61 protein-coding genes and 2 pseudogenes (1 of these 63 cut by a window edge) are annotated in these 55,695 nt (G+C 59.0%); 43 read left to right on the top strand and 20 right to left on the bottom strand.

The genetic code is table 11. The annotated features are described in order from the left end of the window. Nucleotides 1-161 precede the first annotated feature (161 nt). Nucleotides 162-326 carry a hypothetical protein gene (locus QQL28_RS35275; protein WP_284273146.1) on the top strand — a complete coding sequence of 55 codons (165 nt, stop codon included), beginning with the start codon at nt 162-164 and terminating at the stop codon, nt 324-326. Nucleotides 327-477: 151 nt separating this feature from the next. Continuing rightward, a complete protein-coding gene (locus QQL28_RS35270) occupies nt 478-918 on the top strand; it encodes a hypothetical protein (protein ID WP_284273143.1) in 441 nt (146 codons plus the stop codon). A gap of 54 nt (nt 919-972) precedes the next feature. Here QQL28_RS35270 and QQL28_RS35265 read toward each other — a convergent pair whose 3' ends face one another. After that, nucleotides 973-1,719, bottom strand: a complete 747-nt coding sequence (locus QQL28_RS35265; RefSeq protein WP_284273141.1) for a class I SAM-dependent methyltransferase — start codon at nt 1,717-1,719, stop codon at nt 973-975. 447 nt (nt 1,720-2,166) lie between these two features. Here QQL28_RS35265 and QQL28_RS35260 point away from each other — a divergent pair, with 447 nt between their 5' ends. Further along, on the top strand, nt 2,167-2,373 hold the full coding sequence (locus QQL28_RS35260; protein WP_284273169.1) for a cold-shock protein: 207 nt from the start codon (nt 2,167-2,169) through the stop codon (nt 2,371-2,373). 43 nt (nt 2,374-2,416) lie between these two features. Here QQL28_RS35260 and QQL28_RS35255 read toward each other — a convergent pair whose 3' ends face one another. Further along, the gene (locus tag QQL28_RS35255) at nt 2,417-2,746 is read right to left on the bottom strand and encodes a hypothetical protein (RefSeq protein ID WP_284273139.1); all 330 of its coding nucleotides are present in this window, start codon (nt 2,744-2,746) and stop codon (nt 2,417-2,419) included. A 703-nt stretch (nt 2,747-3,449) separates the two neighbouring features. Between QQL28_RS35255 and QQL28_RS35250 the strand changes: the two genes are divergently transcribed. Then, on the top strand, nt 3,450-3,776 hold the full coding sequence (locus QQL28_RS35250; protein ID WP_284273137.1) for a DUF736 domain-containing protein: 327 nt from the start codon (nt 3,450-3,452) through the stop codon (nt 3,774-3,776). Between the two features lie 108 nt (nt 3,777-3,884). On the opposite strand, the gene QQL28_RS35245 is transcribed toward QQL28_RS35250, so the two are convergent. Together QQL28_RS35245 and QQL28_RS35240 are read right to left on the bottom strand one after the other, a co-directional pair. Then, nucleotides 3,885-4,301 carry a hypothetical protein gene (locus QQL28_RS35245; RefSeq protein WP_284273135.1) on the bottom strand — a complete coding sequence of 139 codons (417 nt, stop codon included), beginning with the start codon at nt 4,299-4,301 and terminating at the stop codon, nt 3,885-3,887. A gap of 162 nt (nt 4,302-4,463) precedes the next feature. Continuing rightward, entirely contained in the window at nt 4,464-4,697 is a 234-nt protein-coding gene (locus QQL28_RS35240; RefSeq protein WP_284273133.1) for a helix-turn-helix domain-containing protein, read from the bottom strand. Between the two features lie 231 nt (nt 4,698-4,928). Between QQL28_RS35240 and QQL28_RS35235 the strand changes: the two genes are divergently transcribed. The 14 genes from QQL28_RS35235 (at nt 4,929) to QQL28_RS35170 (ending at nt 15,466) form a co-directional block, all read left to right on the top strand. Further along, nucleotides 4,929-5,192 carry a DUF2285 domain-containing protein gene (locus QQL28_RS35235; protein ID WP_284273131.1) on the top strand — a complete coding sequence of 88 codons (264 nt, stop codon included), beginning with the start codon at nt 4,929-4,931 and terminating at the stop codon, nt 5,190-5,192. Nucleotides 5,193-5,311: 119 nt separating this feature from the next. Continuing rightward, a complete protein-coding gene (locus QQL28_RS35230; RefSeq protein ID WP_271553998.1) occupies nt 5,312-5,521 on the top strand; it encodes a transcriptional regulator domain-containing protein in 210 nt (69 codons plus the stop codon). A 61-nt stretch (nt 5,522-5,582) separates the two neighbouring features. Next, nucleotides 5,583-6,098: a DUF2285 domain-containing protein gene (locus QQL28_RS35225; protein WP_284273127.1), complete on the top strand. Its 516-nt coding sequence runs from the start codon at nt 5,583-5,585 to the stop codon at nt 6,096-6,098. Nucleotides 6,099-6,306: 208 nt separating this feature from the next. After that, nucleotides 6,307-6,558, top strand: coding sequence for a helix-turn-helix transcriptional regulator (locus QQL28_RS35220; protein WP_284273125.1), 252 nt, complete (start codon nt 6,307-6,309; stop codon nt 6,556-6,558). 13 nt (nt 6,559-6,571) lie between these two features. Next, nucleotides 6,572-7,660: a replication initiator protein A gene (locus QQL28_RS35215; RefSeq protein WP_284273123.1), complete on the top strand. Its 1,089-nt coding sequence runs from the start codon at nt 6,572-6,574 to the stop codon at nt 7,658-7,660. Then, nucleotides 7,657-8,292 (top strand): ParA family partition ATPase, encoded by a 636-nt coding sequence (gene parA / locus QQL28_RS35210; RefSeq protein ID WP_284273121.1) that lies wholly within the window; start codon nt 7,657-7,659, stop codon nt 8,290-8,292. Before QQL28_RS35215 ends, parA begins: the two co-directional genes overlap by 4 nt. Then, on the top strand, nt 8,289-8,543 hold the full coding sequence (locus QQL28_RS35205) for a ribbon-helix-helix protein (RefSeq protein ID WP_284273119.1): 255 nt from the start codon (nt 8,289-8,291) through the stop codon (nt 8,541-8,543). Before parA ends, QQL28_RS35205 begins: the two co-directional genes overlap by 4 nt. Continuing rightward, nucleotides 8,540-9,058, top strand: coding sequence for a DUF2840 domain-containing protein (locus QQL28_RS35200; RefSeq protein ID WP_284273116.1), 519 nt, complete (start codon nt 8,540-8,542; stop codon nt 9,056-9,058). Before QQL28_RS35205 ends, QQL28_RS35200 begins: the two co-directional genes overlap by 4 nt. After that, on the top strand, nt 9,055-9,600 hold the full coding sequence (locus QQL28_RS35195; RefSeq protein WP_284273115.1) for a S26 family signal peptidase: 546 nt from the start codon (nt 9,055-9,057) through the stop codon (nt 9,598-9,600). The genes QQL28_RS35200 and QQL28_RS35195 overlap by 4 nt, the downstream gene beginning before the upstream one ends. A gap of 36 nt (nt 9,601-9,636) precedes the next feature. After that, entirely contained in the window at nt 9,637-9,972 is a 336-nt protein-coding gene (locus QQL28_RS35190) for a DUF736 domain-containing protein (protein ID WP_284273114.1), read from the top strand. Between the two features lie 187 nt (nt 9,973-10,159). Next, a complete protein-coding gene (locus QQL28_RS35185; RefSeq protein ID WP_284273113.1) occupies nt 10,160-10,897 on the top strand; it encodes a lytic transglycosylase domain-containing protein in 738 nt (245 codons plus the stop codon). Nucleotides 10,898-11,257: 360 nt separating this feature from the next. Further along, the gene (locus tag QQL28_RS35180) at nt 11,258-12,997 is read left to right on the top strand and encodes a relaxase/mobilization nuclease domain-containing protein (RefSeq protein ID WP_284273111.1); all 1,740 of its coding nucleotides are present in this window, start codon (nt 11,258-11,260) and stop codon (nt 12,995-12,997) included. A 41-nt stretch (nt 12,998-13,038) separates the two neighbouring features. Beyond that, nucleotides 13,039-15,021, top strand: coding sequence for a conjugal transfer protein TraG (locus QQL28_RS35175; RefSeq protein ID WP_284273109.1), 1,983 nt, complete (start codon nt 13,039-13,041; stop codon nt 15,019-15,021). A gap of 7 nt (nt 15,022-15,028) precedes the next feature. Further along, nucleotides 15,029-15,466: a CopG family transcriptional regulator gene (locus QQL28_RS35170; RefSeq protein WP_284273108.1), complete on the top strand. Its 438-nt coding sequence runs from the start codon at nt 15,029-15,031 to the stop codon at nt 15,464-15,466. A 104-nt stretch (nt 15,467-15,570) separates the two neighbouring features. Here QQL28_RS35170 and QQL28_RS35165 read toward each other — a convergent pair whose 3' ends face one another. Both QQL28_RS35165 and QQL28_RS35160 read right to left on the bottom strand, forming a co-directional pair. After that, the gene (locus tag QQL28_RS35165; protein WP_284273107.1) at nt 15,571-16,272 is read right to left on the bottom strand and encodes an SGNH/GDSL hydrolase family protein; all 702 of its coding nucleotides are present in this window, start codon (nt 16,270-16,272) and stop codon (nt 15,571-15,573) included. Between the two features lie 30 nt (nt 16,273-16,302). After that, entirely contained in the window at nt 16,303-17,217 is a 915-nt protein-coding gene (locus QQL28_RS35160; protein ID WP_284273106.1) for a S1/P1 nuclease, read from the bottom strand. Nucleotides 17,218-17,346: 129 nt separating this feature from the next. On the opposite strand from QQL28_RS35160, the gene QQL28_RS35155 reads away from it, so the two are divergent. The 6 genes from QQL28_RS35155 to QQL28_RS35130 all read left to right on the top strand — a co-directional run bounded on the left by QQL28_RS35155 (nt 17,347) and on the right by QQL28_RS35130 (nt 20,935). Next, on the top strand, nt 17,347-17,838 hold the full coding sequence (locus QQL28_RS35155; RefSeq protein ID WP_284273104.1) for a hypothetical protein: 492 nt from the start codon (nt 17,347-17,349) through the stop codon (nt 17,836-17,838). Then, nucleotides 17,835-18,233 (top strand): LOG family protein, encoded by a 399-nt coding sequence (locus tag QQL28_RS35150; protein ID WP_284273102.1) that lies wholly within the window; start codon nt 17,835-17,837, stop codon nt 18,231-18,233. The genes QQL28_RS35155 and QQL28_RS35150 overlap by 4 nt, the downstream gene beginning before the upstream one ends. After that, nucleotides 18,230-18,418 (top strand): hypothetical protein, encoded by a 189-nt coding sequence (locus QQL28_RS35145; protein ID WP_284273100.1) that lies wholly within the window; start codon nt 18,230-18,232, stop codon nt 18,416-18,418. The genes QQL28_RS35150 and QQL28_RS35145 overlap by 4 nt, the downstream gene beginning before the upstream one ends. A gap of 221 nt (nt 18,419-18,639) precedes the next feature. Continuing rightward, nucleotides 18,640-19,398, top strand: a complete 759-nt coding sequence (locus tag QQL28_RS35140) for a DUF1353 domain-containing protein (protein WP_284273098.1) — start codon at nt 18,640-18,642, stop codon at nt 19,396-19,398. Continuing rightward, nucleotides 19,395-20,255: a hypothetical protein gene (locus QQL28_RS35135; RefSeq protein WP_284273096.1), complete on the top strand. Its 861-nt coding sequence runs from the start codon at nt 19,395-19,397 to the stop codon at nt 20,253-20,255. The genes QQL28_RS35140 and QQL28_RS35135 overlap by 4 nt, the downstream gene beginning before the upstream one ends. Before the next feature lie 515 nt (nt 20,256-20,770). Continuing rightward, nucleotides 20,771-20,935: a hypothetical protein gene (locus QQL28_RS35130; protein ID WP_284273095.1), complete on the top strand. Its 165-nt coding sequence runs from the start codon at nt 20,771-20,773 to the stop codon at nt 20,933-20,935. A 432-nt stretch (nt 20,936-21,367) separates the two neighbouring features. Here the strand turns inward: QQL28_RS35130 and QQL28_RS35125 are convergent, their stop codons facing one another. Beyond that, nucleotides 21,368-22,324, bottom strand: a complete 957-nt coding sequence (locus QQL28_RS35125; protein WP_284273094.1) for a sugar-binding transcriptional regulator — start codon at nt 22,322-22,324, stop codon at nt 21,368-21,370. A gap of 104 nt (nt 22,325-22,428) precedes the next feature. Here QQL28_RS35125 and QQL28_RS35120 point away from each other — a divergent pair. The 5 genes and pseudogenes from QQL28_RS35120 (at nt 22,429) to QQL28_RS35095 (ending at nt 28,257) form a co-directional block, all read left to right on the top strand. Then, nucleotides 22,429-23,663 (top strand): annotated as a pseudogene (locus QQL28_RS35120) (ABC transporter substrate-binding protein). 217 nt (nt 23,664-23,880) lie between these two features. Next, nucleotides 23,881-25,209: an amidase gene (locus QQL28_RS35110; RefSeq protein ID WP_284273091.1), complete on the top strand. Its 1,329-nt coding sequence runs from the start codon at nt 23,881-23,883 to the stop codon at nt 25,207-25,209. Nucleotides 25,210-25,217: 8 nt separating this feature from the next. Continuing rightward, nucleotides 25,218-26,495 (top strand): phosphonoacetate hydrolase, encoded by a 1,278-nt coding sequence (gene phnA, locus QQL28_RS35105; protein WP_284273089.1) that lies wholly within the window; start codon nt 25,218-25,220, stop codon nt 26,493-26,495. A 3-nt stretch (nt 26,496-26,498) separates the two neighbouring features. After that, nucleotides 26,499-27,791: an alkaline phosphatase family protein gene (locus QQL28_RS35100; RefSeq protein WP_284273087.1), complete on the top strand. Its 1,293-nt coding sequence runs from the start codon at nt 26,499-26,501 to the stop codon at nt 27,789-27,791. Nucleotides 27,792-27,852: 61 nt separating this feature from the next. After that, nucleotides 27,853-28,257, top strand: a complete 405-nt coding sequence (locus tag QQL28_RS35095; protein WP_284273085.1) for an ATP-binding cassette domain-containing protein — start codon at nt 27,853-27,855, stop codon at nt 28,255-28,257. Between the two features lie 414 nt (nt 28,258-28,671). Here QQL28_RS35095 and QQL28_RS35090 read toward each other — a convergent pair whose 3' ends face one another. The 5 genes from QQL28_RS35090 to phnF (QQL28_RS35070) all read right to left on the bottom strand — a co-directional run bounded on the left by QQL28_RS35090 (nt 28,672) and on the right by phnF (QQL28_RS35070) (nt 33,080). Further along, complete coding sequence (locus tag QQL28_RS35090) at nt 28,672-29,286, bottom strand: CDP-alcohol phosphatidyltransferase family protein (protein ID WP_284273083.1); 615 nt, start codon at nt 29,284-29,286, stop codon at nt 28,672-28,674. Beyond that, nucleotides 29,267-29,938: a glycosyltransferase family protein gene (locus tag QQL28_RS35085; protein WP_284273081.1), complete on the bottom strand. Its 672-nt coding sequence runs from the start codon at nt 29,936-29,938 to the stop codon at nt 29,267-29,269. Before QQL28_RS35085 ends, QQL28_RS35090 begins: the two co-directional genes overlap by 20 nt. A gap of 845 nt (nt 29,939-30,783) precedes the next feature. Further along, nucleotides 30,784-31,188 carry a transposase gene (locus tag QQL28_RS35080; protein ID WP_284273079.1) on the bottom strand — a complete coding sequence of 135 codons (405 nt, stop codon included), beginning with the start codon at nt 31,186-31,188 and terminating at the stop codon, nt 30,784-30,786. A 28-nt stretch (nt 31,189-31,216) separates the two neighbouring features. Beyond that, the gene (locus tag QQL28_RS35075) at nt 31,217-32,026 is read right to left on the bottom strand and encodes a helix-turn-helix domain-containing protein (protein ID WP_284273077.1); all 810 of its coding nucleotides are present in this window, start codon (nt 32,024-32,026) and stop codon (nt 31,217-31,219) included. A gap of 256 nt (nt 32,027-32,282) precedes the next feature. Then, a complete protein-coding gene (gene phnF / locus QQL28_RS35070) occupies nt 32,283-33,080 on the bottom strand; it encodes a phosphonate metabolism transcriptional regulator PhnF (protein ID WP_284273076.1) in 798 nt (265 codons plus the stop codon). Nucleotides 33,081-33,249: 169 nt separating this feature from the next. Here phnF (QQL28_RS35070) and QQL28_RS35065 point away from each other — a divergent pair, with 169 nt between their 5' ends. The 13 genes from QQL28_RS35065 (at nt 33,250) to QQL28_RS35010 (ending at nt 46,045) form a co-directional block, all read left to right on the top strand. Next, nucleotides 33,250-34,752, top strand: coding sequence for an ABC transporter substrate-binding protein (locus QQL28_RS35065; RefSeq protein ID WP_284273075.1), 1,503 nt, complete (start codon nt 33,250-33,252; stop codon nt 34,750-34,752). Between the two features lie 2 nt (nt 34,753-34,754). Further along, nucleotides 34,755-35,702 carry an ABC transporter permease gene (locus QQL28_RS35060; RefSeq protein ID WP_284273073.1) on the top strand — a complete coding sequence of 316 codons (948 nt, stop codon included), beginning with the start codon at nt 34,755-34,757 and terminating at the stop codon, nt 35,700-35,702. A 2-nt stretch (nt 35,703-35,704) separates the two neighbouring features. Then, a complete protein-coding gene (locus tag QQL28_RS35055) occupies nt 35,705-36,616 on the top strand; it encodes an ABC transporter permease (protein ID WP_284273071.1) in 912 nt (303 codons plus the stop codon). Nucleotides 36,617-36,654: 38 nt separating this feature from the next. After that, entirely contained in the window at nt 36,655-38,373 is a 1,719-nt protein-coding gene (locus tag QQL28_RS35050) for an ABC transporter ATP-binding protein (RefSeq protein WP_284273069.1), read from the top strand. A 113-nt stretch (nt 38,374-38,486) separates the two neighbouring features. Beyond that, complete coding sequence (gene phnG / locus QQL28_RS35045; protein ID WP_431309697.1) at nt 38,487-38,909, top strand: phosphonate C-P lyase system protein PhnG; 423 nt, start codon at nt 38,487-38,489, stop codon at nt 38,907-38,909. Continuing rightward, nucleotides 38,906-39,526 (top strand): phosphonate C-P lyase system protein PhnH, encoded by a 621-nt coding sequence (phnH, locus tag QQL28_RS35040; RefSeq protein WP_284273065.1) that lies wholly within the window; start codon nt 38,906-38,908, stop codon nt 39,524-39,526. The genes phnG and phnH overlap by 4 nt, the downstream gene beginning before the upstream one ends. Next, a complete protein-coding gene (locus tag QQL28_RS35035) occupies nt 39,527-40,624 on the top strand; it encodes a carbon-phosphorus lyase complex subunit (protein ID WP_284273063.1) in 1,098 nt (365 codons plus the stop codon). Beyond that, a complete protein-coding gene (locus QQL28_RS35030) occupies nt 40,621-41,517 on the top strand; it encodes an alpha-D-ribose 1-methylphosphonate 5-phosphate C-P-lyase PhnJ (RefSeq protein ID WP_284273062.1) in 897 nt (298 codons plus the stop codon). The genes QQL28_RS35035 and QQL28_RS35030 overlap by 4 nt, the downstream gene beginning before the upstream one ends. Beyond that, nucleotides 41,514-42,311 carry a phosphonate C-P lyase system protein PhnK gene (gene phnK, locus QQL28_RS35025; RefSeq protein ID WP_284273060.1) on the top strand — a complete coding sequence of 266 codons (798 nt, stop codon included), beginning with the start codon at nt 41,514-41,516 and terminating at the stop codon, nt 42,309-42,311. The genes QQL28_RS35030 and phnK overlap by 4 nt, the downstream gene beginning before the upstream one ends. 20 nt (nt 42,312-42,331) lie before the next feature. Next, a complete protein-coding gene (gene phnL, locus QQL28_RS35020; RefSeq protein WP_284273057.1) occupies nt 42,332-43,084 on the top strand; it encodes a phosphonate C-P lyase system protein PhnL in 753 nt (250 codons plus the stop codon). Beyond that, a complete protein-coding gene (locus QQL28_RS46310; protein ID WP_431309696.1) occupies nt 43,081-43,440 on the top strand; it encodes a DUF1045 domain-containing protein in 360 nt (119 codons plus the stop codon). Before phnL ends, QQL28_RS46310 begins: the two co-directional genes overlap by 4 nt. Before the next feature lie 98 nt (nt 43,441-43,538). Further along, a complete protein-coding gene (locus QQL28_RS35015) occupies nt 43,539-44,768 on the top strand; it encodes an alkaline phosphatase family protein (protein ID WP_284273055.1) in 1,230 nt (409 codons plus the stop codon). A 113-nt stretch (nt 44,769-44,881) separates the two neighbouring features. Beyond that, entirely contained in the window at nt 44,882-46,045 is a 1,164-nt protein-coding gene (locus QQL28_RS35010; protein ID WP_284273053.1) for an alpha-D-ribose 1-methylphosphonate 5-triphosphate diphosphatase, read from the top strand. A 647-nt stretch (nt 46,046-46,692) separates the two neighbouring features. Here QQL28_RS35010 and QQL28_RS35005 read toward each other — a convergent pair. Further along, the gene (locus tag QQL28_RS35005) at nt 46,693-48,201 is read right to left on the bottom strand and encodes a porin (RefSeq protein ID WP_284273051.1); all 1,509 of its coding nucleotides are present in this window, start codon (nt 48,199-48,201) and stop codon (nt 46,693-46,695) included. Between the two features lie 707 nt (nt 48,202-48,908). Between QQL28_RS35005 and QQL28_RS35000 the strand changes: the two are divergent. Next, nucleotides 48,909-49,183: pseudogene (locus QQL28_RS35000) on the top strand (transposase); the annotation flags it as partial. Nucleotides 49,184-49,240: 57 nt separating this feature from the next. Here QQL28_RS35000 and phnF (QQL28_RS46305) read toward each other — a convergent pair. From phnF (QQL28_RS46305) to QQL28_RS34970, 7 genes are all read right to left on the bottom strand, one after another. Next, nucleotides 49,241-50,047 carry a phosphonate metabolism transcriptional regulator PhnF gene (gene phnF, locus QQL28_RS46305; RefSeq protein WP_431309695.1) on the bottom strand — a complete coding sequence of 269 codons (807 nt, stop codon included), beginning with the start codon at nt 50,045-50,047 and terminating at the stop codon, nt 49,241-49,243. A gap of 51 nt (nt 50,048-50,098) precedes the next feature. Continuing rightward, nucleotides 50,099-51,322, bottom strand: a complete 1,224-nt coding sequence (locus QQL28_RS34995) for an MFS transporter (RefSeq protein ID WP_284273047.1) — start codon at nt 51,320-51,322, stop codon at nt 50,099-50,101. 148 nt (nt 51,323-51,470) lie between these two features. Beyond that, entirely contained in the window at nt 51,471-52,253 is a 783-nt protein-coding gene (locus QQL28_RS34990) for a class I SAM-dependent methyltransferase (protein ID WP_284273046.1), read from the bottom strand. Further along, nucleotides 52,240-53,796 (bottom strand): hypothetical protein, encoded by a 1,557-nt coding sequence (locus QQL28_RS34985; protein ID WP_284273044.1) that lies wholly within the window; start codon nt 53,794-53,796, stop codon nt 52,240-52,242. The genes QQL28_RS34990 and QQL28_RS34985 overlap by 14 nt, the downstream gene beginning before the upstream one ends. Continuing rightward, nucleotides 53,793-54,314 (bottom strand): hypothetical protein, encoded by a 522-nt coding sequence (locus tag QQL28_RS34980; RefSeq protein WP_284273042.1) that lies wholly within the window; start codon nt 54,312-54,314, stop codon nt 53,793-53,795. Before QQL28_RS34980 ends, QQL28_RS34985 begins: the two co-directional genes overlap by 4 nt. Nucleotides 54,315-54,560: 246 nt before the next feature. Further along, complete coding sequence (locus QQL28_RS34975; RefSeq protein ID WP_284273040.1) at nt 54,561-54,716, bottom strand: hypothetical protein; 156 nt, start codon at nt 54,714-54,716, stop codon at nt 54,561-54,563. 543 nt (nt 54,717-55,259) lie between these two features. Further along, nucleotides 55,260-55,695 carry the 3' portion of a phosphocholine cytidylyltransferase family protein gene (locus QQL28_RS34970; protein ID WP_284273037.1) on the bottom strand. It continues 380 nt past the right edge of the window, so 436 of the gene's 816 nt are visible here — the last part of the coding sequence; its start codon lies beyond the right edge, outside the window; the stop codon is at nt 55,260-55,262.

Raw genomic sequence — 55,695 nt, 5'->3', positions numbered from 1 at the left:
TCCGGGCGCAGGCCTGACGCCATCAACCCGCAAGGGGTCGGCTTACGCTGAAGCGTGCCGCCGCTTCGTCTTCGCCTGCGCGGTGATTGCGGCCTACTGCCGGATTCATCGGGCGCCTGTCGCGCGGGGATGGTCCCCGCCTCAGAACAGGAGCCGGACCGATGTCTCAAAGCCTTGCCTTCGCCAACGCATGGAACCTCGCCACCACCCTCATGGTCTGCGTCGTTATCTTCCGCACCGGTATGGGTGGATACGGCGTCATGCCGACCGCCGAATACGACGGCGATCCGGCCGCCGTGATTTACGAATTCGATCCCTTCCAATGACGAAGGCGCGCTGCAGATCGCTGGCCGGTGAGCGGAGGTCCTTTCGGATTTCCGCTCCCCGTCTCCGCCGTTTTTGGCTATGCTGTCGATTGCGCCGTGGTGGTGGTGGAAGGCGCGACCGTCAGACCTTTATCTCACGGAGACCACCACCATGATCATCTTTGGACCACTGCTTGTCCTCGTTGGCATCGGCTTCTTCTGCTGGTTGCTGTTCACGCTCGCTGTTTTCGCACTGCCTTTCTTCGTTGGCCTGACGATCGGCACCTGGGCCTTCCACACCGGCGCCGGAGTGCTCGGTGGCGCAGCAGCAGGGCTCATGGCGGGCGGTGTGACCATTGGCATTGGCCAACTCGCGCTCGCCTTCGTGCCATGGACTTGGCTTCGGCTCCTGATCATCCTCCTCTATGTTGCGCCCGCCACGGTCGCCGGTTACAGCGCCGCGCACGGAATTGCCCAGATGGTGATGCCATCACCCGCGTGGCACACGGTTTTCGCGGTCGTCGGGGCTGTTGCCGTTAGCATCACGGCCTTGGTTCGCTTCACCGGGATGGCCTTAGACGAACCAGCAAGACAACGCGTGGCGCGAGGCTGACATCAGTGCTGGGCGCCCGGCAGGACCTAGTCAGACCGGGTATTACGACGGCTTCTAAGCACTACCGGCAATCGATGTGGACGCAGACACAATCAGCATCATGGGACGCTCTAATTCTTCGTCCAATTGAGGCATCTGCTGGATCTGCTCGCGTGTCGGGGCAAACTCCTCGACCCGCCGAATTTGAAAGCCCGCGCCGATCAGCGTGTTCAGGGTGGTGCCAAGTGTCCTGTGGTATTTCAGAACGCCCTTGGCGAACCAGTCCGTCCGACGTTCACCCTCGACGGAATATCGATTGATCGGCCAAGTTTTGCGGCCCTCCTCATCGGAAATCCAGTGCGGGTGTACCGCTGCCATGAAGATCGGATGTTCAATCGTAAAGACGAAATGCCCGTCAGGAACCAGTGCCTTGCGGATCACATGCACGAGGCGGCCAAAATCCTGAACATAGTGAAAGGTCAGTGCGCTGTAGGCGAGGTCGAAAGTTGTCTCAGGTAGGTCCAGCGTGTCGAGATCGGCGATGCGATACTCGATGGCGGTGTCCGCTGTGTCCGCCCTGGCACGCTCGATCATGTTCTGCGACAGATCCAGACCCAGAACCGAGGCCGCGCCCTGCTCGCGCATCCAGCGCGAGGCCCAGCCGAAGCCACATCCCAGATCAACGACACGTTTCCCACCCAAATCGGGCAGCATGGCCCGGATCGCGGGCCATTCAGGAGCGCCGTCCAGCCCATGCACCTGCCGGGGCAACTGGCTGTAGCCAGCGAAGAAATCGGGATTGTCGTAGATATTCTGCGCCATGTTTGCCTGCTGTTCGGCTTTTCGCTCTGCCCGGACGGTTCTTCCTGATCCAACCAGAATTGTCGCGGTGGGCTGCGACGCGTCATGATCCTACTCAAATCAAGCTGCACAAAAGACATCTTGAATCGGGCGGACTTCTCGCGCCGAAAACGAAAAACCCCGGCATGAAGGCCGGGGCTCCCGTGATGCCACGGCGTACATCCGGCCGCGACAACCAGGCGACAGTTAGCACGCGGTTTTCGAAGAAAATGTGACCTTCGCGTCGTCGTTCTTGAATGTCGACCTTTCAAGGTGCTTGTACTTCGCACGACCATCACGTGGGGCCTTCTGTCCAAGACCTACTACCGAGCGAGATAACGGATCCCTCGCCACGTCGCGCAGAGACTTGCCGCCGGGTCGTTGATTGATTTAGATGAGAAGGTGGTTTTTCTTTTTGGAGCAAATGACGTGGCGTTAGGGACTGTTAAGTGGTTCAACCCGACGAAAGGCTATGGATTCATTGCGCCGGATGATGGTGGCAAAGATGTTTTCGTGCACATCTCTGCGGTAGAGAAGGCCGGCTATACCTCGCTCGTTGAAGGCGCGAAGGTCAGCTACGAGGTGGTGACGAACCGCAGCGGCAAACAAGCCGCAGAAAATCTCCGCCTAGGATAAGGCGCAGCTCGACGTCCCGGCATTCTTTGAGCTAGTCCGAATCTCACGCTTTCGAGACACGTGGGATATATCCCAGTTGGCGCTCAAGGGCGGCCAAAGTCAGGCGCGCTGACTCCAATCGTGCAGCCGCCTCGGTTAGGTTGGCCCACGCTTGGTCCTGCCGCGAGACAGCTGCCAAGCCAATCTCAATGCTATCCTTGAGAGACCGCGGGTCTTCGCTGCGTAAGGCGAGCCCCAATTCAGGCAGTATCCTGGTCAGCGCTCGATGCGCGGAACGTTCTTTTCGCTCCAGGCGGTCCACCACGGCGAGGGCCTCGCGATAATGCCGTATCGCTTCGATGGTTCTGTTTTCGAGGTTGCTATTGTCGCTCATCCGATTCTCTTTCTCCCCCGATCTCTTAACGGGCATCGTCCTGCACGAGATCCTGCTTTCGGGCTGCGCGGCTAGTCGTAATCGCTGCGGGACCGGAAGGCCTGGCGAGAGCTGACAGCGATTACATTGTAACTGACCGGATCAGGCATCCAGCGTGCTCGCGATTCTTGTCTTTGAGCTACACTCAGCGAAGCCTGAGCGTCGAGGCTCGACCGATCATCGCAGAGTGGCAGTTTCGTGGCAGTCGTTGTGCGGCATCGACCAAACGGCGACGGATCACACGGCCGGCGGCTCTCGTGAACGGGGCGTGTGCTGCCGACGCGCGATCGCGGAAGCGGAGATCCGTCCGTCTCCACTACAGAGAGCTAAGCAGCATTGGATTCACTGGACCAGCTCTCTCGGTGGGCTCGCAAATCGCCACGTTCTCCTTGATGCCAGCTCTGTTCGGATCGAGCGCACCAAACGGCCTCTTCGATGGATGGATCTGGCCGAAGGACGGCTGAAGCCTCGACCGCCTATGGCGCAACAGCGGCGTCACAACTTTCTTCCCCTGCCGGCTGCGCCGTCATTCCTCGCGAAACAAGAAAGTTCCTCCTTTGCTGTCCAGCCCCTTCGGGGTGCGCCGTCGATCGCCTCCGGCCTGTCGATCACCATCGAGGCCGCAAGGTGCGGGCTCGGAGAACAGAGATCAAGGAGAACTACCATGGCGACCATCGGCACCTTCAAGAAGACCGGCAACAACGAATTCAACGGCGAAATCGTCACTCTCTCGCTCCAGGCGAGGAACGTCCGGATCGTCCCCGAAACCAACCGCTCGGGCGACAACGCCCCCAGCCACCGGGTCTACATCGGCCGTGTGCAGGTTGGAGCCGCCTGGTCCAAGCGCTCCAACGAGGGCCGCGACTATCTCGGCCTCAAGCTCGACGATCCGAGCTTCACCGCTCCGATCTTCGCCAACCTCTTCGACGACGAAGACGGTGAGGGCTTCAGCCTGATCTGGTCCCGCCCCAGCCGTCGCAACCGGGACTGATCCGAGCCACAATGCCTCGCCCGGCTGGCCCCGGGCGAGGCATAGCCTTGCTCAAGAGCCGGCCGTACAGAGCTTCGCGAGCCGGCGCGGACCGCGGACCGGTCTCCATCAGCGACCGCGGACCTGTCCCGCCTTGATCGGCCGTCTTTGATTGGCTTCCCACACGGTCTCGACGATGTCTTCCCAGTCGGGGCAAATTGCGACCAAACGATCCAGCGCCGTGGGATCCCGTTCGATCTGGCCGAGTGCCTGAGCGCGCCATTCGTCGTTGAAGCTGATGCTCATCAACCCCAAGCATTCGACAACGGAGCTGTCAGGCGGCAAATGTTCCAAGATCGCCGTCACTATGCCAGTCCATTGTTGAAGCAGGCGCCACTGCTCGGCGGCGGCCCCGGTCTCCAACTTCTCTTGAAGGAGATCAATCAACAACAGGAAGCGAATTCGCCAAGGTTGGGGCCTGAGGTCCGCGACGTAAGCGTCCACGACTTCGCGGATGTCGGATGGCAAGTGCTCGTACAGGGGCATAAAGCCCACTCCATCTCACTCAGTATGCCCTTCCGTCCCTGAAAGGTATGCGTCTCTGGAGACAAACCAGATTTACGTAAAGTCGCCTATCAACTTATGCGTGACGCATGCCGAGTTGATTCATAATGTGCCAAGGGTGCAATGGAGCACGAATTCGTCGCGTCATCGAGACCGATGAGGATGAACCGCCGTTCGTTTGATCAGATCGGTTGCCTCGACCCCTAGCGCCTCCGCAATTCGGCCGAGCACGGTTACGCTGGCCGACACATCTGCGCGTTCAATTGCGCCGACGTAACGGACGCTTAGTCCAGCGCCATCGGCCAACTCTTCCTGCGTCATTTTCTTCACATGACGTATCCGACGCAGATTGACCGCCATGACCTCCTTGAGATCCATGGCAACAAGGGAACTCACATCGGAATGATCGTTCCAGGAACGATCATTCCGATTCGTGCGTCACTGTGCTATTCATATCGTCTGGCTAGGGCCTGGTGTGCCGCTTCCGGGGAGCGCCGCGATGCGATCTGCGCATCACGGCACAATTCGCGCGTGACGATTTCCCAGCTTGCAAAGTCCTGAAGCTTAGATGAATTCTAATCGCTGCATCAATGCTGAGGGGCAATTGCAATGAACAATGCGCCATTCCAGGACCGGCCGCCAATAACGGATCGCGTCAACGCCTACGACGAGAAACATCTTGCTATCTACGTTCGGTTGTTGATGGCCGAAGAGGAGGGCGCCGACTGGCGCGAGGTGGTCAGCGTGATCTTCGGCCTCGACCCCACGCGCGAACCAGATCGTGCCAAAAATGTCCATGATAGCCATCTCGCTCGCGCGCGATGGATGGTGGAAGCCGGATATCAGGACCTTTTGGAACCGCGGATGCAGTGATTTGCGCCCCAATCACGCAAATTGCGATCTCGCGTGATGCAACCTCCGGGTCTAGTCTCTTTTAGCGTCTTTAGGGATCGTGGTGCGGGGCACAGAACAAAAAGACGAGAAGACAGACCATGCCGACCCAGTACTGGCGCTCGCCGGAGACCATCGAACGCCTGAATCGTCTTGAGCGCCCGGGTTTTGCCCTCGAATTCCTTCGTCGCAATGCCGACTACCGCCGCGACTTCGCCCGCACTGAGCGCCAGATCGCGCGCGGCGACTCCGATCCCAACACCATCCGAACGATTTTCGCACGTCGATGGAGGTTGCGGTGTCGCCCATGATCCCGCCTCTCCGGTTGGGCCCGAACCAGCCATTTGGCTGCCCGAGGCATCACCGGGAACATTGATCCTGACGCCCGCGCCGCCAGACTTCGAGACCGTTCATTCGATTGATCGCAACGCTTTCGGACTGCCAATCGTCGAGCGGATAGACGCTGACGGTCGCGAGCTGGTTGTCGCCGACGGCTCAGGTGAGCTCCATGTCCGTTTGCGCGACGAGCAGGCCGCGCGCCGCCCCGCCGTGCTTGTGCCGCTCGACAGCATGGGCGAACTGCGCGCCGACGTGGTGCTACACTTCGTGCGTCGCCTTAGTGGCCAGCGCGTCGATCTTCTACCGGCGGCGCTGCGGCTGACGTCATTCCAGAAGCGGCGACTGATTCAGCTCCTTCACGCCTTCGACGTCCATGACCTCGGCGGCGGCCCGCGAGAAGTGGCAGCGAAGGTGCTCGCCTCCGACCACGCGCAGCGTCGTTCGGTCGAGTGGAAGGATTCGCATGCCCGCCGCAAGGCGAACCGGCTCATTCATGATTCAATCGCTTTGGTCGAGCGCGGCTATCTGAAGCTTCTACGCGGCCTCTGATCGAGTCCCTGATCCCTCCAAGCCATCCGCCGCCCTGATGAGTTAGTTGCGCCCAGCTGGTAGCGCTCGGCTTCGCCTGGTTGCGACGATGGGGGGACACAAACCTACATAGTTTTTCGTCCACCCCCAACGCCTGAACTCTCCGCCACTCTGGCCCGGACAAGCCGCGACTTGGCCGCGGCGCTTCGAGGCAAGACGGAGATCTCCCATGCTCGATAGGCCCGCGCAACTCTCAACCCGCTACGTGCGCACCCCCGAGGCCGCGCGCCTCCTCGGCATCTCGCCGCGCACGCTTGAGAAATACCGCTGCCATGGCAACGGTCCGACCTTCCGCAAGCTCGGCGGCCGCGTCGTCTACGCGATCGGCGATCTCGAAGCCTGGGCCGATCAGGCCGCCTGCAGCTCAACGTCGGATCCTCGCTACGTCGAAGCCCGCGCCGCCGGCAACGCGCATCGCTAAGGCAACGCCCGCCATGTCGTCGCGCCGCCCCATCACGCCCAGCGAGCGAAGCAAGCTCGATCCGTTCGTTGTCGCCATCGGCGACGCCAGCCCGCGCGATCAGCGCGACCTGATGGAGCGGCCATTCTTCTCGCTCGCCAAGGCCAAGCGGACGAGACCTATCCTCTACGAGGCCGGCGACGTGTGCGTCGAAGTCTTTGCAGTCCCAGAGCACGGCATGGCGACCATTTGGGATGCGGACGTGCTGATTTGGGCGGCGAGCCAGATTGTCGAAGCTGAGAACCATGGTCTGAAGACCTCACGCTTCCTGCGCTTCACGCCCTACCAGCTCCTGATCGCAGTCGGCCGGCAGACCGGCGCGCGGGACTACAAGCTCTTGAAGGGGGCACTGGCGCGTCTGCAGGCGACCGTCATCCGCACCACCATTCGGCAGGGCGAGCATTGGCGGCGTCACCAATTCTCCTGGATCAACGAATGGGAGGAATGCGCGAGGCGCGACGGTCGCGTGGAAGGCATGGAATTTGTCCTCCCTGACTGGTTCTATCGCGGCGTCATCGATCGCTCACTCGTTCTCACGATTGATCCGGCCTACTTCGGCCTGACCGGCGGGATCGAGCGCTGGCTCTACCGCGTCGCGCGCAAGCACGCCGGCCGCCAGCCAAGGGGATGGCTGTTCGAGATCGCGCACCTCCACAAGAAATCCGGCAGCCTGGTGCGCGTCTCCGATTTCGCGCGGCAGATCCGCCTTATCGCCGCACGTCAACCACTCCCCGGCTACGGCTTGCACGTCGAACGCGAGGGCCGCCATGAGCTGCTGCGCATTCTGCCGACAAAGTTGTCCACTGGCCCTGTGGACAGCGCTGTGGAAGCGCTCGGGACTTCGCACGCAAACCGTATCGGGATTCCGCACGCAGCCCCATCGGGACTTCGCACGCATGCCTCTAATATAGAATCTAACTTAGAGTCTAACCTAGAATCTAACTGTTGTAGTGGGCCCGTGCGTGTTGCGGATAGCGCCGACGCCGGCGCTGAGCCGCCAACCAAGCACCCACGCCAACCATCTCTGCCGCTTCTCGACCGCAAGGCGGGAGGCAAGCGATGATTGTCGCGCTGCTCAACCAGAAGGGCGGTGTCGGCAAGACGACGCTCGCCCTGCACCTCGCTGGCGAATGGGCGCTGCGCGGAAAGCGCGTGACGCTGATCGATGCTGACCCCCAGGGCTCGGCATTGGACTGGTCGCAGCAGCGGGCGCGGGAGAACGTCGCACGGTTATTCGGCGTCGTTGGCCTCGCGCGCGACACGCTCCACCGCGAGGCGCCGGAGATCGCGCGCACCGCCGATCATGTCGTCATTGATGGACCGCGCATCGCTGGATTGATGCGCTCGGCGCTTCTGGCGGCCGACCTGGTACTGATCCCCGTGCAACCGTCGCCGCTCGACGGCTGGGCCTCGGCCGAGATGCTGGCTCTGCTGCGCGAGGCCCGCATCTATCGTCCGCAGCTCGCCGCGCGCTTTGTGCTCAACCGCTGCGGCGCGCGCACGCTCATCGCCCGCGAGACGATCGAGGCACTTGCCGATCACGATCCGCCGGTGCTCGTCAGCACCATCGGCCAGCGCGTCATCTTCGCCGACGCCGCGCAGTCCGGCCGGCTCGTCTTCGAGCTCGTCGAGCAGAGCGCTGCTGCCCGCGAGATTGCCGCGCTCGCCGCCGAAGTCGCGAGGATCGCGCCATGAGCGAGCGCTCCACCAAGCGCAGTTTCGCATCCAGACCTGGCGATGCTGAGCGCTGGATCAAGGCCAGCGACGCGCCGCCGCGTCGCATGGATGACGCAGCGGCCTTCACCGCGCGGCTGACAATTGATGTCACGCCAACGCTGCGCGGCCGTATCAAGGTCGCCGCGTTCCAGCGCAGCGTCACCGTCGCCGACATGCTGCGCGAACTGCTGGCGCGCGAATTCCCCACTGACGCCGGAGAGCCGTCATGAATGACAACGAGGCCTTGCCGCCGCGTGCCGTGCCGACCTTGCATCGACGCGGTGTCGCGCTCACTCATGTGGAGCTGACCTGGATCGAGAAGAGGATCGAGCACTGGCTGCGCTTCGGCCGCCGTGCCGAGGAGAAGATCCTCGACCGTCGCCGCAGCATATCGAGCTTTATGGCCGGCAGCATCTTCGGCTTCGTGCGCTGGGCATCGAATGACTACGGCACCGTGGTATCGCGCATGGACATCGTGCGCGCTGTGGAGTCAGGCCAGCGCTATCAGACGCTGCCATTCGTCCGACCGGGCGGCGAGATCCTGCTGCGCGTCGATAGCTGGCCGAAGGTCGAACGTGTGCTGCAGGCGGTAGACGCCATCGAGGCGCTCGGCACCGATCCGGCCGACGCCGCGCCCGAATACTGGCGGCATCTCCACAATCGCCTCGCCGCCGGTCACGAACCGCGCGCCTACACGCTCGAGCAGCATGTGGCCTGGCTCAAGCGCCGGAGCGTCACGCCATGACCCGCTTCGGCTATCTCATGTTGACGTACATTGCGGCGCTGGTCGCCGGCGCCCTGGCGTTCCTTCATCCCGCGCCGCGGCTGATCTGGAACGCCACCGCGAGCACACCGATAGGGCTCTACGCGCTGCATCCGGTTGGCGAGCTGCGCGCCTTGGAACTGGTCGCGGTGCGGCTACCCGAACCTATCGCGAGCATGCTTGCCGAAGGCGGCTTTCTTCCGAACGGTTTGCCACTGCTCAAGCATGTGATGGCGCTGCCCGGGCAAACCGTGTGCCGGTCAGGCGACACCGTCACCGTCGATCATGTCGATGTCGGCGCCGCACATGATCGCGACCATCTCGGCCGACCGCTGCCGCGCTGGAGCGGGTGCCACACCCTCCAGCCGGGCGAGGTCTTCCTCATGAACCCGACCGTCCCGGACAGCCTGGACGGCCGCTATTTCGGCGCGCTCCCCGTCACCTCGATCCTCGCACGCGCAGTCCCGCTTTGGACTGACGAAGCCGGCGACGGCCGTTTCGTCTGGCGTGCGGCCACCGATTGACCCGCTTCCCAACCCGCCCAACCCAGGAGGTTTCCCATGGCACAAATCGGTCAGTTTACTCGCGAGAAGTCTACCTTCACCGGGCGCATTCAAACGCTCTTCTTCGAACGGATTCTCATCCTCACCCCAGCCGAATCCTCGGATGCCGATAACGCGCCAGACTACCGCATCCGCCTCGGCGATGCCGAGGGCCCAGAGATCGGCGCCGGCTGGAAGCGCACTGGAGAGAAGGCAGGCGAGTACGTTTCGCTCATCATTGACGACCCGGCGCTACCGCGGCCGATCCGCGCCAATCTCTTCCGGTCGGGCGACGACCAGTCGACCTGGACGCTGAACTGGAACCGTCTGCCCCAACGCGCCGAGCGGGACTGATTGCATGCAGGATCCTGTCACGCATGCCCGTAACGAGGCGCATCAACGGAGCACCCCTTTGTTCGGGGGGAAGCCGTCTCATCCGCCCATCCTGCTCGAACGTCGGTCGGCCGCTGCGCAGACCAGCGGTCGAGGGCAGGACGGCCCGCCGCGCATACGCCTGACAGATGCGAGCACGGCGCATTGTTTGCGTCACGGCGGAGAGACGGCGCGCTTTGCCATTCTCCTGCTCGTCGGCCTGCTCGTGATTGGTGGGTCAATGCCGGCGGTGTCAGCAGAGAAAGCGTCGACGCGAAGTCAAACAGCAAGCGACCGCTATGTCGCTTATGTAGCGGAAGCCGCGCAGCGCTTTGGCATTCCGACTGCATGGATTCGCGCCGTCATGCACATCGAGAGCAGCGGCGATCGGCGCGCTGTCTCACCAAAAGGCGCACTCGGCCTGATGCAACTCATGCCCAAGACCTGGGCCGACATGCGCGTTCGCTACGGTCTCGGGCGCGATCCCTTCGATCCCCGCGACAACATCCTCGCCGGCGCCGCCTTCCTTCGCGAACTGCACGACCGCTACGGCTCGCCTGGTTTCCTTGCGGCCTACAATGCGGGTCCCGGCCGCTACGAGGATTTTCGCGATAGACATCGTCCGCTCCCGGCGGAGACGAAAGCCTATGTCGCGGCCATCGTCCCTTTTGTCGATGCGGAGAGGACGCCAGAGCCTCTCCTCCTGGCGGCCTCCTCTCGTTCATCCTGGACGCGGGCACCGCTCTTTTTGGGCCACGCTGACGGGCCGTCCTCTTCCGCGCCAGCAACATTCGATCGACCAGCGCACGACATGCCGGCTGCAGTTCCAGTGCACGATCTCTCGGCCATCGCTCCGCAGTCGGAAGGCCTGTTCGTCGCTCTCTCGACACCGGGACGATTGCAATGACTTCACGGCGTGGGCAAAACAATGAAGCCGATCGATGCGCACCCGTAAGCACCCATGCTGCGGACATCTGGACCGTTTTCACGCAATGGCGACGCGCCGCGGGGATCCTATGCCAATTCTGGCTCAGGCGCATTTCAGCGCTGACCGGCGAAAAGGAAAGAGCAGGCGAGGGAGAGGAGCAGGCAACGACCGAACGAGGGCGAGGGCGAGATAAAAGGCCGCAATGTGCGGCTCGGTCGGTCGGTTGTTGTTGCTTTGTTTTTTTGCTGATCCGGCAATGTGTGGCCTCGGCGTGCAATGTGCGCCTCACCATCAACTCATTGCCCGGTCTCTCAATTTTGCACATTGCCGAGGCTGGCAATGGCTGAAGAGAACGATTTCCACCCTCGGCCTGGCCGGATCCGCTCTTCGCGGAGCCAGCGGGCCAAGCCCTTCATCGCCCAGGCGCTTGCCGCCGCTCAGCGCGCCGGCGGCGGCATTTCGCGAGCCGGCCATCTCGTAAGCCCCCGTCATTCGCGCTTCGGCCGCGGCCGCCTCGCTAGCGTGCGGGCGAACCGTCTGCTCACCGGCCGCTCGCGCCTGGTGACGATCAAGACCCGCGTTGTGCGGCATAAGGCGAGATCGGCGCCGCTCGCTGTGCATCTCGGCTATCTCCGGCGGGAGGGCGTCACCCGGGACGGGAAGAAGGCCCTCCTGTTCGGCCCGGACACGGAGGACGCCGATCCGAAGGCCTTTGCCGAGCACTGTCAGGATGACCGCCACCATTTCCGCTTCATCGTCTCGCCGGAAGACGCAGCCGATATGGCCGACCTCAAGGGCTTCGCCCGCGAGCTGGTTGGCCAGATGGAGAAGGATCTGGACACAACGCTCGACTGGGTGGGCGTCGATCACTGGAACACCCAGCATCCGCACGTGCACATCATCGTGCGGGGCGTCGCCGACGGCGGTCAGGACCTCGTCATCTCCCGTGACTACATCAAGGAGGGGATGCGCGCCCGCGCCCAGGACTTGGTCACGCAAGAACTCGGATTGCGCTCCGATCTCGACATCCGCCGCTCGCTCGAGCGCCAGGTCGAAGCCGAACGCTGGACACAGCTCGACCGCCAGCTGGTTCGCGATGCAGACCGGCATGGCGTCATCGACCTTGCGCCCAATCCGGCAGAGCCGCCTGATCAGTTCCATGCGTTGAAGGTCGGCCGGCTGCGGCGCCTGGAGAGCCTCGGCCTCGCTCATCAGCTCGGGCCAGGCCAATGGGTCATGGACGAGGCCGCCGAGACGACGTTGCGCGAGCTCAGCGAGCGCGGCGACATCATCAAGCGTATCCACCGCAGCCTGACCGAGCGAGGCATCGAGCGTGGGACTGCGAGCTACGTGCTATCAGGTGAAAGCCTGGACGTCCCCGTCATGGGACGCCTCGTCGATCGCGGTCTCGACGATGAACTCAAGGGGACCGCCTATGCCGTGGTCGACGGCGTCGATGGCCGCACCCACCACATCAGGCTGCCCGATCTCGACGCCGCCGGCGACAGCACACCGGGCTCGATCGTCGAGCTCCGCAAATTCGATGACGCGAGAGGGCAGCGTCGCGTGGCGCTCGCCGTCCGCTCCGATTTCTCGATCGAAGCGCAGGTGACCGCGAGCGGCGCAACATGGCTCGACCGCCAGGCCGTCGCCCGCGATCCGTTAGCACTTGGCCAGGCCGGCTTCGGCGCCGAGGTCCGCGACGCCATGCAACGGCGGGCCGAGCAGCTCGTCGAGCAGGGGCTCGCCGAGCGCCAGGCGCATGGGCTGGTATTCGCGAAGAACCTCATCGGCACGCTGCGGCGCCGGGAATTGGAGGATCTCGGCAAGCAGCTCGCGATCGAGACCGGCCAGCCGTTTAATCCGTCGGCTGCCGGCCAATATGTCTCGGGCACCTATCGGCAGCGCTTCGCGCTCGCTTCCGGTCGCTTCGCCATGATCGACGATGGTCTCGGCTTCCAGCTCGTGCCCTGGACGCCCTCGCTCGAAAAGCAGCTCGGCCGGCATGTCTCCGGCGTCGCTCGCGCGGATGGCGGCATCGATTGGGGTTTCGGGCGCAACCGAGGGCTTGGCCTGTGAGCGATACTTCCAATCACCGACGCCAGGAGAGGGCGGCCGCCATGTCCGCGACCAAGATTCTCTGGGGGCAGGTCATCACGGTCTTTGCGATCGTCGTGCTGACGATCTGGGCCGCGACGGAGTGGACAGCCTGGCGGCTTGGCTTTCAGCCCCAGCTGGGGCAGCCCTGGTTCGAGCTGCTCCATTTTCCCTTCTATCTCCCGCCGGCCTTCTTCTGGTGGTGGTTCGCTTACGATGCCTATGCGCCCTCAATCTTCACCGAGGGCGCCTACATCGCGGCATCCGGCGGCATCATCGCCGCAGCCGTTGCGATCGGCATGTCGGTCTGGCGCGCCCGCGAGGCAGAGAATGCCGAAACCTATGGCTCCGCGCGATGGGCAGAGGCAAAGGAGATCGCGCAGGCCGGATTGCTTGGGCCGGACGGGGTCGTGCTCGGCCGGTTCGAGCGCGCCTATCTTCGCCATGATGGGCCGGAGCATGTCCTCTGCTTCGCTCCCACGAGATCGGGCAAGGGTGTCGGCCTCGTCATCCCTTCGCTCCTGACCTGGCCGGGCTCGGCGATCGTTCACGACATCAAGGGCGAGAACTGGCAGCTCACCGCCGGCTTCCGCAGCCACCATGGCCGCGTCCTCCTGTTCGATCCGACCAACGCGAAGTCGTCGGCCTACAACCCGCTGCTCGAGGTCCGCCGTGGCGAGTGGGAGGTGCGCGATGTCCAGAACATCGCCGACATCCTGGTCGACCCGGAGGGCAGCCTCGAGAAGCGGAATCATTGGGAGAAAACCAGTCATGCGCTCCTGGTCGGCGCCATCCTCCATGTCCTTTACGCTGAGGAGGACAAGACGCTCGCTGGCGTCGCAGCCTTCCTGTCCGATCCGAAGCGGCCGATCGAGTCCACTCTTGCCGCGATGATGCGGACGGCGCATCTCGGCGAGGCCGGTGTCCATCCAGTGGTCGCTTCCGCTGCGCGGGAGCTACTGAACAAATCCGGCAACGAACGTTCCGGCGTCCTGAGCACCGCGATGTCGTTCCTGGGCCTCTACCGCGACCCGGTCGTGGCGGAGGTGACGCGGCGCTGCGACTGGCGGATCACCGACATCGTCGGCGGAGAGCGAGCGACCACGCTGTACCTCGTGGTACCGCCGTCGGACATCAACCGCACCAAGCCGCTGATCCGCCTGATCCTCAACCAGATCGGCCGCCGCTTGACCGAGGATCTTCAGGCCAAGGCCGGACGGCGCCGGCTCCTCCTGATGCTCGACGAGTTCCCCGCGCTCGGCCGGCTCGACTTCTTCGAGAGCGCCTTGGCGTTCATGGCGGGTTACGGCATCAAGAGCTTTCTGATCGCCCAGTCCCTGAACCAGATCGAGAAGGCCTATGGGCCCAACAACTCGATCCTCGACAACTGTCACGTCCGGGTCAGCTTCGCGACCAACGACGAGCGGACCGCGAAGCGGGTGAGCGACGCGCTCGGCACCGCGACCGAGATGAAGGCGATGAAGAACTATGCCGGCAGCCGGCTCGCGCCTTGGCTCGGCCACCTGATGGTGTCGCGGTCGGAGACCGCCCGTCCGCTGCTGACGCCCGGCGAGATGATGCAGCTCCCGCCATCAGATGAGATCGTCATGATGTCGGGTCTCCATCCGATTCGGGCGAAGAAGGGGCGCTATTACGAGGACGGGCGCTTCCAAGAGCGCATTCTGGCGCCGCCGACGCTGACCAAACCCAATGGCAGCCGGCCAGATGATTGGAGCTTACGGCCTCTGCCGCCGCGCCCAACGGCATTACAGGCGTCGACCGACGACCAGACGGACGACGAAGATCCAAAGACCGCCGACCGCCGGCGGCAGCCTGAACTGGATCAAGATTTCGTGGAGAAAAAGGAACCGCTCGACAACGAGTTCGCGCCCGACCTCGCCGACGAGCTCGATGAAGATGCCCCGCGGATCAGGCGCATGAACGACATGATGCAGGGCGTCGCGCGTCAAGCGTCGCTCGACCCTGGTGATGATCTCGGATTATGAGGCAGGGATGACCACGCCGAAGAAGAAGGCCCAGATGTCGGTCTATCTCGAGCCGGACGTCATGACGGCGCTGTCGGCCTATGCCGCCCGGCGCGAGCAGCCGCTGTCGCTCACCGCAGAAGCCGCCATTGCGTCCTTTCTGTCGCCAGACGCCGATGAACGGCGTGAAGCTGCCATCGCCAAGCGCCTCGACCAGATCGACCGCCGGATCGCTCGCCTTGAGCGGGATGTCGGGATTTCAGTCGAGACCATCGCCCTCTTCATCCGCTTCTGGCTGACGACAACACCGCCACTCCCGGAACCGGCTGCCAAGGCCGCGAGAGCACAGGCCGGAGCGCGTTATGATAATTTCGTTGCGGCGCTCGGCCGACGGCTCAGTCAAGGGCCAAAGCTGCGACAGGAGATCCCGGACGATATTCAGGAGAGTAAGCCGATGGACGGGTAGCCGCTTAATCGTCCGATGATCTCTCGCCGCGTGGGCAAAAATCCAGCCGCGGTGGCGATTTATGAATGGAGGGCCGGTGCCGTCCTTTTACCGACGTCTTTGGCTTAGTCCGGGACAGCCGCTTCGGCCAAGCTGTCACAGAGGGCTTGAGCTATGCAGTTGTAGCTCCAATCATTCTGATGCAGCCAATATCCGTCGAAATTACTGATCATCTGGTCGATCGGGATACCGCGTTTGACATGCCAGTAGCGCATGATTTCGAAACGGCGGAACAACGCGACATCATGCGCGGCCGCGATGGTTTCAATGATGCGAAGCATCTCTTGCGTTGCGGCCGTCGGCGTCTCGTCTTTTTGGAGCAACGCAGGTGCATACTGAAGGTTCATCAAGACGAGGTCGGCGTTGGTTTTTGACAGATGATCGATGCCACGGATAATGGCCGCTCCGACATCGTCTAGAAAATAGTCCTTCCAAGCCGCATTGGTGCCGACCTGCCAAATCACCAAAGCTGGATTAAACGAGATAACCTCCTTCTTGAACCGTGCGGCTTCATTTGGCGCTTCATCGCCGTTTACGCCGGCGTTGTGCATATTGATCTTGCGCCCCGGAAAACGGCTAGCGAGTGCTGTTGCGAGCTTGTCTACGTACCCGTTGCCGGGGCTTGCTCCCTCGCCGAAGGTCGAGGATGAACCGATGGCGACGATACTGATGTCGCCTGTTCCCTCCAAAGCCTCCGCGAGCCGGGGCAGCCGCTGTCCCAACGAAGTCAGGTCCGGTGGCGTATCGCAGTTAAGGGTTTCCGACATGCTGATCCCCGAAGCCAATTGCCCGCGGCGTCACTGGCGCGGCGTATAAGGGCACTGCGAAGAGCTGAATACGTCGTTCAGATACCTTGCAAGCCGTATGCCGGCGAAGCCGAGTTGTTGGCTAATAAGCGGAGTGACTCGATCATAGTAGGCCTGATCGAGAGTCGCACCAGCATCTACCCAGACGTTGAAGGCGATCGCTGCATTGTGGGCGTCCTCGGCCCACGCAACCGGGTCGTCCTTGTTGTCGTTCTTGGCTGCATCGGTTGTCAGCCAACCCGCTTCCAGGTCATCGACGAAGGTCGGCCAATTGTACTCCATCGCGCGGATCAGAGTTGTGTCCCACATTTTGTGGAGATTGTCCGGTGGTGTCGAACATTTATCGGCCGAGCATGTCTTTCCCTTAAACTGCAGTTTGTCGGTCGTAAACGTGATCCCGTTGCCGCCTATATTCTCCCAGACCGTGTGGAAAGGCTGGTGAATGTCGCCTACGAAGTGTACGGCGAATTTGAGGGCGCGAAGCTGCTGATCGCCTGCGGTGCAACGCAACTCGTTCCTCAAGCGGGACAACTCATTGATGACGCAGTCGCCTTGCTCAGGCTTTTCCTTTGGACACTCCGTTGCCGGATCATAGTGCGTATCCTGCCTTGGAATATCAACAAAATGCCAATTGTAGGTCTCGTTAGGCTTGGGGCCGTTGTAACGAACCTCATCTGCCCACGTTGAAATCGATGCCAGTGACGGCGTCGAATAAGGCGTCGAATTCGGATTGGCTCGAAGGATTTGGGTGATGGCCTGGGCTGCGTTCTGTGTGAGCCGCCGTTGAGCGATCTCCGCGACGATGGAATGACCTTCCTCTCCCCATGCCCAAGCGTCGGACCCAAAAATAGTGAAAACCACGGTCAGAAAAATCCAGCTCTTCGAGAAGGGGAATCGATTGCTCATCACTCGCTCCGTCCGTGCAATGACAATTTTCGATCTAACGGCTCGACTTTAGCTAGAGCCTCCGTCATATTGCAATCCGTCGTCCAAAATGATTTTTTCGACACCCCCCTTATTTGAAGGACGACATCCATGGCTGGCAAATTGCCCGACTACGGAAAGCCCGACAGGCTGTATGATATTGGCGATCTGTTGCAAGGCTATGATCCCAGCGACAAATTGGCGTTCGTCAAGTCTTGGGATTTCGGTGCCTATCGCCGTTATGTTTCTGACGGCATCTCGACGCCCCGAACGCTCGACATCAGGCTCGCTCAAGCCGAACATGACGCACGTATCGCGGAGGCTTTAAAGACATTTTTGGCTCGCCCGACGGAGCCTACGCTCGTTGGCGTGATGGGTGGCCATAGTCTTTCGCGCCTGCACCCGGCCTATAAAGCCGTCGCTGAACTGGGGCGTTACCTCACGAAACGCGGCTATCTGCTTGTCACGGGGGTGGGCCTGGCGCAATGGAAGCCACTCACGTTGGCGCCACCTTCGCCTATGCCGATGATGCGACTTTCGCCCGAGCCCTTACCGCCCTCGGCGAGGAGCCGTCGCTCCCGAAGGGGCTCGGTAATATTTTGACGAAATCGGGCGACCTCGCACCGGGCTACGAGGAAAGCGCCGATGGGGCGCGCAAGTGGCTCAATAAGGGGCTTGAGGTGAGGGACAGCGCGCCGAAGGAGCGGGGCGAAAGCCTCGCAATCCCGACCTGGTTCTACGGGTCAGAGCCTTCGACGCCCTTTGCAAGCGCCTACGCCAAATATTTTCAGAACAGCATACGCGAGGAAGCACTGATCGCACAGTCAAGGGCGGGCATCATCTACGCGCAGGGCGGCGGCGGCACGTTGCGCGAAATCTTTCAGGACGTCGAACTGAACTTTTACGCGTCGACGGCGGACGATTTTATCCCGATGATTTTCTTCGATCCGGACGACTTTTGGCGGCGGGACGCAGAATTCGATGCGAGCGGGGGGTGACGCGCCCCGGCATCGACGTGCGCAACATCCTCGAACGGATTTTCCACTATGGCCGCAAGGACACTGCGCAGATCCTTCAGAAAGTGAAGTTTACTACGAAGTTCGAAGAGATAGCCGCGCTGATCGAAACCCGAATGCGCAAAGCTCAGCACGAACTTGCCGCCATGCTGAATGTGACGACTTGATTACGGAATGTTCGTTAGCTCGAACGACTAGCTTGGCCAGACTGCCGCGGGGTCTGCTCACGAGAGCCCGTTTGGCTGATGATAACGCGTGACGAGGGACTCGGCCGATGAGACCAATCCGTTGTTTGCAATCTCGCCCTGATATCGCGGATACGCATCGTTCCGTGGCGCCGGCGTTGACCCGGCGTCGCCTACTTGCGACCTCGTTGGCTGCGGCCGGGATGGTCGGAATCGACGGGTTTGCGGCGGCCGAGCCAGTCGATCACTTTGTCGGCGAATTGGTCCTCCGGGACCTCGATCCACAAGGACTAAGGTTTACGCTCGATCAGCCGTTCGGATATGTCGATCCCTCGGGCACCACGTGGCAGGCCGAGAAGGGCCTTGTCACTGACGGGGCATCGATCCCATGGCCTCTTTGGTCGATCGTCGGCGGACCATTCGAAGGGCAGTATCGGCGTGCGGCTGTTATTCACGACTTCTATTGTGACCGAAAGTACCGCGCATGGGAAAAGGTCCATCGGGTTTTTTACGATGCAATGATTACGGGTGGGGTCAGCACGGCAAAGGCAAAGCTCATGTATTATGCGGTTTGGCGTTTTGGTCCGCGCTGGTCGGTAACGGAAATCGTGCCCTGCGCCCCGGATCCGTCGATCGGCAAATTCTGTGCTTCGGTCAAGGCCACCTCTGTCGAGCTTTCGTTGGAAAAGCCCATCGTTGAAGAGACGGATATTGCGGGTGCCACGAGCGAGCTGAACGAGGTGGCCGACAAGATAAGCAAAGGGGATGTTTCGCTCGACCAGATCGAGAAGCTTGCTGACTCCAAGCCCCCAGTTCCAAGAGCACGATCGATCACGCGCAAGGCGGTGATCTTGTCATCCGCGCCCATCAGCCGCTACGAAGACTTCGGCTTGTCGGAGACCACCACCGTCGTCCCTGACCATATGCCAATTCCTGGCCTGTTTCCCGGTATCGTTCGGTGAGCAATCGCTCGGATAGACTTTCTCGCCGAGCAGCTATCGGTCTGCTTGCGGCTGCATCGGTGCACCCCGTTCCCGCGTTTTCGCAGGCATCGCGCCCTGAGGAAATTGCATCCTGCCTACCTCCGGTGCTCTACGCTTCCGCTCCCTCGCAGGCCGCTATCGTCGCGCAGAAGGACGAAATAGCGCGCGAACGGGCCAAGCAATGGTCCTATTTCGTTGGAGCTGAGACATTCCTCGCCAGCATGGGAGTTGCTGCGAGCAGGTTATGCGCCGCGCTGGAGTTGCGTGGCCCGCGTCGACCCGAAATCATGCTCGCTGAAAGTCCGGCGTGGCGAACAATCGATCGACATTTTTCAGGGAGCGACAAAGAAGTCGTGCTGCTCAGTAAGTCGGATACGATTGGCAAGGGGCAGGCTCCTTCTGGAGACAACATGCTGTTTGCGATCCTTGCTCATGAGCTCGGACACGCGTTCCAGTTCAGCCGATGTTTTGATCAAGGCGATACCTCGTTCATCGGAGCCGGCGGTATCGTTCGGCCTCTGCGAGACATTGAACCTCACGCCGATTATATGGCGGGCTTCTCTCTGGCAAGGGCGGAGGAGCGCTATGGACGCCCGGAAGATCTTCTCCGCAGATTCTCCGACACGATCTTGAATCTCGGAGACTTCAATTTCCGCCCCTGCCTGCATCACGGAACACCGGCAGAACGGTACGCTATGATGATGAAAGGCTATATCAAAGCCCAGCGCTCACCGACGCTAGGGGCGCCCGATGCCTCCGCAATCGGTATTGTCCTGCTTGATGGCCAACTCTCGGCCCCCCAAGCCTGCAGCGCCGGAGATGACGTATGCAAGTAGCGCGCCTTCTTCTTCTGTTCGTTCTGCTGATGGCACCAAGCTTAGCAGCCGCAGGCTGCGAACAGATTTGCTATCCTGGTTTGCCATGCCAAGGCACCGAAATCAGCGGTCAGCGGACCGTCACCGGGGATTTGTGCGCGCGGGTGATCTGGTTCTTGCGGACGGTGCTCGATTGATCCTAGAGGGGACAGGTAGTCAGCTCATCAATGTCGAGAGGTCCCTCAAGGTCGTTGGGTCCGCTGAGATTATATCGGCATCTTGCCTGGTCACCATCTCTAGGCCTGCCAAGGCAACTTCGCCGGACAGAGTAAGTCCATATGATCGTGGTCCCGGGAGCAACGGGCGAGGCGATGCGACGGCGGGAAGAAGCGGCCCTGACGGCGGCGGTGGCCGCGATGGGGCGGCCGGTGCGAACGGAGCAAAGGCGGTGTCGATACGTTTAGCTTTTACAGAATTTGTGGGAGGATCAATCAAGATCTGTGTAAGGGGTGGCGATGGGATGCCGGGGCAAGACGGTGGTAACGGTGCAGGCGGTGGCGATGGCGAGCAGGGCGGACGAGCAATACCGGGGCAGCCATTCGGCTGTAGATCTGGGCCTGGTGATGGCGGAAATGGTGGAAATGGCGGAAGCGCGGGCCGCGGTGGCAACGGGGGAGACGGCGGAGACGCCGGTACCGTGACCCTAGCCGTACCCTCGAGTCTCGAAGGCATTATCCGCGGAAAGCTTTCGAAACAAATTCTTGTCGACGTTTCGGGAGGGAGGCCTGGAGCAAAGGGATTGGCGGGTAGCGCGGGAGCGGGCGGCAAATTCGGTTACGGCGGTCGCGGGGCGACGGGGTGCGAGGGGCGGAAGGAACAGCGGAAGGGACACGATGGCACAGCAGGACCAGCCGCTGCGGACGGTCGCGATGGACGGGCGGGTGCCGACGGTAAGGTCGTCGTAGACGCGAACCATTAGGTGGGCTGCCAAGCTCTACAAATAGGTAGCGAACGAGCCGAACATTTCCGACATAGCGAAGGTGGGCACTGGGCGGTTAGCGCATGTAGCGATTTCCACCGCAGCAGCACCCGATCGTGCTGGCTGCCCCAGTGGATCGTTGGTCCGGTCCACGTTAAGACCGAACCAGCGCAGTCGCCGCGCTTTCGTCAGTAATGAGGGCATTGCAAAGTCTCGCCCTGATCGCGGCGCGAACGATCGCCACTTTCGACGCTCCGCCCGCCGCCAGAACTCGGAGTGGAATGGCCTGCAGAGATTTGACAGAGGGATTGATTACACGCGTGGTAAGCGAATGTTCGATAACGTTTCCGTCGGCGTCGAGATAGTGGCCACAAATGTCGCCAACGGCCCCGGCGGCGCGCAGGGATCGCCAATCGTTCCGCGTGATGACGCCATATTCCAACGCTCTTGATTGGTCGGTCAGATCGACGGCGCTCAAAAGGGCCAAGTCGAGTTTAGAGACCATAGCAAGGACCGAACGCACCGGCTCGCTAGCCAGCAGCAAGTCGCGCAGTTCGGGGGAAGCGGCAAACATCGGTGCGGTGATATAATAGCATCGCGCATCCAGAGCGCGTGCCATCATTGAAGCGTTGTCATAGGGGTTGATCGATGTGCTTTCGGCCAAGCCCCCGCACAGCAGCACGACGCGATTGGCTTCGCCACTTCGGCGCCTCACATTTTGGGCCGCTGCATTGATCGTGCCGCCCCATGCTATGCCGAGCGCACCGCCCGGAGTCAGGTGATCGGAAATGTAGTCGCCCGCGGCAGCTCCCACCAAGACTCGCACATCGGTGTTGCCGATTGGCGAGGGCACGACAATGGCGTGTCGCAGCTCGAACATCTTAGTGAGTCGAGATTCCAGTTCACTGCAAGGGCCGAGCGGACGCTGGATCGTGATTTGGACGAGCCCACGCTCCCGCGCTTCAGCGAGCATCCGGTTAACCCGCTTTCGGGTGAGATTGAGTTGCTGAGCGATCAGCTCCTGAGTCTGCCCTTCCTTGAAATAGTGCCAGCAGATCCGGGCCGCTAGCGCGGCGTCGAAACTGCCATCTGCGTCATTGTTGTCAGTCATGCTGTCTCCGCGGAGAGGGATAGCCCGAAAGGAGTTCCGCGCCCAGAGTTGATAGTGGGAACAAATGTACCGTAATCGTCACAAATGTGTCTTGACTGGAGATTATGGTCCCCTCTATGAAGGGAAATGTTCTGATGCCTCGCAATTTGATCGTATTGTTGCTGACGGGTCTGGTTTGGTCTTCCTGCGCGCATGCGCAGTTCACCGACGGCAAGGTTGTGATCGGCGTGATGGGCGCTCAAAGCGGCGTGGTGGCCGATGTCGGCGGCCCCGGCTCGATCATTGCCGCGCGAATGGCGGTCGAGGACGCGGGAGGTGTCATAGGCGGGGTGCCAATCGAACTCGTTACGGCGGATCACCAGAACAAGCCCGATATTGCTATCAGTATCGCGCGGGAATGGTTCGATCGCCGTGGCGTCGATGTCATTGTTGATCTGCCTCATACCGGCGCTGTAATGGGCTCATGACGCTCGCCTCTGAAAAGAAGCGTGCCTTGATGGTCTCGGGTGCGGCGAGTGCCGAGATCGCTGGCGTGCGATGCTCACCCTACGTCACGCACTGGACCGGCGATACTTATGCTCTGGCTCGCGGCACGGCGCGCCGCGCTGACTGAGCAAGGATTGCGTTCATGGTATTTCTTAACAGCGGATTACGCGTTCGGTCATCATCTGGAGCGCGATGCGACGCAGGTCGTTCAGGATTTTGGTGGCAAGGTCGTCGGCAACGTTCGCTATCCGCTCAACACGGCGGATTTTGCCTCGCTCTTGTTGCGTGCCCAGAGCTCGCAGGCGCAGGTGATCGCTCTCGCCAGTGCCGGCGCGGATACCGTCAATGCGATCAAGCTGGCCGGGCAGTTTGGGATCGGACAGAAAAACCAACAGTTGGCTGCGCTGCATACCTTCATCACCGACGTCCACAGCCTCGGGCTCGAACCGCGCAGGGCATGATTGTCACGAGCGGCTTCTATTGGAACGATAGCGACGGCACGCGGGCTTTCGCCGCTCGCTTCGAGAAGCTCCACGGGATGCCAACGCGGGAGCAGGCCGGAGTTTATGCCTCCGTCACGCATTATTTGAAAGCCGTCAAGGCGAGCAATACCGACGATGCGGGCACGGTGAACGGCACGATGCCGGTTGATCGCTTTGGCAGCGAGGCAAAAATTCTCGCGAGCGGTCGCGTCGTCTATGATCTCGGCGTCTATCGCGTAAAAACGCCAAGCCAGAGCCGCTTTCCCTGGGATTATTACGAGCGGATTGCCACCATTCCAGCGGCGGAAGCGTTCCGCAGTACGGTATCGTCCGGATGTAGCGCAGATCAAAACGAAGCGAAAGTGCGGTGAGGACTATGCATTACCCGGGCATGTCACGGCGGAAGCAACAAGAGGCGTCTTCGATCTCGCGTCGTACGGCATCAGTATCGACTGCGCAATCAGGCGGGTACTCCGGCCCTACAGCAATAAAGTGATCAGAGAGAAGTTGGACGAGTCCATGGATTGATGGTCGCGGCCGTCCTTCTGGCCAGATCATGATCGCGGCACCATACGAAACAACACCACAATGCAGCCAATCGCGTCCGCACCATCCGCCGACCCAGCTCGCCTCTCTGCACGGGAGGCCGTTCGCGCCATTCGCGAGGGGCGACTCACTGCTCTCTCGCTCGTGGAGGCCTGTCTCAATCGCATCGCGGCGCGCGAGCCGGAGATTAGAGCGTGGAGTTTTTTCGATCGGGATGTGGCATGTGAACAAGCAAGGCGCGCAGATGCGCGGCAAGCCGTTGGCGAACCGCTCGGTCCCCTGCACGGGCTCCCGGTCGGAGTGAAGGACGTCTTCGATACTGCCGATATGCCATCGGAGTACGGTAGTGCGCTTTATCGCGCGAGGCTGCCAGAAGCGGACGCCGCTGCGGTGAGCAAGCTGCGCGAGGCTGGGGCAATCATCCTCGGAAAGACTGCGACCTCCGAATTTGGCATGTATCATCCACCGCCAACGCGAAATCCGCATGACCTCTTGCGCTCGCCAGGAGTGTCCTCCTCCGGCTCGGCTGCGGCCGTCGTGGACTATATGACGCCGCTTGCCCTCGGGACGCAGCATACTGCCTCGACCACGTTGCCCGCGTCCTTCTGCGGCGCCTTCGCTTTCAAGCCGTCGCTCGGCTTCACGGAAATGACGGGCTCGAACATTCTGGTGCCGCGGCTTGCGCACCTGGGTCTTTTGGGGCGCTCAGTCGACGATCTTGCGCTCTTCGCGGGCGCATTCAACCCGATGCTTGTGGAACTCGGTCCGGTCGAGAAATTTCCTTCGCCTCGCATCGCCTTTGTGCGCGGACCCGGCTGGACCAGTGTGACCGTCGACGCGGTCACAGCACTCAAAACCTTGCAGTCGCGGATTCGTATGCCGATCCCCGAACTGATCCTGCCGCCCGAATTCGATCGGGCCGTAGAGGTGACGATGGGCCTGCTCGATGCCCATCTTGCCTTCCGATTTGGTGGACTGCCTGTGGAAGACTTCGCGCAGCTATGCTCGCCCCTCCAGGCCGGAGTGCAGAACGGCAAGAGCATGAGTGCGCCGCGCTATCTCGAGTTCGACGCTCTCGCCGACCGTCTGACGGCGCTCGCAGATGGTCTCTTCGCCGAGCACGACTTGCTTATCACTCTCTCCACGCTCGGTGAAGCGACGCGGCTCGAAGAGGGACCGGGTTCGGGCGTGATGTCGATGCCCTGGAGCCTCTGCGGCTTACCAACGCTTTCCCTGCCGCTGCTGCGAGGCAAGCAAGGTCTACCGATCGGGCTTCAGCTCATCGGCCCAAAGGGGCGGGACCGCTCTCTCTTGCACGCCGCCGCTTGGGTCGTCGCCGAAACCAGCCCGATCACTTTACACCAAGCCTGAGAATTCCAATGTCGCCTGAATTGTCGTGGTCGCATCCGGATCCCGTCCGCCCACCGATCGAAGTCAACGGCCGCCTCTATCATCGGCCAAAGCGACCGACGATCGTGGTTTGCTTTGACGGCTGCGATCCGTCCTATCTCCAGGCCGCAAGCGCGGCGGGGGTTATCCCGACCTTCGACCGCATGCGGCGTACCGGCTATTGGAGTTCGGCGCTCGCGGCAACGCCGACCTTCACGAATCCCAACAATGTATCCATTGTCTGTGGTGTACCGCCTGCCGAGCATGGCGTCTCGGGCAATTTCTACATCGACGGCGAGACTGGCCGAGAGATCATGATGGTCGACGCAACACCGATGCGCGCGCCGACCATTCTTGCTGCCTTCTCGCAAGCTGGCGCTTCCGTCGCAGCCGTGACCGCGAAAGACAAATTGCGCAAGGCACTCGAACGCTACCTCGAAGGTATCGCCTTTTCAGCCGAGAGGGCGGATTCTGCGACAGAGTCCGAGAACGGCATCGCCGACGTGCAAGCACTGGTCGGCCGCACCAAACCAAATCAATATTCGGCTGATCTCTCGCTCTTCGTGCTCGACGCGGGCGTGAGACTGCTCCAGACCCGGCGGCCGGAGCTCATGTATCTTTCGCTCTCCGACTATGTGCAGCACAAGCACGCACCGAAAGAGGTTGAGGCTCTCGATTTCATGGCCGAGGTCGACAGGCGCATCGGCAAGTTCATTGAGCGCGGAGCGGTGGTCGGCATCGTCGCCGATCACGGCATGTCTGACATGGCGACAGCGGATGGTACACCGAACGTACTCTATCTCGGCGATGCAATCGATAAAGCGTTCGGTGCCAATGCTGCCCGCGTGGTCTGCCCGATCACCGACCCCTTCGTCCGACATCATGGCGCGCTCGGCGGCTTCGTGCGCGCCCACCTGCTGCGACGGGACGTGGAGATCGCCACGATCGCGGCATTCATTCGGAGGCTGCCCGGAATTGCCCTGGCCCTGCCTCGCGACGAGGCCTGCGCCCGCTTTCTGTTGCCAGAGGACCGGGAAGGCGTTCTTGCCGTCATCGCTGAGAAGGGTGTGGCTCTTGGCGCGCGTCGCGCGGAGCACGATCTCGCCCAGCTCGCCGGCCAGCGCCAGCGCTCGCATGGCGGCCTTTCCGAGCTGACCGTCCCGTTCATCCTCTCGCATCCGCTGCGGGCGGATGCGGCTGCATCCGGCTCTGGTCCCCTGCGAAACTACGACGTCTTCTCGCTGGCGCTGAATGCGGTGGAGGTCTGAACCATGCGCCGCGTCGTCATTGTTACGCTCGACGGCCTGCGAGGGGATATGATCTCGGAGCAGACAACGCCGAGCCTAGTCAGCTTCGCCCGTCAGGCCGAGCGTTTCGCCGATTACCGGACGGTCTTTCCGTCATGCACCCGTGTCGTCTCGGCGAGCCTCGCCACCGGCTGTTACCCCGCCCGCCATGGCCTCCAGGGCAACACCGTCGCACTGTTGGAGGACGGCAAACTTGCGTTGCGCGACGCCGGCGATCCCGAATTCCTGCAGCACAAACGGCGCGTAACGGGTACCTCGCTCGCTATGCCGACACTGGCCCAGCGGGTGAAGGCAGTCGGCGGCGCCATCGTCTTCAGCAACGTCTCGCCCGGCGCTGCCTATGCTCAAGATCCCGATGGGCATGGCCATGTCTACCATCGTGCCGGCTCCTTCGGGTTCGGCCGCGTGCCGGTCGCGGCCGAGGATCATCTTGCCGTGTCGCTCGACGTCGAGGGCGACAGGCGCATGACCGAGCGCTTTATCGACGAGGTGCTACTGCTGCGCCGGCCACCTTTGGCCGTGCTCTGGCTCGGCGAGCCGGACCATATCCAGCACGAAGCACCGCTCGGCTCGCCCGAGCACCTCGCGGTGCTTGCGGCGGCGGATGCTCATGCCGGCCTGGTTACGTCCGCGGTAAAGCAGTTGCGCGCTGCTGGCGACGACATCTTGCTTCTGATTGGCTCCGATCACGGCCATCAGACCGTGACCGGCGTCATCGACATCGACGCCGAATTTGTCGTGGCGGGTCTGAAGGAGAACGCGAGCTCCAACGATGTTATGGCCGTCTCGAACGGCACTTCGGCATTGGTCTATGTGGATCCCGACCGCACCCACGCGCTGCCGGCACTGCGCACTTTTCTCACGTCTCGGGACTGGGTCGGTGCGGTCTTCGGTCCTGACGAACTCGTACAGATCGGCCAGAAACCGGAGGGCGGTCTCGCCTTCGCCGTCTCGATGGCGGCGAGCGAGGCGGCCAACGTTTTCGGCGTTCCGGGCTCGAGCCTCGTCGCCACGCCCGCCATGGGCAAGCCCGACCGCCTTGGCTGTGGCCAGCATGGCGGGTTGGCGCGCTATGAGCAGATGCCCTTCCTAATGGTGTCTGGCCCCGGCTTCCAGCCAGGTGCCGTGCGGCAGGGCGTCGCCCGCATCATTGATATCGCGCCGACTGCGCTCGCTCATCTCGGCCTTGATGCGACGGGTATGGATGGCGCGCCACTGCAACGCCCGGTGGCCAGTACCCAGACGGAGGAGACGTGATGGGGGCCCTATCGTTGAGCAGCCTCTCAAGACCTACGGATCAACCACCGCGCTGAGCGGCGTGTCGCTCGACATCCGCGACGGCGAGTTCCTGACGCTGGTCGGACCGTCCGGCTGCGGAAAATCGACGCTGCCGCGCCTTATCGCCGGCCGGGACGCTCCGGATTCCGGCTCGATCTTGATCGACGAGCGCGTCGTCGATGGGCAACGTCGCTCTGCTCTTGTGGCGCAAGCCGGGGCAGCTTTCCGGCGGCCAGCGCCAGCGCGTCGCGCTCGGACGCGCCAGGGTGCGCCGCCCGGCGCGGTCGGCCCCGAGCTCGTCGTCGCGCTGCTGATCGAGGCGCGGCCGCTATTGCGCTGTTGGCATTCGCTTTCCAAGATGCATGACGCAATCGAGGGTAGCAGAAAGCTCAATGAGAAATCGTCGATGTCGCGGGAGCACCACAGACTAAGGCATCTGGGATGATGAATTGCCCGGATGGGCGGGCGGTCACAAAGTTCTGTTTTGCTTCCACTGCCTCCCGACTCGATTGTTGTCGGCCGTCATAAGTCAGGATTGCTCGTGATGGCCCTCAATTGACGGCAGGCGCGCAGCGCATCGATGAACCGATCACCGGCAATGCTCACTGAGCCGGTGTTCTCCATGTGTAGCACGTCACTTCCCTCGATCGGCACCGTGTTGCTTCACCGCGAAGGCCGTGGACATGGTGCACAACGCTGACGCGTTGACCACATGCCCACATGGCTGCGTGATACAAAGGGATCAGGAGCGATCAGTTTCCAACTAACAAGCCGATTCAACCGGTTCCGCTCCGCGGGTCCATTTCAATGGTTAACATTGGAGCGTTCCTCCTAGAGCGGTCTCTCGCTCGACGGGCGATCACCACACACCAGTTAGAGGTGCGAGTAGGAATCCGGTTGCGACCAGTGAGTATGCGACTATCGCCGAGTAAATGGCTTTTCCAGGGGAGGGTATAAGTAGCGGGGATATATGAAGGACGGACACCAGCAGGAATATTGAAGCTACGTTCGTTGGTGTCAAAAAAGGAAAGCACCAGCGGTCGACAATAAATAGGAGCGATAGAAGGGGAATGTCATAAGACAAGGGAAGTCCGGTAAAGTAACCGTCTTCCGACAGGCCAAAGTTGTTGAAATAGCTTAAGCGAAGCGCGCCCGCCAATATCATCAAAACGGCGACGGCTCGCGAGTAAACTGCACCATCCGACAGAAGAATAACTAAAAGAGCGGGAAGAATGGCCCCGTACACGATATCCGCAAAACCGTCCAGGCTTTTCCCCATTTTGGCATAATTCTTTTGTCGATTTTTTGTTCGACTCGCGACGACTCCGTCAAGCTGATCCGCCAGCATCGCCCAAAGGCCAAGCGCGATCGAACATTCCATCCTTCCGGCAAGAGCAAAATTTATGGCGACGGACGCAAGGACTAGGCCGACGGCGGTGATAGCATTTGCTGGATCAAGCAGATAGCCGACCATTTGATGCTCCGAGAACTGATGCCCAAACTCCGACAGCCATCCGCTTCACAGCTGTACTTGGTGATCGGTTTGAAATTGCTTTTCGGCAATCCTTAGGTCTTCCTCGCTGTCGATTTCGTACCCATCGTTGCTCATCACAGCGCACAGCGGCGAACCGGAATCCTCGCTTCTCGATCAGGTGTGCGAGCGATTCCTCGGTGTAGGCGTTTATTGAACCGGAGCCGATGAGAGTATCGAGCTCCGGAGCGAGCGTTGTCCGCAGCGCCGAGCTAGAGAAGCGGATCAGGCCCATCGTCTTGAAGAGGGGAGGGCCGCATAACAGGCTTGCGCCTGTTTGCCTCAGCCGAATTTCGGATATAAGACTGTCATCGGATAGGATCACTCCCGCACCTTCCATTGAAGGTCCAAAAGGCGCCACGGTCGCCGCGTTCGCCGCATCATCCATCATCAGATAGCGTAGCGAGTGTTCTTCGAAAAAGACATCGGCCTTAGTTCGTTGAACGACTACGACCGGCAGCCTGTTTTTGCCGGCGCGCATGAACGCAAGGATCTCGTCCGCGGCGGCGCGTTGGCGAGAAGAGATTGCGAGTAGAATTGCATGTCGATTCCCTGTGCGTTGACCAGCCGATGTTTGTCGCTCGATACGTGGCATGTTTCTGTCATCTAGATCAATTGCGAGAGTTAGTAGTTGACGCCTTGAGACTGTGCGTGTGCGCAAGCGTTCAGATTAGCCGCATTCCGCGACGTTCCGACTGTCAAGCATCGGGGCATGAATTAAGATGCAATCCTGGTGAACATAAGCCGCGCTAGCATTGGGGCGCTGACTTCAGAGTCACGTGAGCGTGCGCGCGTGGCAATCAGGGTAGAAGACGCGTGATGCCGCACGTATCGCCGTTGTCCGACAGATCTAATGTCGTGCGGCCTCGCGGCTGGACGGCGTCTCGGATAACGCAGACTGTTGTCCCGAACGCCGGGCGGAGCTCCAACGAATCCCATGTGGAGAGCGAGCATTCGTCCCTCCAAGCACTTGCACCAAACTCAAACGGTGCGGTGACATTGACGATGCGTAGTGTTGGGGTAGCGCCGACGGGCCAAAGGCGCGATGGACCGGAGGCCGATGTCGAGCGCGACTGTGCCGCGATCAAGCCGCAAGTCGACCGCTCCTGGAATCCGGTAGAATAGTCCATGCGCCTGCCAAGCAGGGCGAACACACCGGCGCCGGCTCGGCGTTGGAATTCCTTTATATCGACAGGTTCGTGATGGAGGGGTGGGTGGTGATGACACCGCGGACGAAACTAACAATCAGGTAGCCGCACGCAAAGATCATGACTTCATACCCCCTCTTTGAGGGGGATGCACCTGTAGCTCAGCTGGATAGAGCGTCGCCCAAAAGCTGCGGTGCTGGTGATGCGACAGCCGATCGCGATTCTTCGAGAACACCGAATGGTCCCAGGCCGCGTCGTCAACTAGGTCAGCGTTTTCTTGGTTCGAATCATATCAGGCGACCTCGGCGAGCTTGTAGGACCACGTGTGGATGACCGGATGGGGATTGACGTCGTCGATACCAGCCATGATGCGCTCCTTGAGTTCGTGTTTTGAGGCCACCCGGATATGGCGCAGGACTGAACGGGCGAACTTGGAGAAGAACCCCTCGATGAGATTGAGCCACGAGCCGTGCTTGCGGGTGAAGGTGAGCTCGAAGCGCCCGCTTGGTCGATTGGCGAGCCAGGCTCTGGTTTCTCGCGAGATGTGCGCGGAATGATTGTCGAGGATCAACTTGATCGCAGTGTTCGGCGGATAGGCGGCATCGATAAGTCTGAGGAGCTCGATGAACTCTCGACTGCGGTGGCGATCTTTGACAAGGGCGTGGACCTTGCCGGTGAGCAGATCAATCCCAGCCAACAGGCTGAGCGTGCCATGGCGTTTGTATTCATGGTCGCGCGCAAAAGGTGGCGTGGACGCCAGGCTTGGGCGGCAAATCCGGCGCCGTCGTTGCGATGGCCTGGATTCCCGGCTTCTCGTCGCAGGAGACGATCGTGACCGGCTTTCCTCGCCGCTTTCCCTTGGCAGAGGCTTTCTTCAGGACTTCGACTTCACGATAGACGCACAGGATCTCCGCCATCTTCTGTTCGAACTCGGCGTCGCGATTTTCGAGATAATAGCGCACCTTGTGCGGCTTGATTTCCTCTTGGCCGAGGATCTTGCACACCGTTCCCTGGACCAAATTGGCCAAACACGCATGCCCTGCCGCCGGCCCGTGCTCGCGTGCATGGCGCGCCAGCAACCGCGTCGTCCACAACTCATGCGGATAGCCGTGCTCCTTGGCCTTGTCGCATGCCAACGACACCAGCCAGGCTTTGGCCTCAGGCGTGATCGTTGGCTCCTTGCCCGGTCGCGGACGATCATCGAGGGCCGCCAGCGGGCCATCGGCCAGTGCCCGCTGGACACAGCGCTGCACCGTCTGATGATGGACCCCAAGTCTTTGGCCCACCGCGCAGAACGAAGGATTTTCCCGATACGCCAGCAGCATCTGTGCTCGCGATACCCGGCTCGCCAGCTCAGTTCGCGACCGCGAAAGCGTCGTCAAGGTCGCTATCTCTTCATCACTCATCGCCAATTCAACCGCGCGCCGCCATCCTGCCATGATACAGCTCCTCGTTTCCCCAACCGCAAACGAGGAATCCGCCAACAACCCCGTCCGTTCCACCAATTCAGCCTGCTCCGGCATCGCAGGTTTCATGGAATCGGTCGTCTAATGGGCTGGCGTCGCGTGCCTCGATTGCCTGAACCATTCTGTATGTGTGAATTGCCCCTCCGCTTTATCGGCGTCCCTTTGGTCATCGCCTGCCCACGACCGTCACAGGTGCCGGCGGTGAATTTGTGGAACGCCACTGCTGGCGCACCCGCTAGCGACGCGGCGACATGTGTGCTGGCGAAAGCTTGCACGGCGATTGCTTTGCGTACGACGGCTTTGTTCGGAATGAATACGCGGTCACTCACCGTTTAGGCCTGTCGGGCGACGAAGCTTTGGTCATGGGGCTCTCAACTGTCAGTTCGACACGATCGGCACACCAACGTGTTTCCGAATAGCTTATCGGCGAGCCGTCAGCGTCGACGTCAGTCTTCTTAGTAATTAGGACCGGTCGCGACACTGGTTGAAACAGTCGGCGCGCTTCCTCTTCTGTCGGCGGCCGCGAGCTAATGCGCGTTGACAGCCGAACATAGTCTTGAATGCCATACTTCTGATAGGTCTTCGTTGTGCTGTTCAGTTCCGTGTAGACGGAAGCAACGTCGGGAAAACGGGCAGCGGGGAAGTAGACGTCGCTCACCGCGATGATGACCTCGTTAGCAAGCGAATCGACGTCAATCTGCGTCACCATTTCCCCACCGGCAAGTTGCAGTGCATCTCTCACTGCCTCCGGCGGCAGTACCTCGCGAGCTCCGACTATGCGGTATCGGGGATCGCGTTTCTGATCCAACAGATTTTGGAAGAAACGGGTACGTTCTGATATGCGATAGTGCACGATCTCATCGTGCACAAACGTACCTCGGCCTTGTTCGATCCGCACAAGGCCTCTGGCCTCAAGCCCCGCCATGGTTTGGCGAAGCGTGTGTCGGCCTACAGAGAAGCGTGCCATCAGCTCCGGCTCGGTTGGCAATTTTGCGCCGGGAGGATAGCGGCCAGCGACAAGTTCCTCGGCAAGAATCTCCTCGATTTGCTTCCACACGACCCGACCGGGCTTTCGACCAAGTTTACGTCTGTCGTCGCTCTTCTTCCGGGGCCTACCAACCATTTCGGTCCCCTGATTTTTTCTTCGAACATGCCATATTTATTCCTTTTGTCATATATTTGCAATCATCCGGATGTTTGTGGTCGTAAGGATGTCGTCGTCCCGCATACGGGCGGTGCCATGTCAGCAGAATCAACATTTTACCTATGCGACGACCAAAGGAACGCTTTCAATGGTTCAATTCCGCTCAAAGATAGCGCTAGTTGTGGTCTTCGCTTTGTTTGCGGCATCGCCTGCCCTCAGCGCAACGCTTCGCATTTCTCATAATCTCGGCTACGGCGGCCGGGAATCCCTCGACCCCATTTCTCCAACGCGGTTTTTCGAAGCCAACCAGATGATCTACGATCAGCTGGTGCGCGCAGGGCCAGATGGACAACCAAATCCTGCCCTGGCGATTGCGTGGAGCAGTTCACCGGACCTCGCGGAGTGGACGTTCAAGCTAAGGAGCGGCGTCCGGTTCAGCAATGGTGAACCGTTTACGGCGCAAGACGCCGCCTATTCGTTGCAGAGAATTCTGAGTCCCAAGCTTGCCAGTCCGGTTCGCTCGGTTCTCGGCATCATGGACAGCATCGAAGCTCGCGACGATATGACCCTAAGCGTGAAGCTCAAGCAAGCCGATGCGGATTTCCCAATCGTCCTTACTGACTATCGGGTACGCATAGTTTCGTCGAAAGCTGCTGGCGGCGATCTTGATGCAGTCAATGATAGTGGCATCGGGACAGGTCCTTTCAAAGTTTCGAAACTCGATCAGCGTGGCACCACCGTGCTTGCGGCCAATCCGGACTATTGGGACGGGAAACCCGGCGTAGCCGAGGTCGACATTATGGCGATCGCCGATCAAGACGCGCGTAACCAGGCGCTGCTGGCCGGCCAGATTGACATAACCGAAGTCACTCCCGGTGAAATAGGCCTCTTTTCGAGCAACGCGAAGTTTATCGTGCAAAGAGTTCCAGCTGGCCTCTGGAATCCTATCGTTATGCGGACCGACACGTCGCCGTTCAACGATGTACGTGTACGAAAAGCACTGCGGATGCTGGCCGATCGTCAAAGCTTGCTCAGCCTGGTTGTTGGCGAAGGAAATGGCGCAGTCGCTTGCGATGCGCCTGTGTGGCCTGGAGATCCTTACTACAACTCAAGCCTTTCCTGTCCGGCCGACCCCGAAGGCGCCAAGAAACTGCTCGGCGAGGCAGGATACCCACGCGGACTGACGGTTGATCTTTATACCTCAGCGGCTCAACCAATCATGGTGCCTCTGGCTGAAGCTTACCAGGCTCAGGCCGCCAAGGCAGGCGTAAAAGTAAACGTTCGCGTAGTACCGGTAGATGGCTACTGGAGCACCACTTGGATGACTCCAAATCGGCCCTTCGTTGTCGGCAATTGGGCGCAACGACCGGCGGCTCAAGTCCTAAACGAAGTATTTCGTTCGGGCGCGAAGTGGAACGAAACCGCATGGAATTGTCCTGACTTCGATGCTTTGCTAGATGAGGCCCGGCGCAGCGGCACTATTGATGAGCGCAAGGCGCTCTACGCGAAAGCTCAGGCGATCCTGGCCGAGGAAGGAGGAGCTTTCATTCCGTTTTTCAGGAATGAAATACGAGTTTACAGCTCGTCGCTGGATCACATCGATAACGTCCCTAGTATGATGTTGCGCTGGCACAAGATCACCAAGAAATAGTTATGACCTTGCTACGCGCGCTGTTTTCCCGCATGCTTTCGCTGGTTGTGGTCCTCTGTGTGTGCTTCTTTGCATTAGAGGCTTTGCCTGGCGATGCGTGCACGACTTTTCTAGATCAGGATGCGCAAGATCCGGAATTGCTGCACAATTGCCGAGTCAAGCTCGGCATCGATCAGCCTATTCCCATCCGCTTTGCGAAATGGGCTGAAGCACTTCTTCATGGAGATCTTGGAACATCTGTCGCCCGAGACCGCCCAGTCGCCGAAGTGGTTGCGCCGCATCTGCGCAATACATTCCTTTTGGCCATCCTTGCGGCATCAGTCGCGTTTCCGGTCTCGATAGTGCTTGGCGTCCTAGCGGCTGTGTGGCGCGGCACGGCCTTTGACATCGGAATGTCCGCTTTCTTTCTCGTCGCGATGACGCTTCCGGAATTTCTCATCGCGACCGTCCTGATCTTTATCTTTGCAATCTCCCTCCAATGGCTACCCGCGATCACCGTCGTAGCGACCGGGGCACCCATTCTCGAAGTACTTCCCAACATCATCCTTCCGGTAGCCGTTCTGTCACTCGTTATGGTCGCGCACACCATGCAAGTTGTGCGAACACGCGTGATCGAGGCTATGCAAAGCGACTTCGTCGAAACAAGCCGTCTTCGCGGCCTCTCTTTTCAGAGAGTTCTTCTTGGTCATGCACTTCCAAGCGCGCTACCGCCGACTCTTAACGTAATTGCGTTAAGTCTAGCTTCGCTTCTCGGCGGCGTAGTTGTCATCGAGCGCGTTTTCAACTATCCGGGGCTCGGCACCCTTACATTGCAAGCGATTCATGATCGGGATATGCCGTTGGTGCAAGCCGTAGTCGTTATATTCGCACTGACGTATGTCAGCCTTAGTCTGCTTGCAGATCTCATATCGACATTGCTGGATCCGCGCATTGCTCGAAGGGCTGATTAGCAATGGCCGACCGAGACATTTTCGCTGAGGCATCTTACCATTTTTCCGCACCGGCGCAGGCGAGCTCGCCCGTCAACACGTTCAGCGACAGGTCGCTTTGGAAGCTTCTCCGAGCGATCGTCCACAAGCCGGCGGGCGCAATTGGTGTGCTCTTCGTTCTCTTCCATGCGATCGTCGTCCTTACCGGTCCTTGGATTATTCCTCATGACCCGCTTGCGCAGGATCCGCGCACCATTCTGGCCGCGCCGAGCTGGGCTCATCCATTTGGAACGGACCTCCTCGGACGAGATGTGCTCTCCCGAACAATTGTGGGCGGACGCATCGCAATCGCGATCACTGCCATAGGGGCGCTCCTTGCGGTTGTTGGCGGTGCAGTCGCTGGAATTACAGCAGCGATGCGCGGAGGACTTCTCGATGCAATCATGATGCGGCTTGTCGAAGCCATTGGCGCACTGCCGTACCTATTATTCCTGCTACTTCTAGCCAACTTCTTCACAGGCGGTGCCTACGCACTCATTCCTGCGCTGGGCATCTTCTATGGGACTGCAGTGGTGCGCGTCTCAAGAGCTGCGGCTCTGAGCGTAGCTTCTTCCGATTTTGTTGCTGCCGCCCGCGTTCGAGGCGAACGCTCGTCGACCATTCTGTTTCGCGAAATTCTGCCTAACGTGCTCGGAGTTATCGTCGTAGATGGGGCGATACGTTGGGCCGGGATGCTGCTTGGTTTCAGCTCGCTTTCCTTTCTTGGTTTCGGCGTTGCTCCGCCGACGCCCGACTGGGGACTCATGATTTCGGATGCTCGCAACGTCATGGCCATTGCTCCTTGGGCCACCCTCTGGCCGTGCGCTGCACTCGCGAGTTTGATCCTCGGCGTTATCTTCCTAGCAGATGGCGCCGGCAAAGCCCTCGGCCGTTAGTCACCAAAAGAACAACAGACGACCTGAGGCGTAAGTAGATGACTAAGGTGCTGAATGTCGAAGAGCGGCCACTTATCAATGTGCACGGCCTGCACGTGGCAGTAGCAGGTAATGATAAAAGGCTGATACTCGATGACATTAATCTTTGCGTCCAGAGAAGGACTGTACTCGGAATAGTTGGAGAGTCAGGCAGTGGAAAGAGCACCCTGGCACTCACGATGCTAGGATATCTCAAGCCGGGGCTTCAGCGCGTATCCGGTCGCGTCTTGATCGACAAGTGTGACGTCATGTCCGCGCCTGAGACAGAGCTCAGAGAATTGCGACGCCGCGCTGTTGGCTACGTGCCCCAGAATGCCGGTTTCTCTCTGACCCCGACCAAACGCATCGGCTCTCTGATCGAAGAGCTCCTTTGGATCGACGGAACTCATTCAGCGGTTCAGATAAGAGCACGTGTCAACGAGCTACTCAGATCAGTGAGCCTACCAAGTGAGATTGCGTCGAGGTACCCTCATCAACTATCAGGGGGGCAGCAACAGAGATGTGCGATCGCGATGGCGATCGCTGGCCGCGCTGACCTGTTGGTTCTGGACGAGCCGACATCGGCTCTCGATGCTACGACACACAACGAACTTCTGGCGCTGCTTCGGACCCTCGTAGATGAGCGCTCCTTAACGATTGTATGCGTCACGCATGATATGCGCGTTGTCTCGCGTCTCTGTTCACATGTTGCGGTGATGCACGAAGGAAAGGTCGTTGAGAACGGCAATGCCGATCAGGTGCTACGAACACCCCAGCATCCCTATACGCAGACGCTGCTCAAAGCACAGCCGTCGTGGCGATCGCAACGAGGCCTGCAATCGCAAACCACTCATGCCCAGAGCGGCACCGCCACAAATGCGCTGGACATCCGTGATTTAACCGTTCGCTTTTCGCGACGCTCTCTTCTGTCACAGCTCTGGCTTTCCTCGCGTCTTGATGAAGGGAGTCCGGCCATTCAGGACATTACGTTTGCGGTTCAAACAGGCAAGATCGTCGGCGTTGTCGGCGAGTCAGGCTCTGGGAAATCCACCCTTCTAAAATCCATTGCCGGCGCGACGTCAGCACAACGCGGCCAAATTCTTCTGATGAACTCTCAGGATCTGGCCCAGCTGAAGAGCAGATCCCTGGATCTGCGCCAGAAGGTCCAACTCGTGTGGCAAAACCCGCTAGCGGCGGTTAATCCGCGGCAAAGCGTCTTCGAAGCGATCGACGCTCCTTTGCGCCTTTACTTCAATCTATCAAACGCAAAGCGGCGGGCACGTGCTATCGAGCTTCTTGGAATGGTCCAGCTCACGTCCGACTATCTCGATAGATTGCCAAGTGAGCTATCGGGGGGGCAGGCCCAACGTGTGGCGATTGCCCGTGCCTGCGCCGCCGAGCCTGCAATCATGCTCTGTGACGAGATCACATCGGCCCTAGACCTCTCGGTACAGGCGGCGGTGCTAGATGTTATCAGGAGCATTCGCGCTCAAACCGGCTGCACATTCTTGTTCGTATCCCACGATCTTGCGGTGGTCTCCTCAATCGCAGACGAGATCATTGTTCTTCATAAGGGACGGATTTGCGAATCGGGAACAACCGAAAAAGTTCTCATCAATCCCGCGCATCCGTACACGCAGTCTCTGATCGATGCCTTTCACGATGCGGCGGAAATAGGATTTGAGCGAGAGAGCGGTGCTAATGGGCTCCGCCGCCCAATGGGATCATATGCATGTTGAGTACCGCCAGCCAACCAACGGCAGCACCCATACGTGGCTATGGTAAGACGTTTTCGGAAGGGTAAATGCAAGACGTAGTTGAAAGAACCTCTTCAGCGGAGAGGTCAATATGGATGGGTATCCTTTCACGAAGTGAGGCAGATCAACTCGCTTCGCTGACAAAAGGCCTAACCGACGTACCGTTTGTGTGGCTTCGCAAACCCGAGATTGGGCTCGTCATGGTGCGCGGCCGTGCTGGCGGTACTGGCGCTATCTTCAACCTCGGCGAAATGACGGTGACACGCTGCGCCCTGCAGCTGGAAGATGGCACGATTGGCCATGGATATGTGCAAGGTCGCAACAAGCAGCATGCAGGTCGTGCTGCACTCGTTGATGCCCTTCTACAGCAGCAGGGAGGCCATCATGACGGTCTGCTCGCAATGGTCATTGCACCACTAAAGACTCGCGAGGTTGAGCGAACGGGTGCGCAGGGCCGAAAAGCGGCTGCAACTAAGGTCGACTTTTTTACGATGGTTCGCGGAGGAGATCCGGAATGAGCTTGCGATCATCGCACCAGTTCTCGACTAGCCCAACGCTCAAGCCAGGTCTTGCGGATCCGATCTTCGACGCCCAGTCGGTATTTCGAGCTGCCCTCTCGGCTAATGCCTATCCAGGTCGGCGCGTTTCAATCGACCGTGCCCTTGATGCGCCGCAACCACTCGCCACGTCCACAGCGATGCTCTGTCTATCGCTCATGGATTTGGAGACGCCGGTTTGGCTGGATCGTCAAACGGCTGCAGGTGATGTTCCGCAATGGTTGCGGTTTCATTGCGGGGCCCCCCTCGTGGAAAGGGCAGTAGGCGCACGGTTTGCGATTATTACCGACACAGGGGCACTACCGCATCTGAATGAATTCTATGCGGGCGAAATTCAATACCCTGACCGTTCCGCAACCCTGATTGTTCAGGTGCCATCGCTAACCGAGGGGCCGACAAGCGTATGGACTGGCCCGGGTATTCGCGACAGCGCATCCGTTCGCATTTCCGGACTCCCGTCCTGGTTCTGGTCGGACTGGGATGTAAATGCCGACCACTATCCGCTGGGTATCGATGTGTTCTTTACGTCGGGAAACGCTCTAGTTGGCTTGCCACGTACCATAAAGGTGGAGGCATAGATGTCCTATGTCGCGGTAAAGGGGGGCGAGCGCGCTATCCTCAACTCCCAAAAACTGGTCGCGGAGAACAGACGCGGCAATCCGAAAGTCTCGGAACTGTCGCTTGACCAGATCAGTGAGCAGTTTGGCCTCGCGGTAGACCGAGTGATGGTGGAAGGATCCATTTATGATCGACTGCTTGGGGCGCTCGCTCTCAAACAGGCCCAGGGAGATGCCTTAGAAGCGATTTTCCTGTTGCGGGCGTTTCGCACGACCCTGCCGCGCTTTGGAGTTTCCGCGCCGATCGATACCGGCGCAATGAGAGTGCGCAGGAGAATCTCCGCCACGTTCAAAGACATTCCCGGCGGGCAGGTGCTCGGTCCAACTTACGACTATGTCCACCGATTACTCGACTTCTCATTGGCGGCCGAGGTGAGCGTGGGCTCTGCTGAGGCAAACGCTGCCGAAGAAGCGCTTGATCCGACAATGCCACGCGTGATCGACATTCTCGGTCAAGAAGGATTGATCGAAGAGGAGAGAGAGGGTGGTGGTGAGGTCTTCGATCTAACTCGTGAGCCGATGACCTTTCCCGCTGGACGCGATCAACGTTTACAAAATCTTGCGCGTGCAGATGAAGGATTCCTCTTAGGCCTCGCCTACTCAACGACCCGCGGGTATGGCGGCGCTCATCCGTTTGTCGGCGAGATCCGGCTAGGAGAGGTCTTGGTCGAGATCGAGCCGGAGGAACTCGGATTCCCGATCGCGATCGCGGAAATCACGGTCACCGAGTGCCAGACAATCAACCAGTTCAGAGGCTCAGCCGAGAAGCCACCGCAATTCACGCGCGGCTATGGCCTCACATTCGGGCATTGCGAGCGCAAGGCAATATCAATGGCACTCATTGATAGGGCCCTGCGAGCACCGGAACTAGGAGAGGACGTCCGCCATCCGGCACAGAACGAGCAATTCGTTCTACCCCATACCGACAACGTCGAGGCAAACGGCCTCATTTCTCATTTCAAGCTGCCGCACTACGTCGACTTTCAGGCAGAGCTGCAACTACTGCGTCGATTGCGCGAGGAACACGAGGCAGCAAAAGACGCAGGAGCCACTCAATGAGCACAAATAGCAACAACGAACAGTCGGGCCATAACGAGGGCTACAACTTCGCCTATCTCGATGAGCAAACCAAACGCATGATTCGACGCAGCCTCCTAAAGGCGCTGTCAATCCCAGGGTATCAGGTGCCGTTTGGCAGCCGGGAAATGCCGCTACCCTACGGTTGGGGCACGGGCGGCATTCAGGTGACTGCGAGCGTAATCGGCCCAAAGGACCGGCTCAAGGTGATCGATCAGGGTGCCGACGATACGACTAACGCCGTGTCGATCCGCCGCTTCTTTCAGATGGTGGCCGATGTCGCAACGACGGAAAAGGTTTTGGAAGCAAGCATTATTCAGACGCGGCACAGGATCCCTGAAACACCTCTGAACGAGGGGCAGATCATTGTATATCAGGTGCCCACGCCTGACCCACTCAGCAAGATTGATCCACGCGAATCTGAAACGCGCAAGATGCACGCCTATGCCGAATATGGCGTGATGCAACTCACGCTGTACGAGGACATCGCTCGTTTCGGTCATATAGCCAAGACATATGACTATCCGGTTCTGGTTAATGGTCGGCATCTGATGTCGCCAAGCCCGATTCCAAAGTTCGACAATCCTAAGATGCAGGACAATCCAGCCATTCAGCTCTATGGCGCTGGTCGAGAAAAACGCATTTACGCAATTCCGCCTTACACGACTGTCAAGAGCCTCGACTTCGACGACCATCCGTTTTCGATGCAAAGCTGGAGCGGATGTTGTTCGCTTTGCGGCTCGACCACTTCCTATCTCGATGAAGTGATCACTGACGACAGCGGTGGTCGCATCTTTGTTTGCTCCGACACTGACTACTGCAATGATCGTCAAGCACAGCTGCTGTGCGATGAACACAGCGAGGTGCAGACATGATTCCCGCTCCCAAGCGAGCACTACCCCCTCCACTCCTCAGCGTGAATGGGGTCAGCAGGTCTTATGGCAAGCAACTTGGCTGCCAGGATATTTCCTTCTCGGTTCGGCCAGGCGAGGTGCTCGGTATCGTTGGCGAAAGCGGTTCTGGAAAGTCGACGCTGCTCGCATGCATCAGCGGGCGTCTCCAACCAGACACAGGCTCCCTCGTTTACGATATGAAAGATCGTGGGCCGGTCGATATTCTGGCTTTATCAGAGCCTGAGCGACGACGTCTTGCCAGATCAGAGTGGGGTATCGTGCATCAAAATCCTCGCGACGGTCTGCGGATGGATTTCACCGCCGGCGGCAATGTCGGCGAACGGCCGATGGCGATCGGGGCACGTCACTACGGGAATATTCGTTCCGAGGCTCAGAACTGGCTCGAGAAAGTTGAGATTGACCTCTCCCGTACTGACGACAAACCAAAGACATTCTCCGGCGGCATGCAGCAACGACTGCAAATAGCACGCAATCTCGTGACACGTCCGCGCCTGGTCTTCATGGATGAGCCGACTGGTGGGCTTGACGTCTCGGTTCAGGCGCGTCTGCTCGATCTCCTGCGCGGGCTAGTTCGTGAGCTTGGTATTGCAGCCATTATCGTCACTCATGACCTTGCGGTGGTCCGCCTGCTAGCCGATCGGCTAATGGTCATGCAGCGCGGCAGGGTGATCGAAGAGGGACTGACCGATCAGGTACTCGATGATCCCCACCACCCCTACACGCAACTACTCGTCTCGTCCGTACTGCAAGCGTGAGAAGCCTTGAGATCAACATCATGTCAATACGTTTGCATGCCGAAGGCCTAAGCAAGACCTTTACGCTTCATACGCAGGGAGGAACAAGGCTTCCCGTCTTTCGTGACATCGACCTTGCCGTTAGAGGCGGCGAATGCGTCTGCCTGCATGGACCATCCGGAGCAGGAAAATCCACGCTCCTGCGATCACTCTATGCGAACTATAAACCAGATGCTGGCCGGATCTTGGTCGAACACGGCGGGAAAATCATTGACCTGCTTGCAGCGGAGCCATGGGAAGTCGTCGAAATTCGCAAGCGCAGTATTGGTTATGTAAGCCAATTTCTGCGGGTAATTCCTCGAATTTCAACACTCGATGTCGTCGCTGAACCCGCGATCTTTACAGGAGCCGCACGCGAAGCAGCGGCAAACGCTGCCGCTAATTTACTTACGAGATTGCGCATTCCGGAACGCTTATGGTCGCTCGCTCCCGCGACCTTTTCGGGTGGCGAGCAGCAGCGGGTCAACATTGCTCGCGGCCTTATGGTCCATTATCCAATTCTCCTTCTCGATGAGCCCACTGCCTCGCTTGATGCCGCTAACCGGCGGATGGTAATCGAATTGATCCAGGAGGCCAAATCGCGGGGAACTGCCGTCGTTGGCATCTTCCATGATGAAGAGGTCCGCAACGCTGTTGGGGATCGGTTATTTGAGGTTGGGAAGTCGATAGATGTGAGGAGCGCTCCGCACGCGGAAAAGGAGAAGAGCGCGCATGTCGGAGCCTCTGTGGAATGACGAGCCAGGCGACCGGGCCACGCTTTGCGCTCTACTGTACTCCCGCACCGGAGCACCCATTGGGCCGAGCGGCGGCGCAATGGCTGGGCCACGATCCTTTTGCCCGAACTGAAACCCTCCCCGGCAGTCGATTGAACCGCTGGGTCTCGCTGACGACCGAACCTCGGCGATACGGCTTTCACGCAACGCTGAAGGCACCGTTCCACCTTGCGGCGGGAACGAGCCTGCAAGAGTTGGAAAATGCCATTCAGCGGTTCACTAGCAGCCGACCACCTCGCCCAATTGGGGCGATGCGCATCGGTACTTGTCAGCGACGCCGCTCCTCGCCGGCGCAAACCGAAGCGATCGAGAACTAACGAGCCAAGTGTGGCCGTGCGCAACGCTACTTCCTCAACCGGCTGAAACAGCGGCAGGCGAGTGAATTGCCACTTTTCATGATGGAGACCAATGAACGATGTCCCGCAACAAAGTCTTGATGATCATGATTGATGGCGTTAGCGCCGATTACTTCGAGGCGCACCGACATCGTCTGCCATATCTGTCCCGGCTTGCAGAGGGCGGGTGTCAGGTAAAGCGCATGAAGTCTCCTATACCCGCGACGTCAATGCCCGGGCGAGCATCCATCCTTTCGGGCCTTACCGCCGATCGACACGGCATTTTCGGTAATCGCATCTTTCAGGACGGGTGTTTTGCTCCTGCAGATTCCGAGGACATGCGTGTTCCAAGCATAGCAACTTTGGCGTCATCCGCTGGACTCGACGTCGCCTGCATCGGTCATGCTTTGATACGGCCAGATGATGTCTCCATTTACGTGCCGCCTTGCTGGCTGCGTGGACCGAGCTTTATCAAGGTATCCGCGTCTCGTGAGACATCGTCGCTCCTCAGGATCAAGGATCCGCTGCAAAGACTATCCGGCGTCCCCTTGCCGTCGTTAGAGATGAAGACAAGCACGGAGACCAACCACTTTGCGGAGTACTTGATGGGTGACCAGCTAATCATTGGTGCCGTTGCTAGTCTGCTTCGATCGACCGCCGCTCCTCCTGATCTGATCTTGGCAGAAATCAACGTAACTGATACGGCTCAACATCTCTTCGGCCATGAAAGCGACCAGGCACATTTCGCGATGGCATTTGCGGACAGCTTGGTTGGATTGTGCCTCGACAGCCTGCGTCAGCGTCAGGACGATAGCGAATACACACTCGCGATACTGAGCGACCATGGTCACGGAGCAATCAGCAAAACGATCTATATCGATCGCGTAATTCCGGAATGGGTTTCAGATGCCGAGGGATCAACACTTCACGTGATTGTCAAATCTGGCGCCGAACGAGATGAAGTGGAGCGTAGGCTCACCAAATTTGGGGCCGAGCCATGGAATGGCTCACACCTTCCACCGGAGTTGCGTGGCTACATGGCCACCTTTGTAGCACCTCCAGGCTACGACTTCGGAAACGCTCCCGGCGATACGCCGGAGGATATGCTGGTTGGAGACTCTCGCTATCAATCGACGCACGGATTTCGACCTGGAACTGCAGCTGACGATCGCTTCTGTCTCTTCTCCGGACGTCAGATACCAAATCGTGTCATCGAGGAGGCCGATGCCGAGAGTTTCGCCCCCACAGTCAGTGCTTTGCTCGACTTGCCGTTGGCGCAATTTTTCACTCGACCTCTCTTTGCCGTTTAACGACGCGGACCTCGATCCGGATTCAGCCGACGTGGTTACGAGAGACAACACTCGAGCCCAATCTAGTCCCGGCAGAAAGACATAACTCCACTTTGGTTACAAGGAACAGTTCGATGGCAACAGAGTGTATACTCACTGGGGCGAAGATAATTCTGCCGGACGAGATAGTTGCGGAGGGTAGCGTTCACATCTCTGACGGCCTCGTCCGTGACGTATCTTCCGGGAAAAGCAGTCTGCCAAATGCAGTCGATCTAAATGGCGGATATCTGGCGCCCGGCCTTATTGACCTTCATACGGACAATCTGGAAAAGCATGCACTGCCCCGGCCGCGTGTGCGTTGGGACGGTCTGTCGGCGACCATCACCCATGATGCAGTCATTGCCGCCGCTGGCATTACAACGGTTTTCGATTCATTGTGTATTGGATCAACAACTCGTGCGACCGATCAATCTGACGATGATCGCTCTACAATTGTGCCGACATTGATTGATAGCATCAATACGGCAAAGTGTAGTGGGCTGTTGCGCAGCGAGCACTTTCTTCATCTGCGCTGTGAGATTACCGACCTAGATGTAGTCCCGCAGTTCGAGCTCCTGGCCAGCGATCCGCTGCTCAAATTGATTTCTGTCATGGATCATGCGCCAGGGCACCGTCAATCCTCGGATATTGATCGTTTCCGCGAAATGCAGATCACACGTTATGGATGGAGCGCCGCCGATGCTGAGCGGCGCATTTGTGAGTGGATAGAAGCGTCAAGAACGGTCGGACCAAGAAATCGAGACCAAATCGTTAGCTTGGCGCACTCGCGAAACATTCCAGTCGCCAGTCACGATGATGAAACAGCCGATCATGTCCACGACGCGCATCGCACTGGCATCACAATTTCGGAGTTTCCGACAACGCATGTTGCTGCAGCGGCCGCGCGAGGAATGGGAATTCAGATCGTCATGGGGGCACCGAACGTGGTGCGCGGTGGTTCTCATTCCGGGAATGTCAGCGCGCGCGACTTAGCGAGGGCAGGTCATCTGGACATACTCGCCTCCGACTACATACCTGCCAGTTTGCTGCACGCTGCATTCCAGCTCTCGAAGGAGCCCGTTGGAATACCTATGTGGGAAGCCATTGCGACCGTCAGTTCGACACCCGCTTCTGTTTGCGGACTAAATGACCGGGGGTCAATAAGGACAGGTTTGCGTGCCGACCTATGCCATTTCATTGAGATTGACGATAAACCCGTTGTTACCCGGACATGGATCAAAGGGCGCGCAGTCTTCTGATCCGGCAGAACAAAGCTCTGGCCATCGCTTCTCGACGCATGGTGTAGCAGGACATATTCTTCTGCTCTTCATGATAAGCGAGAGTCACCGCAATTGAACAGCTTCGGCATAGTCTCGCTACACGTGCGGCCAATCCATAGCCTTGTGCTGGCTGGAGCTCCCATCAATCTCTACAACAATCTACTACTCCGCTTACTTGTCGCAGCGTCAGGTCAAGTCGTGAAGCTTTTGTTCTGCAGCGCAAACTAAAGAGCGCGGTCCGAGTTCGTCTTCATTCGCCATGTGGAATGGAATCTGGCGCGGCTCCTAGTTCCGCAAAAATTCGCGCGCATTCTAGCATGCAGGTAGCCAAGTCGATAACCGCAAGGAGGATTAAGGGTTGTGGAGCACTGACCATCTTCGCCTCAACCAATAGCTGTTGGCCGTGACGCACATGACTTACAGCTATCCCGTTAGCCCAGCCGATGTCAAAAAGCCATGGTTGGAAAACCTACCCAAGCCGCTTGATGTGAATTTCAATTCCAATGTCAGCGTGGCGCGACACTGCGATCCTCGTGTACCTGAAAAAGGCCCCCAGTGGGCATACCGGAGGCCTTCCTTGGAGGTCGCTAACGTTGATAGTGCTCCTTCTGCTAGTTGGTAAAATCTCACCAATTGCGCTGAACGCGGACCAGCATCTGGAGGCTGTTTTGGTCCTTCAACTCATACGCAGCAGCTGGTTTGGCGATACTTGACTGCAATGGCAGCGACACTGCACTTCCGCTCGCATATTTCTGGTCGAGCATCATGTACGCAAGCTCGGCCGAAAAGGTCAGGTTCTTGACCGGGGTCCAGCGCGTCAGCGCACCGACGACCGAATAGTTGAAGTCGGGATTGCAGCCGCCAAGACCGCTCGAAAGAGCTAGCGTGCCGACGACGGCACCGCAGATGTAGCCCTTGGCCGTGCCGTTATACCGGACAGCAGCCCACGCGCCGTAGATACCGGTGCTCCATTGTGGATTCCAGTTGTGATTGAAGCCGCCATTGAAGCCATAGGTCGTCGTGAGCTGCTGGCCGGCCCCGGTCACGAACACCGAGTCAGATACGCCAGCGAGACCGACGCTCTGGTAAGCACCGGAGACGGCCGTACCACCGTACATCGCAAAGGTCGTCGACATATAGTCTTGGAAGTTGTAGCGGCTTGCACCGTTCGTATACACACCCTGCAGGTTGATCGAATCGCCCGGACCGGTCGGCAGGTTCTTGATGGACAACGCCAACTGACCAGCCCAGCCCCACTTGTCGCTCGGATAACCCGTGACCTCAGGCGCGCCATAATAGGCACTGTGGTTGTCATGCGCCGCAATCGACGCCTGGAAAAGGCCCCAAACTTGGTCAACGCGAACCATGCCGACAAGGTCTGGAGTTCGAGAACCACCAATGTCGCCCGCCCCGTACGAGCCGGTGGCGAGCCCCGCCGCGGTCGCGCCGCTCACGTTCCAAATGTTGGTTGTGTAGTTTACGACCTGATCCTGGGCGGAGAACGAAGCAGTAATGCCCTGACCAAAGTCAGCGGTATAGGTGATCTGATTGACAGGGTCCCATCCGCCGCCACCCGGAAGTTCTAGATTGTTTGCCGGATAGCTGGACCAGGGTGAACTGAACTGCGACTGCGCTTTGCCGAACGTGAAGCCAGCGAATTGAATGAAGGCGTAGTAGATGCCGAGCGTACCGCCACCGGCCGTGGCGCCGGAGTAACCCGTTGAGCCATTCGTGGCGGTTGTGCCGCTACCGCTGTAACTACCGCTTGTCCAGGTGAAGACACCTTCGAAGTAGGTGCGGAGCATGCCGTACTCGGTTGCGGTTCGAGTGTCGATGTTGAGATTTCCTCGCGCTCGCGTGCTGTAATAGTCGCTCAGGCGATTGCGAGCACCACCCACGCCATTTTCGGGCGGATTGAAATGATAGCTGGTCCCGACCGTGGTTTCGGCGCGCACATAGCCGCCCAGCTTGATGCACGTGTCAGAGCCCGGGACGTAATAGAATCCCGTCCCATACAACGAACAGATTTTTACGTATTCAACTGACCTGGCCTTGACCGGAAGATCAGCTGCCTGTGCTCCGGCGCCCGCGAAGATTGCCGCTGAACCTAGAATAAGACTCTTTGTCGCTTTCATCGATGAACCCCAATTTTGAAAACCCGCCCTGCGGAACCGCCGCGTCGCGAGCGCCTTAAACATCCGGATGTTTACATGCATATGACAGATTGAGGATATTTCAGCCATTTTATCGAAAATGGGGAAGTGCCGATGGTCCGCCGATATTCGGTTGCGAGCGTGCCTTGTTTTCAATCGGCGACGTCGCGAGGAGCTCGCGTGATACAATCTCGACGATCTCGGCCGGCCTTCGCTAAGGCGAGTCAATCTTTCGAGCTTCAGCTATTTGTGCCCGGCGATTATTGAAGTCCTGGTCTTACTGCGCGCGCTGGGAGGCCTTGCAAGGAAGAGATGGTGAGAGTCCATTACGATGATGGAGTAGCGCCCTATATTTCAGCCGCCACGGTGAGCGCGTTCGAAGTTCGAAGCGCCCGTCTGTTGTCAGCGACAAGCGCTCTCGAAATCATGACTGAGCGTATTCGACGCTGATCGAGGTGGAGGGCGCGGAAGGCTACAGCTGATCTGGTGTTATGGAAGCGCCGCGGGGCTCAAACGGCGATAGTCGTCCCGGCCTAATCGGCGGATAACGTACAGATTCTTTCGCACTTTCGGGAATGACGTCTTCTTTATAGATTGAAGGGGCAAGCAATGAGCGACGAGAAGCCGATGGATCAGGTGATCCAGATCGACGAAGCCAGGATCAGGGATCATCTTGGCGAGACGGTTCTTCGACCAAGGTTCGCGAGGTGAGCCACATGCTCAAGGCGATTCATGTCCAGGAGAGTCGTGAGGCGGCCGAGCAGAAGGCGCAAGCGATCGTTGAGGATTTGCGCACCGCCAGGATGAGCAAGACGGCCGATCTCATCGCGCAAAATGACCACGAGACCCTGACTTACTACGCCTTTCCGGACATCCATTGGCAGAAGATTCGGACCAACAACCCCTTGAGCGCATCATGAAGGAAATCCGCCGCAGCACCCGTATCGTCGGTGCATTTCCCGACCTTTTCGTAAGTCGCCTAACATATTCTGCTCACCGTCGGAGCCAATTGCTCTCAGCGTTACTTTCGGCGTGCTGGCCGATAGAGTTTCTCACTCGTACCTACGATAAACTCAACGCGATCTGAACACCATCTGCTTTCTGAATATCCAATTGGGCGATTGTCAATTGTGACGTCAAGCGTTTTTGTTAGGAAGATCGGAGTTAACTTCGGTTGGTGCAGGCGGCGTGCTTCAGCGGCGGTGGGAAGCCGAGACCGAATGATCGTCCCTGCACAGGTATACTGCTTGATTCCATAATGACTATACACGGCGCGAATACTACGTTCCTGACCTACGATGTGGGCGGCCTCTGGGAAGCGAGTTCGGTCGAAGAACAAATCGGTGTTCGCGAGAAGCGCCGGTCCGGAAAGGGCGTCCACAATGAGGTGAACAATCGTCGAGCCCGGCTGCAAATCAAGCGCGTTCTGTAGTTTAGAAGACGCTCCAACAACTTCGGCCGAAACGACGTGGTAGTGAGGCTCACGCCCCTGCTGCTGCAAGTTTTCTCGGAAGCGCGACCGTCTACACGATTGATAGTGCAGAACCTGTTCGTGGACAAAGGTACCTCGGCCTTGCTCGATGCGAACGAGCCCCTTCGCCTCAAGTGTGGCCATCGCCTGCCTAAGGGTATGCCGGCCCACGCCAGTGCGTGACATTAGCTCCTGTTCAGTCGGTAGTCTTAGTCCTACCGGGTACTTTCCGCTCGATAATTCCGCAACTAGCAATTCCTCGAGCTGCCTCCAAACTGCTATTCCGGGCTTCCAGCTGGCACGCCCAGGGCAGCTGGGGAAATGCGGACCTGATGCGCGGGTTTTCTTGTCTTTCACAGATGATACTTCCTAGCGTCAAATTGCCGAAATTGAATCCCACATCTTCAGCTACTTCAAGACTCGTTGATCGTCGGGTCGGACGCATACGAGCGCAAAGGCCAGTATGCTTCCAACCCCGCAGGCCGCAAGAAGCGCCAAAGCAACTGCGATCCCATACTCGCTTTGGATGGAGGTGAAGAGGAATGGCGCGAACGACGCCGTTAACAACCGGAAGCCGTTGATCAACCCAACTCGTTTTCCGTACCCGTCGCGGCCAAACACAGACAGCGGCAGGATTCCACGACAGATGCTGTTTAGACCGGAGCTGAACCCAAGCAAAACTGTGAAGATCGTAGCTCCAAGAACGGAGCGAGAAGATAGCTCTACGACAATCGTAGCCGCAGAGAGCAGAATGGATGAGAGAATGGTGAGCTGAATTGCGGTCATTCTCTCGGTGAGCGAAGCTGCGAAAATTCGTATCAAAACCTGTGATGGTCCGAAGAGAGCTGAAACCGAAGTTTGCTCTAGGTCCAAACCAATCGAGGATAGGATAGGGATCATCCGACCAAGAAACGCTGAGAAGATGAACGTCGTGAGTGAAAAGCCGACCGTTATCAACGCGAGGTCAATAAGCGTGGGAGAGGACTGCGAATGAACTCGCGACGCAAGGGTGTAGTTATGATTTCTAGACCGAGCAGGGCACCGTCGAAGAGCGCAGACGACTAACGGCAGAGCGATAAGAGCATTACAGCCCGCATAAATGCCAAACACAGTCCTCCAGGAACTCCAAATCAGCAACAAGGAGGTGAGCGGCCAGAATAGTGTCGACGAGAATCCAACGATCAGGGTCAAGAGAGTGATTTGCTGCTTTGCATTTCCCGCATCTCGCTGGACTAAGAAAACGAACGCCGCCTCATAGAAGAGAAAGGCCGATGATATTTGCATGCCGAACAGCGCGACAGCAAACACGAGTGCATTCCAAGAGAGTGCTGCTAATCCTAGGCTGACAGTCGCCGCAAGTGAGGCTACTTTCATCGTTATGCCGGCGCCATATCGGTCCATAAGGCGACCGGCTATCAACGACATAAGGGCACTCGCAAATAGGGCGCTTGAAAAGCAAGCGAATATCCATTGGTCTGTGACTGCGAACTCCTGGCCAACCGCATTCGCAACTACGGCAACGCTATAATAGAGTGTACCGTAGCTAATGATCTCGGCCGCTCCCAGTGCCGCGACAACAAGTTTGTCATCTTTCGATATCGGTGCTGGCGTCTTCCTTGGCTCGGTTTTCATACGGTGGCGACGCGTCTTTCGATTGTTGAATCGTCTTCTTTAGATTTATCAACGACCTTTGGGTTCGCCGGGGGCGCAAGCTATAGCTGGCTGGCTTGCTCCCTGTCGAACGTGGACCAGTGGCCAAGCGTTGCGGACGGCGGCTGTCTCACTCGCGTTGAGCATGCCAAGCGGTGGAACGAAATCCAAGGCTGGCTGGTTGCCTTCTCCGAAATGTCTCCGCGATCATTTGCAGTATGGACTTCCAAGCCTCGGGGGAAACTTGACTCGGGATGTCATGTGAGCCAGCCCAGTAGTTGATGTACTGCTCCTGGCTCATAGGTATCTTTTCGGTCGTTGCTAGAAAAGTGCAGTTCATCAAGCCGGGATATTGGTTGAGAAGCGCCTCGTAGGTTTCCATTTGCGCGATAATTGGGGGGCGCGCCCGTCGCAAAGCTGGCGCCATGTCGCGTATCCGACTTTCGATTTCGATCTGAAAGGGATCGGTCTCAAGATCGGTAAGAAAAAACCCAATTGTAAAGAAGCTCCGAGGCCGCAAGATTCGCATGCTTTCACGAAGCGCTTCGCTCGCGTTCGTCCAATGGAACGATGAACTGTAGAAAACCCAATCTAGCGAATGGTCGGCAAGGCCCGTCCGTTCTCCCGGTGCATTAATCCAAGATACGGTTGGATAACTTGAGCTGAGTTGCTGCCCCGCTGCAACCATCTGGCGATCGGGTTCGATTGCATAGCCCGAGAGCCCGATCTCAGCTAGAGCATAGGCGATTGCGCCCGTACCCGCGCCGATATCCGCGAATGTCTGTTTCTCCGTCAGCCGTTTTATTTGGTCAGCAAGCATATGAAGGAGGCGGCGTGAATAGGGGGGGCGCCTAGTATAAGTCTCCGCAACTTCGGAGAAGCTTCCGAAAGACTGCCTCTCAGCGACTTCCATCTTGTCCTCCAGGGGTTGCAAGACTAGTTGGAACGCGGCGCCCGCGCCAACTTGCTTGTCCAAATTGCCGTTTGAAGGTCATGCCGCCGCTGTGTTTAGGTGTAGATGCACCCAGGTGCACGATCCCCGTCAGGATGCCTCCGTTTAGGCAACCCTCGAACTCGTAGTCCATGGCCATTGGATCGGCTGGTAATCGCGAGATCAGCCTTAATGTCGAGCCAACGATCGAGCCGCGACAAATACTCGATACCTCGACGCCGATGTGTTTTCCTGTAACGTTTTGCCGATCTTGCGAAAGAACAAACGTGTGCGCGGCGGCGCCATGAAGAAATTCGATCGAAATCTGCCAGCTCCCCGCCACGTCCTCGAAACTCTCCTGATGGGGCGCGGCTGGTGGTGATCGGCAATCCGCGATGGCGTCCACGATTGAACGTGCAACGACTTTCGCTTCGATAGGGGTCAAGTTCGTCGGGTCAACCACGATCAGCTGGGGTTGCTGCCAACAATCGTGGAGGACAATCCGGGGGCGCGCGCTACTTAGTCTGCTCGCGATCACGTCAGAGTCAATCGGGAATGCTTTGACGTCCCAGGAAATCGCGATGCGGGGATTGCAGAATGCAGAATCCGGTTCAATCTGTTCGACCGAAAGACCGGGCATGCTGAGAAGCTCCTGTTGCAATACCGCAATGCACGCTTGCCATCTATCCATGGAGCGGGCAGCTTCGCCTCCGGCCACCCATTGCTTTAGAGCGACGTATGCGCCAACAATCTCGTCTTTGCCGACCTTCATTTGCCGACCAAATGATTGACCAGGCGGGCCGTTCAGATAGGCCGCTCTGCATAGTTTCTCCGAGCCAAGCAAAAACCCGGTCGATTGCGGTCCCCTGATATATTTCCCACCTGAATGGATAAGCAGATCCGCGCCGTTACAGAGCCACCTATTTGGAAACACGGGCGCTAGTCCGGCTCCGTCTACAATCAGCGGAATTCCATATTGCATCGCGCCTGCTGCGACCTGGTCAAAGGGCAATGCTGAGGTTGGTATGTCATGGCCCACGAGGCATATTGCAGCAATTCTTTCAATTGAAAGGTGGTCCAAGTCTGACATGCGAGTAATAGAAGCCACAGTACACCCGACCGCTCGAATTGCATGCTCGTAAGCCATTCGTTGGTCGGCGGCGACGACCACTATCTTTTCGCCTCTCAGCGGCAACTGCAGCATCTTTTCTGGATCGTTGCCGGCTACGCAGGCAGCGATAGCCTGACTTACCGCTGCACTACTTCCCGCGGTCACAATGCCCCAGTCTGCTCCTGTGAGAACGCGCAAGTGTCGCCCTATAGCTTCCGCGAGTTCGTTCATATCAACGAACGCGTGACTGGAGACGTTCATTGCGGCGAGCACAGAACTAGTAGGATTGCAGCCTCCATATAAGGTACGAACGCCCGTGCAGTTGATGATCGGTTCAACACCAAGCTCTTGAAAAAGCGTGCGGGCAGACCACTCTTCATCAGACTGGCCTTTCCAATCAATGTTAAAGCTCATGCGGATTTGCCTCTGCATGAGCCACCCGAAGGGCCGACTTCGCTTCTTCGTTGGCGTCCCGGTAAACGACCGCCATGGAGATCGATAAAGCGGCCAACAGAGCGGCAAAACGAGCGCCAGCAGCAGTCCGCGTTGAAAGTCGGTCGTGCGCTTTCGGAAGTGCGAAACTGTTCGATGTGGTCGGGTTGCGGATCGTTCTCAGTGATGTCGTCCTTGGCGAGTGCATCCGCGAAATTTCGCTTAGCGGCATGTCGTTTGAGAGGTGAACTCCACCTAAAGTCAGGCTGGAGCAGCACGTGCTCGGACGCGACGCGCTCTATCCAGGTTTCGTCTGTTGCAAGATGCTGGATCGCGTCAAGCGTTTTCGGACGCAAGATCGAGCGAGCAGAGTCGGTTGAACCCACGCGGATGAGGAGCTTCTGACCGAGATCGATCGAAACTGCGAGCACATTTTGAGCGCTGGTGGTGGGATTGCCCCTGAGCCAGCACGCGGAGCGCGATCTGACGCAGACCTGCATATTAATTTACTTTCTTCATTCCCTCGCGGTCCCTTACGAAGAATTACCTTAATCGGTAGCTCACGCCCGTCGAAAGGTGCGGTTTCAAAACGCGTGCCAACTTGAAATAGTCGAACCGACGACAGAGATCTCATGATTCCTCTTCGGGCGTGTTGGCTACGAGGCAAAACCGGCGCGAAGCCAACACCTGTTGTCGCGAACTCGACAAGCCTAGCGCGGTCGTGTGTCCATGCGCCTTGCGAGCCCCTACACGGCCGAGGCACGATCTAATAGCTGGGCGAAGCCCTCGGCGAGGATGACGAGACGCTCTTGCAACGCGGGCGCAAGCTGGTCCGCGCGCGCTCCGAGGCTCCATACGGCCGAGACGCGATCTGGCGGCTGGTTGTTGGCGAAGTCCGTCATTTCGTACTCGGGATTGGACCAGCGCTTGCTGCGGGGACGCATTTGCGAGAGCTGACTTGGCAAGCCGAACTCGCTAGTCGTGGTAGTGGCACCAGCGCGGCGCCCGGTGATTCTGAGGCGTCGCCGCCTTTCAAGGTATCGCCAAATACAGGCCGAAGTGCGATTCCGCCGACGGCGTGGCAGGACAGTATGGAGCCCCCTTCGCTGGATTTGAATTCACTGCCGGCAGACGTCGCTAGGTCATGATCATCTGCCGAGCATGCCCAGGGCTTCGTAGATCGATCCTTGGGACTTGCGGACATCCCGTTTAGGCCGGGAGGGCCGTCGCCAACCTGCCCCGCATCTCCTGATCGACGCCCTAAAGAGACAGGGCTACATGCCGAGGACACAGCTTCAGAGGACACATTTGCGGATCCGGTCGCGTACCCGGAGCCGTGTCATTGGGTCCATCGAAGAGTCCGATCATGGCGTGCCTCTCTCCCGCTTGCTGATGGCCGCTTCCACCTCAGGACGTCGGGGAGCTGCGGCATTTGGTAGGCGTTTTTAAAGTTTGGTTCTCCGCTCATTCGGAACGCCGGCACGATCGAAGGCGGGCGCCCTCGTGAAAATACGCTCGGCGATGAGCAGATCTTCGGTGCTGTCGATTTCGTACCACTTAAGATCATCGCAGCGTGCCGCCGCAAGCCGTAGGCCACGCCTCTCCACCAGATTAGCAAGAAGCTCCTCGGTGTAGGCCTGCCAAGCTCCGGATCCGATGATATCGTTCAATGTTGGAACGATCATTGTCCTGAGGGTCGTCGCTGAAAATCGTAGCAGGTTCATCGTTTTGAAGAGCCTCGGCCCATTTGCGACAAGGTTTGCTGCGGTCTGCTTCATCCGAAAACTCGTGATGAGGCCGCCATCAGACAACAAGACAGCCGAGCCCTCCATCGATTCAGTAAAGGGAGCAACTGCAGCTACGTCGGTTGCCTGGCCGATC

The sequence above is a fragment of the Bradyrhizobium iriomotense genome (genome assembly GCF_030160715.1).
In the GTDB taxonomy this organism is placed as follows: domain Bacteria; phylum Pseudomonadota; class Alphaproteobacteria; order Rhizobiales; family Xanthobacteraceae; genus Bradyrhizobium; species Bradyrhizobium iriomotense.
Note: the sequence above shows the minus strand (reverse complement) of the source record. Positions and strands in the feature narration are given on the sequence as shown.

Bases quoted from the DNA above. Each gene is read 5' to 3' on its own strand.
- phnH (WP_284273065.1), top strand. From the start codon at position 38,906: ATGAGCTTGCGATCATCGCACCAGTTCTCGACTAGCCCAACGCTCAAG.
- QQL28_RS35200 (WP_284273116.1), top strand. From the start codon at position 8,540: ATGAATGACAACGAGGCCTTGCCGCCGCGTGCCGTGCCGACCTTGCAT.
- QQL28_RS35005 (WP_284273051.1), bottom strand. From the start codon at position 48,201: ATGAAAGCGACAAAGAGTCTTATTCTAGGTTCAGCGGCAATCTTCGCG.
- QQL28_RS34995 (WP_284273047.1), bottom strand. From the start codon at position 51,322: ATGAAAACCGAGCCAAGGAAGACGCCAGCACCGATATCGAAAGATGAC.
- parA (WP_284273121.1), top strand. From the start codon at position 7,657: ATGATTGTCGCGCTGCTCAACCAGAAGGGCGGTGTCGGCAAGACGACG.
- phnK (WP_284273060.1), top strand. From the start codon at position 41,514: ATGATTCCCGCTCCCAAGCGAGCACTACCCCCTCCACTCCTCAGCGTG.
- QQL28_RS35255 (WP_284273139.1), bottom strand. From the start codon at position 2,746: ATGAGCGACAATAGCAACCTCGAAAACAGAACCATCGAAGCGATACGG.
- phnG (WP_431309697.1), top strand. From the start codon at position 38,487: ATGGGTATCCTTTCACGAAGTGAGGCAGATCAACTCGCTTCGCTGACA.
- QQL28_RS35205 (WP_284273119.1), top strand. From the start codon at position 8,289: ATGAGCGAGCGCTCCACCAAGCGCAGTTTCGCATCCAGACCTGGCGAT.
- QQL28_RS35230 (WP_271553998.1), top strand. From the start codon at position 5,312: ATGCCGACCCAGTACTGGCGCTCGCCGGAGACCATCGAACGCCTGAAT.
- QQL28_RS35110 (WP_284273091.1), top strand. From the start codon at position 23,881: ATGCAGCCAATCGCGTCCGCACCATCCGCCGACCCAGCTCGCCTCTCT.
- QQL28_RS35010 (WP_284273053.1), top strand. From the start codon at position 44,882: ATGGCAACAGAGTGTATACTCACTGGGGCGAAGATAATTCTGCCGGAC.
- QQL28_RS35140 (WP_284273098.1), top strand. From the start codon at position 18,640: ATGGTCGGAATCGACGGGTTTGCGGCGGCCGAGCCAGTCGATCACTTT.
- QQL28_RS34975 (WP_284273040.1), bottom strand. From the start codon at position 54,716: ATGACGGACTTCGCCAACAACCAGCCGCCAGATCGCGTCTCGGCCGTA.
- QQL28_RS35170 (WP_284273108.1), top strand. From the start codon at position 15,029: ATGACCACGCCGAAGAAGAAGGCCCAGATGTCGGTCTATCTCGAGCCG.
- QQL28_RS35195 (WP_284273115.1), top strand. From the start codon at position 9,055: ATGACCCGCTTCGGCTATCTCATGTTGACGTACATTGCGGCGCTGGTC.
- QQL28_RS35250 (WP_284273137.1), top strand. From the start codon at position 3,450: ATGGCGACCATCGGCACCTTCAAGAAGACCGGCAACAACGAATTCAAC.
- QQL28_RS35090 (WP_284273083.1), bottom strand. From the start codon at position 29,286: ATGGTCGGCTATCTGCTTGATCCAGCAAATGCTATCACCGCCGTCGGC.
- QQL28_RS35190 (WP_284273114.1), top strand. From the start codon at position 9,637: ATGGCACAAATCGGTCAGTTTACTCGCGAGAAGTCTACCTTCACCGGG.
- QQL28_RS35065 (WP_284273075.1), top strand. From the start codon at position 33,250: ATGGTTCAATTCCGCTCAAAGATAGCGCTAGTTGTGGTCTTCGCTTTG.
- QQL28_RS35155 (WP_284273104.1), top strand. From the start codon at position 17,347: ATGGCTGGCAAATTGCCCGACTACGGAAAGCCCGACAGGCTGTATGAT.
- QQL28_RS46310 (WP_431309696.1), top strand. From the start codon at position 43,081: ATGACGAGCCAGGCGACCGGGCCACGCTTTGCGCTCTACTGTACTCCC.
- QQL28_RS34990 (WP_284273046.1), bottom strand. From the start codon at position 52,253: ATGGAAGTCGCTGAGAGGCAGTCTTTCGGAAGCTTCTCCGAAGTTGCG.
- QQL28_RS35125 (WP_284273094.1), bottom strand. From the start codon at position 22,324: ATGACTGACAACAATGACGCAGATGGCAGTTTCGACGCCGCGCTAGCG.
- QQL28_RS35180 (WP_284273111.1), top strand. From the start codon at position 11,258: ATGGCTGAAGAGAACGATTTCCACCCTCGGCCTGGCCGGATCCGCTCT.
- QQL28_RS35035 (WP_284273063.1), top strand. From the start codon at position 39,527: ATGTCCTATGTCGCGGTAAAGGGGGGCGAGCGCGCTATCCTCAACTCC.
- QQL28_RS35270 (WP_284273143.1), top strand. From the start codon at position 478: ATGATCATCTTTGGACCACTGCTTGTCCTCGTTGGCATCGGCTTCTTC.
- QQL28_RS35085 (WP_284273081.1), bottom strand. From the start codon at position 29,938: ATGCCACGTATCGAGCGACAAACATCGGCTGGTCAACGCACAGGGAAT.
- QQL28_RS35235 (WP_284273131.1), top strand. From the start codon at position 4,929: ATGAACAATGCGCCATTCCAGGACCGGCCGCCAATAACGGATCGCGTC.
- QQL28_RS34980 (WP_284273042.1), bottom strand. From the start codon at position 54,314: ATGCAGGTCTGCGTCAGATCGCGCTCCGCGTGCTGGCTCAGGGGCAAT.
- QQL28_RS35030 (WP_284273062.1), top strand. From the start codon at position 40,621: ATGAGCACAAATAGCAACAACGAACAGTCGGGCCATAACGAGGGCTAC.
- QQL28_RS35055 (WP_284273071.1), top strand. From the start codon at position 35,705: ATGGCCGACCGAGACATTTTCGCTGAGGCATCTTACCATTTTTCCGCA.
- phnA (WP_284273089.1), top strand. From the start codon at position 25,218: ATGTCGCCTGAATTGTCGTGGTCGCATCCGGATCCCGTCCGCCCACCG.
- QQL28_RS35160 (WP_284273106.1), bottom strand. From the start codon at position 17,217: ATGAGCAATCGATTCCCCTTCTCGAAGAGCTGGATTTTTCTGACCGTG.
- QQL28_RS35015 (WP_284273055.1), top strand. From the start codon at position 43,539: ATGTCCCGCAACAAAGTCTTGATGATCATGATTGATGGCGTTAGCGCC.
- phnL (WP_284273057.1), top strand. From the start codon at position 42,332: ATGTCAATACGTTTGCATGCCGAAGGCCTAAGCAAGACCTTTACGCTT.
- phnF (WP_284273076.1), bottom strand. From the start codon at position 33,080: ATGGTTGGTAGGCCCCGGAAGAAGAGCGACGACAGACGTAAACTTGGT.
- QQL28_RS35075 (WP_284273077.1), bottom strand. From the start codon at position 32,026: ATGAAACCTGCGATGCCGGAGCAGGCTGAATTGGTGGAACGGACGGGG.
- QQL28_RS35240 (WP_284273133.1), bottom strand. From the start codon at position 4,697: ATGGATCTCAAGGAGGTCATGGCGGTCAATCTGCGTCGGATACGTCAT.
- QQL28_RS35275 (WP_284273146.1), top strand. From the start codon at position 162: ATGTCTCAAAGCCTTGCCTTCGCCAACGCATGGAACCTCGCCACCACC.
- QQL28_RS35265 (WP_284273141.1), bottom strand. From the start codon at position 1,719: ATGGCGCAGAATATCTACGACAATCCCGATTTCTTCGCTGGCTACAGC.
- QQL28_RS35060 (WP_284273073.1), top strand. From the start codon at position 34,755: ATGACCTTGCTACGCGCGCTGTTTTCCCGCATGCTTTCGCTGGTTGTG.
- QQL28_RS35050 (WP_284273069.1), top strand. From the start codon at position 36,655: ATGACTAAGGTGCTGAATGTCGAAGAGCGGCCACTTATCAATGTGCAC.
- QQL28_RS35245 (WP_284273135.1), bottom strand. From the start codon at position 4,301: ATGCCCCTGTACGAGCACTTGCCATCCGACATCCGCGAAGTCGTGGAC.
- QQL28_RS35220 (WP_284273125.1), top strand. From the start codon at position 6,307: ATGCTCGATAGGCCCGCGCAACTCTCAACCCGCTACGTGCGCACCCCC.
- QQL28_RS34985 (WP_284273044.1), bottom strand. From the start codon at position 53,796: ATGAGCTTTAACATTGATTGGAAAGGCCAGTCTGATGAAGAGTGGTCT.
- QQL28_RS35100 (WP_284273087.1), top strand. From the start codon at position 26,499: ATGCGCCGCGTCGTCATTGTTACGCTCGACGGCCTGCGAGGGGATATG.
- QQL28_RS35175 (WP_284273109.1), top strand. From the start codon at position 13,039: ATGTCCGCGACCAAGATTCTCTGGGGGCAGGTCATCACGGTCTTTGCG.
- QQL28_RS35215 (WP_284273123.1), top strand. From the start codon at position 6,572: ATGTCGTCGCGCCGCCCCATCACGCCCAGCGAGCGAAGCAAGCTCGAT.
- QQL28_RS35165 (WP_284273107.1), bottom strand. From the start codon at position 16,272: ATGTCGGAAACCCTTAACTGCGATACGCCACCGGACCTGACTTCGTTG.